The organism is Pseudanabaena mucicola FACHB-723, assembly GCF_014696385.1.
Lineage (GTDB): Bacteria > Cyanobacteriota > Cyanobacteriia > Pseudanabaenales > Pseudanabaenaceae > Pseudanabaena.
In genome coordinates this window covers 1-57307 of record NZ_JACJQB010000021.1, presented here as the reverse complement: position 1 = coordinate 57307, position 57307 = coordinate 1, and the positions used below count along the sequence as shown (strand labels likewise).

Genomic DNA, 57307 nt, shown 5'->3' with positions numbered 1-57307 from the left:
GCGTGCATGAGAAGGCTCTTATCCTGAGTGTTTACAATAGTTTCAACTTCAAACCAATCGGAAAACGACAGAGATGCATACCCGCCTCATCATCAATCCCACTTCTGGCCCTGCTGACAAACCTGATCTGTCAACGGAAATTGTCGAGGCTTTGCAAAATCAAGGCATTGAAGCTGAACTATGTGCAACTTCACCCGATGAAGATGGCGAGGGTCTATCCGCTGAGGCTGCTAAAGCAGGTGCTGAACTTGTGATTGTAGCGGGAGGCGATGGCACGATTGAAGCTGTAGCAAGAGGGTTAATGCATACTCAAACTGTGCTAGGCATTATTCCGATGGGAACACGTAATAACATTGCCGCTAGCTTAGATATTCCCAACGATTTATCTCAAGCCATTCAGACTCTGGTAGAGGGAGTGCGTGGTCGGTTTGATATGGGTAAGGCAAACAATCATTACTTTGTGGAAGTGGTAGGCGTGGGGCTAGAAGCGACCCTCTTTCCTTGGGGAGATGAACTCAAAGAAGGAATCAAGAACAATTATTGGGCGGCTTTTAAAAGTTTCTTCTCAGGTATTCAAGCTTTTTGGCAATTTAAACAGCACCGCTTGGTCTTGCGCCTTGATGGCAGACGGATGCGTCGTTTACGCATCTTGCAAGTCAATATCTGCAACAGTCCTCGCTATGGAGTGCAATTTGCCTTAGCGCCTGATGCAAAAATGAATGACGGCAAGCTTGACGTAGTGTATATTGATAACCCTTCTAAATGGGATCATATGCGTCACTTTTTTACGGCTATGCGAGGTGAACGACTTCCCCATGAACGGCTTAATACTCATCGAGCCGCTAAGATTGAAATTAAGAGTTATCCACCATTAGAAGTTCATGCCGATGGACAGTGCCTAGGTGTTACCCCCATCACTGTTGAAGTAATTCCAGATGCCCTTTGGATTTGTGTACCTACGCCTGAGTTGCTATTAAAGTTCGCTGACGAAAACAACAGCTATGGTTTGCCAGAGCAGGATGAGAGCATTTCCACCGATCGCCCATCAATCTCAGTTTAAATTCCACTAATTTGAACTAGTCCGTACAAGCATGAGGTAAGCCAGATGCCGCCAGCAACCCATCCACTCAGGACATCTGTTGGCCAATGTACACCAAAATACATTCGACTAAAGCCAACACCCAAGGTTAAAAACACTGCCAAGGGAGCAGTAAGCCATAGAGAAATACCTAGAGACTGCGTGAAGATCGCTGCTAATAAACCGTAAAAGGAAATGGCACTCATGGAATGACCGCTAGGATAACTGTAATCCATCGGACGTTTAGAAGATGCCCATAGATCAGGTCGTTTGCGGCGGAAGAAAGACTTGAAAATGCCATTAAGCAACCATGAACCGCTTAGTCCGATCGCTAAGATCAGAGCTGGAACCTCCTCGTTGCGATAAATAAGAATTCCTGCGATCGCAATAAGTATAGGAATGGTAATTTCGCCCTGAGCCATCCAAGTTAGAGCCATCATATATCTATCTAGGGTTGGATTAGTCCATTCTTTGAGAGTTAGCAAACATGACTCTTCAAAAGGTAGTAACCAATCCCATAGAAGGAAGCGGGCGATGAAAACACCTAGCGCTAAAACGAGCGTACCCGCTAGCAATCCCCCCAGCAGATAGGGAGCAAAAGTAATGAGTGATTGGAACAACCAGTAAAGGCGAGTGCTAATTTGCGCCATCAGCAATCTCCTGAATGTAATCTATAGCTATTTGTAGGCTGTTCATTGTCTTCTGGTGGCGAAAGGCGATCGCAATGAACTGTTGAAAATTCATCACGATCGCCTTTTTGTTTATTGATTTTGCTAATTTACTTACAAAAAGTTAAGCAAATATCGATTACACAACTGCTTGGTTCGCAACATTACTATCGATTGCTTCTCTAAGAGAGCGAACAGTCGCAATCATCGAAACCACATCATTCAATTGATTAACAGCAGAACCAACACCAATACCTGACGCGCCAGCAGCAATCGCCATTGGAGCGGTAATATTGCTCAAACCAGAAGCACACATTACAGGAATGGAAACTGCGCGGCTAATAGCATGGGCGGCAGCGAGGGTTGGCGATGCTTTTTCGATCGCGCCAAGTACACCAGCATGGGTTGGCGCAGAGCTTGTACCACCTTCAGTTTGGATGATGTCAGCGCCGATTGATTCGAGCTTTTCCGCAAGGGTGACTTGCTCATCGAGAGGCAAGGTATGGGGAACGGTTACCGAAATAGCGGTGCGAGGCAACAAGGCTCTAGTTTCTGTGGTAAGAGCAATGATTTCATCGGCAGTAAATACACGACCTTGAGCGTAGAAGCTATCGTAGTTACCGATTTCGACCAGATCTGCGCCATTAGCAACAGCTTCTGCGAGTTTCTGTGCTTCGACTGCCGATACACAAATGGGCAACGAGCAGTTAGCCTTTGCGATCGCAATTAACTCAGCATCAGCCGCGATGTCAACAAAAGTTGCACCACCGTGCTCGGCGGCTTGCACCACCATTTTTACGGAATTGCGATCGAAATTGTGCAGACCGCTAATAATTTTGAGAGCGTTACGGCGACTAAAAGCGGTTGCGAGGGAAAGAGGTAAACGAGACATAAGCGTTGTCATCCTTAATTAGGTTTATTCACTGTATTGCAATTTTAGTATTTAGCCTTGGTATTCAAAAAGAAAATGGGCGCAACGCGCCCATTTTCTTTATCTTAATGCTGAATTTTTGGACTTCTCGACTTCGCGGTCTTTTTTGCCGCGCCAGATAAATCTGAGGGGCGTACCTTCAAAACCAAGAGATTTGCGGAATTGATTTTCGATGTAGCGCTTGTAGTTGTCGTTAAAGCGATGGGGATCGTTAACAAACAGAATAATCGTGGGAGGACTATCGGAGATTTGGGTGCAGTAATAGACCTTGCCCTGTTTGCCGCCACGACTGGTCGGTGGTGCGTGCCATGTGATTGCTTCCGTGAGAGCTTCATTGAGAATTGCCGTAGGGACGCGGCGCTTGTGTTGCTCGGCGGCGATGTCAACGCGATCGAGGATTTGTGTAACCCTCTGACCTGTAAGCGCACTGACAAATATAATCGGCGCATATTCGACAAACATGAGGCGATTTTTGACCTCGGCAGTGTAGTCGTAAATGGTATATGAATCCTTTTCGATCGCATCCCATTTATTGACAACGATGACGCAGGCTTTACCTTCATCGTTAATTCTGCCAGCCAGCTTTTGATCTTGATCGGTAACACCATCAAGGGCATCAATTACCAATAACACTACATCGGAACGACCGATCGCCTTAAAGGCACGGTTAATACTAAAAAATTCAATACCGTAGTCAATATTCTTTTTGCGGCGTACACCTGCGGTATCGATCAAGCGATATTTTTTGCCATCGCGCTCGACTGACATGTCGATTGCATCGCGGGTAGTGCCAGAGATGGGACTAACGATACTGCGATTTTCGCCAATGAAAGCATTGAGTAAGCTCGATTTACCGACATTAGGACGACCAATAATGGCGACTTTAATTTCATCGCTTTCCTTAATGACTTCTTCGGGGGGTGGTAAATGCTTAATTAACTCATCTAATAATTCGCCCGTGCCGTTGCCATGGATTCCCGACATGGGAATTGGCTCACCTAAGCCTAAATTCCAAAATTCTGCGGCTAATGAAAGTCCATACTTAGAGCCTTCACACTTATTAACGGCAAGTAGTACAGGAATATTTTGGCGGCGTAACCAGCCACCCAACTGCTCATCAGCATCGGTAATGCCTGCCATACCATCAACTACAAAAATGACGGCGACTGACTCACGGATGGCAATTTCTGCTTGTTCCCGAATCATCGGTAAAAATTCAGTCTCGTCATCGAATACCAGTCCGCCAGTATCGACGACTTGGAACTCATGCGCTCCCCAAAAACATTCACGATAGACGCGATCGCGGGTTACTCCTGGTTGATCGAAGACGATCGCATATTGCTCTCCCGACAGGCGGTTTACGAGCGTGGATTTGCCCACATTGGGGCGACCGACAACGGCAACAATCGGGAGCGGCATGGCTTTACAGTTTTTGGATTCAGAACTCATTATACTAACTTTAAGCTAGTCCAATCGTCAATTATTTTGATAATTATTTTTATCAAAACCAGAATTTGAGTCGCCAGCTACGCTAGCGACTCAAATTCTGGTTTTAGTTTACTCATACTGAACTTCTCAGCAATTGTTGAGCTTGCTTAACCCAAATTGCCATTTCTGCTATGTCGGGGCAAAGATCGGCTCGCCGAAATTGTTGCACTTGCAGGCGGAGAATTTGCTTGTGCAGCTTGTCCAGAGGAGTTTGGGACAGTTGCTCTAGGGAAACAATGCCGCTATGGACGATGATTCCGCAATGCTGTAAACCCACCGCAGGGATACGCGCCAAATCAGCAAAGGCTAACCATTTAGTCAATAGTTGCAGTCTTACCCCAATTGCGATCGCAAAAGCTTCTTTTTCAGATCTTTTAAACCCAGCCTTTTTGATTAAACTGCGAGTTGTCTGTATACCGTGATCTTTGAGCTTTTGGCAATCTTCCGCACTCAACCCCGGTAACTTTTCAATGGGAAAGTTTAAAGATGAGATAGAAGTTTGAGAGGTTTGAGAAGGTTTCATTGGTTTGTGCGGAAATGCCTAAATGATGTAAAACAATTACTCCTTGTTTTAGCATTAACGTAGTTCAGCATAAATAACCAACCTTAAAAACCAGAAGCGGGCGACTCACGCTCTGATTTTTGGTTTTAATTATGGTTAGCTCCTCACAAAGTTTTAGCATTATCAATTGCGATCGCAATTTTTAGAGTGAATCCAACGCCCAATTGGTAAAACTACACCAAGCAAATTCAAGCAAATTAATAGGCAATTCAACATCTAGCCCTGCGCTATGCGTAAATAGAATTAACGACTTAAAAAATATATCCACAATATATCCAAGCCATAAATACTCAAGCCACAAATACCTATGCAAATTGATCCCGTTGCCGCTGAGTTAGGATTAGAGGTTGATCGCCGCCGTAATTTTGCGATCATTTCTCACCCTGACGCAGGTAAAACTACCCTCACCGAAAAATTATTGCTGTACGGAGGTGCAATCCAAGAAGCGGGCGCAGTCAAAGCTAAGCGCTCGCAACGCAGTGCCACCTCTGACTGGATGGAAATGGAACAGCAACGCGGTATCTCCATTACCTCAACGGTGATGCAATTTGAATATCAAAAGCATTTACTAAATTTGCTCGATACCCCTGGTCACCAAGATTTTAGTGAAGACACCTATCGCACCCTTGCGGCGGCAGACAATGCTGTCATGCTCATCGATGCGGCAAAGGGATTAGAAACGCAAACCCGCAAATTATTTGAAGTTTGTCGAATGCGATCGCTACCCATATTTACATTCATCAACAAACTTGATCGTCCGAGCATGACCCCTCTAGAACTGATTGATGAAATTGAGCAAGAATTGGGACTAGCCACCTATGTCGTCAACTGGCCGATCGGCACAGGCGATCAATTCCAAGGCGTATACGATCGCCGCCTCCAACGAGTGCATCTGTTCCAAAAAACAGGCTCGCACGGTAGTCAAAAAGCCGCAGATAACAGTATTCCTCTCGATGATCCTGATATTGAGTCCTTAATTCCACACCACCTGTACATCCAGTTACTCGAAGACTTAGAGTTACTCGATGGTATTGGCGTTGACCTCGACCTTGCCGCCATTCATGCAGGACAGCTCACCCCTGTATTCTTTGGTAGTGCCATGAATAACTTTGGCGTAGAACTATTCCTCGAAGCATTCCTCGAATATGCCCTCAAACCCACCATCCATAACAGCGATCGTGGTGAAATTGCCCCCACTCATCCTGAATTCACAGGCTTTGTCTTTAAGCTACAAGCAAATATGGATCCCAAACACCGCGATCGCATCGCCTTTTTGCGAGTTTGTTCGGGCAAGTTTGAAAAGGATATGGTCGTTACTCATGCGCGGACAGGAAAGCAAATGCGCCTATCGCGTCCGCAAAAGCTGTTTGCTCAAGACCGTGAAACCGTCGAGACTGCCTATGCAGGGGATGTCGTGGGCTTAAATAATCCGGGAAGTTTCGTGATTGGGGACACAGTTTGTGTCGGTTCAAGGCTGCGCTATCCCGAAATTCCTTCCTTTTCCCCAGAACTATTTGCTTATCTCAGAAATACCGACCCCACCAAATACAAAAGCTTTAATAAAGGCGTATCGGAGTTACAAGAAGAAGGTGCAGTACAAATTCTTAATTCCGTTGATGAAAGCAAGCGTGATCCTGTCCTTGCTGCGGTCGGACAGTTGCAGTTTGAAGTTGTCCAGTTTCGTCTCGCCCAAGAATATGGCGTAGAAACCTATTTAGATATCCTGCCCTATTCCGTAGCAAGATGGGTGGTTGACGGCTGGGAGGCTCTGGAAAAAGTGGGACGGCTATTTAATACCTTTGTTGTCAAAGACCGTTGGGAGCAACCAGTATTGCTATTTAGAAATGACTGGAATTTAGACCAAATTAAATCCGATCATCCTGATCTGAAACTAAGCCCTATTTCCATTGCTCCCTCTTCATAATTTAGAGATTCCAAGTAACTTTAAATTCGGGGCATTACTGGGGCTATTTTGCGCCTAGAGGGTTATATTCAGCATGGAGTCGAGCATTGACAATAATTGCCGTGATTGATTCCATGCTGCATTGCAACATCACTGCGATCGCCTCATCAAAATGATGAGGCTGTGCATGGGTGAGCGTAATGATCCCAATCGGATCAATGCCATAAATTAAAGGAACTGCCAGTGCTGACCGAGTAACATAGGGTTGGTTCGGCAATTGTACCCAGCGATTATCAAGTACCGTATCAGTCACTAACCCAATTTGCCGATGACGTAATGTCCACCCCGCTAGACCATCATCTAAAACTTGAGAAATCAATAAATCTTTAATATCACGAGTGACGGGGCCACGAGCCAAAATACTCTCCATGATTACCCTATCCTCATCAATCAAAAAAATACTCCCCTCTTCAGCCTCTGTATATTTAATGAGTGATTGTAATGTATGTTTGAGTGTAGCCTTAAGAACTAAGCTCCCAGTAACTGTTTGAGCGTGAGAAATTGAGCTTTTAAGTAAGTTTGTTTGTAATTCGAGAGCTGCTTGTGCCACGAGTAGCAATGTGTGTTCTTCCAGATCGACCTGCAAAGGCACAATGTCTAGATGACTATGTGCTAGCTGTTGAGCGTTGCTCTTGGGAAAATTCATGCGCGATTATGCTTTGCGGGTTGAATAAATTGCTAATCAGGTACTTGTGTGATATATATCTTAGCCTAAATTCCCTAATCAAGTTGCACCTATGAATGCCACAGTAAATGCTCCCGTCAACCCTTCCGAAAACGTTACAGAGACTCTTCAGAAGGAAATAAATTTACTTAAGGTCGATTTAGAACAAAAGGATCTGCTAGTACAACAGCTTTCCGAAGAGCTTTTTCGTTTGGTGAAGGGAAACACCGCTTTTTTGCCTAATGCTGAAATTCATGAACAACATTCTGAGGAAATGCGTCTTTTAGCCGAGAAATTGGCATTGGTCGAAAATCAACTAGTGCTTACCCAAGCCCAAGTTCAAGAACGCGATCGCGAAGCTATCGACTTACGACAGACGATTCAAGAAATGAGCGATCGCAATCGGATGCTTGAGCAAGTAGTTCAAGAATTGCCAAATATTTATCGTGCCAAGTTTGCGGAGCGAATTGTGCCAATCAAGCAAAAAATCGAAGCTTTGCAAAAGGAAAACCGTCAGCTACATATTGAATTGCAAAGCCTAAGTTTCCGTCTCTCTGGTCGTACTCGTCGCCCTGCTGTTCAGCAACACCGCATCGAGTTACCAAGAGTCATGCCTGCGATGGGCTAACTGTTCTGCAAAAAAATAGGATAGCTGTACTACTCTGTGCAGCTATCCTATTTTTTGCGGTTTTAGCTACAGGTTAAGAACTACAATGAGCCTCAGTTAGGCTGAGGTGAAAATGTTGCAAAAGGTGTTGGGAAAGATGTTGCCCTGGTTGTTGGAGAAGGTTTTGGAGCTGGTGGAGTAAAATTCGGAATGTCACCACTTACAGGGAAAGGTGTATTAGACTTAATCGAGATACCGTGGACAGTCATGGTGATAAAAGAGGTTAGTTCTCCAGTCCCATTGGAATTGATAAAGTTAACTGGGGGAAACTCTTGTTTGTCATCATCTGACTCCGCAACCGCATGCAGATGAACTAAACTGCAACTAGCTATGGCGATCGCCATAGCGAAAAAAAATTTTTTTAACATGGTCGGTTTAGCTCCATAACAGTTGATTTGTGTACTTTGTTAGTAAATAATATGTTCTTCCAGATCAACTTGCAAAGGCACAACGTCTAAATGACTATGTGCTAGCTGTTGAGCGTTGCTCTTGGGGAAATTCATGCGCGATTATGCTTTGTGGGTTGAATAAATTGCTAATCAGGTACTTGTGTGATGTGTATCTTAGCCTAAATTCCCTAATCAAGTTGCACCTATGAATGCCACAGTAAATGCTCCCGTCAACCCTTCCGAAAATGTTACAGAGACTCTTCAGAAGGAAATAAATTTACTTAAGGTCGATTTAGAACAAAAGGATCTGCTAGTACAACAGCTTTCCGAAGAGCTTTTTCGTTTGGTGAAGGGAAACACCGCTTTTTTGCCTAATGCTGAAATTCATGAACAACATTCTGAGGAAATGCGTCTTTTAGCCGAGAAATTGGCATTGGTCGAAAATCAACTAGTGCTTACCCAAGCCCAAGTTCAAGAACGCGATCGCGAAGCTATCGACTTACGACAGACGATTCAAGAAATGAGCGATCGCAATCGAATGCTTGAGCAAGTAGTTCAAGAATTGCCAAATATTTATCGCGCCAAGTTTGCGGAGCGGATTGTGCCAATCAAGCAAAAAATCGAAGCTTTGCAAAAGGAAAACCGTCAGCTACATATTGAATTGCAAAGCCTAAGTTTCCGTCTCTCTGGTCGTACTCGTCGCCCTGCTGCTCAGCAACACCGCATTGAGTTACCAAGAGTGATGCCTGCCATGGGCTAACTATGCAGCCAAAAAAATAGGATAGCTGTACTACTGTACAGCTATCCTATTTTTTGGCGATTAATATAGTTTAACTAGGGTTCCATCCGCATCCCTTGTGTTCTGGTTCTGGAGGTGTTGGCAAAATGAAATTCGGTATTTCACCACTTACAGGGAAGGGAGTGTTGGATTTAATCGAAATACCGTTGATAGTCATGGTTATAAACGAGGTCAGCTCACCAGTGCCATTAGAATTGATAAAGTTAACTGGAGGAAATTCTGGCTTGTTCTCTTCTGACTCAGCCGCCGCAGGAAGATGAACCAAACTGCAACTAGCTAGAGCGATTGCCATAGCGAAAAGTGATTTTTTTAGCATGATCGATTTAGCTCCATAACAATGTATTGGTTTGTTAGTGTGTAGTAATGCAAGCTTTTTTTAAGAAATAAAACCAGATTATGAGTTGCGGTGCGAAGCACCGCAACTTACTTCTTTGGTTTTAGTTTGTAAACTAACTCTTACCTTGCTGCATTAGAAGGAAAATGTAGTACGCAGAACGCCAATCGTTGTCGTATCGCTACCTACACGGTTGCCAGGATTGAAGAGGAAAATCAACCCAGGAGTAATACTGATGTTGTTGGAAATACGATGACGATAGAACAATTCTAATTGGGTTGTGCTAGTGCTTTGTCCACCAGTTGTAGTTCCTGAAGTGGGCGACAGAGGGTTACCAAAAAAGTCAGGTACGTTGCTATTGCCACTCAAGCTACTACCTGTGATTTTAGGCAGTTGACCGACATAGATACCACCCAAGTTTCCTTCTTTGAATAAATCAGGAAAAGTCAAATAAGACATCCAGTTAAAAGTCTGTACACTACCTGTTAAACCACTAACAGTTGAAGATGTAAAACCAACCCATCCGCCTAAATTGAGTGTTGGCAAAGCTCGCCAGTTGATGGTACTACCAAAAGCATCCGTGCTTACTGGTACTGCACCGCCTCCAGGGCTAATTGCCACAATATCATCACCCACACCTGTACCTAGCAGTCCCAATTGGGTGTTAGTTGTACCAGCATTGCTTGTATAGGAGCGTAGATAGTACAAAGCGACATCCACAGGCTTGACAGGTGCAAATACAAATTGAGCACCTAGGGTATAGTTACCGCCAAACAATCCGCCATTGCCAGCCGCAGTTTGAGCATTTCCAGCCGAGTAAACTGCTTGCAAACTGGTTCTTTCAGCAATTTGCCAGTCAAAGCCAACACCACTTGTAGTGTTGCCCAGATTTAGAATCGGATTTCGCTGAGCAAATAGTGAAACTGCACCTTGACCTGCGCTCTGATAACGATCTGGCCCACGGAAAACTGTAACTGGGCTAACTCCTACTGGTCCTGCAATGATCGCAAAGTTGTCAGCAATAAGAGAACGATAGCTAAGGTCGCTCAGTACAACTGAATTACCATTAGCTCCTGTGAAAAACTCATAGCCTAGTCTGGTAAATGAGTTGTTGAGCGCATTGTTGCCAGTTGCAGCTGTAGATAGATTGCCAATACTCAGACCAGTAAGTAGTGAGCTCCGAGGATCAAGCTGTGTAAACAGACTCAATTGAACATTGCCGCCAAAGGTCACATTAGTGGCATTGTCAGGAGTCTTTGCCCCAAAGATACTAGGAGAGTTGTTAGCCCTTCCTTGGAGACCAAAAATTGCTTGACCAAACAACTTAGTGGTTACTGAAAATTGCTGAGCTTCAAGCTTTGCGGTCTTTGCGTCGAGCGCATCAACACGTCCACGCAGAATCGCTAGCTCAGAAGCAAATTCCTCTTGAAGTTTTTGTAGGGTAGCAAGATCTTCTTGGCTAACTTTGTCTGACAAGCCCGCAGAAATAATTTCATTGATCTTATCTAAACAAGCATTCAGCCCTGCGGCAAACTCATAGCGGCTAGTTGCTTGGTTGCCTCGAAAGGTGCTATCGGGATAGCCTGCAATACAACCATAGCGCTCAACTAAAGACTGCAAGGCTGTAAAAGCCCAGTCTGTTGGTTTGACATCACTTAACTGTGAAACCGATGTAACATTCTGCGCGATGTCGCTGACAGGATTAACTTCTTGATTAATCTGGTTAATCAGTATGGATTCACTGGTAGCTACTGACGTTGCAGTTGCAGTATCTGTGCTGGACGATCTACCAGAAACATCTTGTGATGGGACACTTTTATCAATCTGATTTGCATTGAAATTTGCCCCAGTATCTACGAAAGTAGTCGTATTCTCGGCTTGAGCAATGCCGCCAACCATCAGGGAAGATGCGATCGCAGTTCCCAAAAGTATCTTAAAACGACTATTCCCAGTCGTTATCATCTGGGTTTGAAATTTTCTTGACATGTTTAAATCCTTAAACCACTTTTGTGACATGTACCCTAAGAAACTTAAAAACTTAAAATTTTTTAAATTTTTAATACTGTATAAGTAGTCCAGCTTAAATAACCTGAAAGTCTAAGATCTTGTGCTGCCCGCGTAGCGGGCAGCACAAGATCTGATTTTGGCTTTTAACTATGCTGGACTACCTATCATGTATACAGATTCTATCTAGTATTAGTCAAATAGCTACATGATTTTTATCATTCTCTAAAAAAAACATGATGTGAATTGCTATACAGCTCACATCATGTTTTTTTATTTTTTAGTGACGGCAGCTTTTTTAGTAGTCGTGGCTTTTGTGGTGGTCTTGGCAGCAGTTTTAGAGGCTGCGGTTTTATTTGTCGTCGCTTTGGTTGTAGATTTTTTGGTAGTAGTTTTCTTGGTTTCAGTAGTTGCTTTGGTTTTACTGGTCGTCGCTTTTGTGGCACGTTTAGCGGTACCTTTTGTGGTTTTCGACTTAGCTGCCAACATGGCGACAGCCTCTTCCAATGTTAAACCTTCGACAGTTTGTTCCTTAGTAAGTGAGACATTGACTTTGCCATGCTTTACATAGGGGCCATATTTCCCATCGAGAATTTCGATCGCATCTTCATCATCGGGATGATTACCGAGGGACTTTAATACTTTGGCTGCGGCAGCCCCGCGCAAAGTTTTGGGTTGAGCCAAAAGCTCTAAGGCACGCTCAAAGGTGATTGTATAAGGATCATCGGTGGACTTGAGTGAGCGATTATCATCCTTGTCACCATTGCCCTTAGTGTGACAAACATAGGGTCCAAAGCGTCCCGTATTCACAAACACGCGATTGCCAGTGTCGGGATGTGCGCCCAAGGTGCGTGGTAAGGCAAGCAGCTTCACTGCGAGATCGAGGGTCACGTTTTCAGGTTGCATTCCCTTGGGCAAAGAGGCGCGTTTGGGTTTTGGCACTGCTTCTGTGGCTTGCCCAAGCTGCACATAGGGGCCATACTGCCCCATCATCATAAAGATTGGTTCATTAAATTCTGGATGAATCCCAATTTGGTCAGGCCCTTCTAGCTTCTGTTTCAGAAGGAGTTCAATCTTTTCAGGAACTAAATCGGAAGGAGTTAGATTTTGGGGAATGGAAGAATTAACCGTGCGATCGCCTTCACCAACTTGGATATATGCACCGAATTTACCAATTTTGACTTTAACATCATCATCTAAACCTTCGAGATGCACAGTCCTCGCAGATTCGCCATCAATCAAGCTATCACGGGCTTTTACCTGACCGCTCAATCCCTGCTCTCCTGAATAGAATTTTTTCAAATAGGGCAACCAGTCCACACTACCTGTGGAGATATCATCAAGGGTTTGTTCCATTTTGGAAGTGAAACTAGGATCGACGAGGTTGGGGAAATGTTCTTCCAAAAGACTGGTAACCGCAAAGGCGGTAAAGGTGGGAATGAGAGCATTATTTACTAACTGCACATAACCGCGATCGCAAATTGTGCCGATGATGCTGGCGTAGGTACTAGGGCGACCGATGCCTTCACTTTCCAGCATTTTCACAAGCGCCGCTTCGGTATATCTTGCAGGAGGTTGAGTTTCATGTCCGACCGTATTTAATTCCCGACAAACGGGATGATCACCAACCCTGAGTGGTGGCAACATCACCTCTTTTTCTTCGAGCGCCGCATCGGGATCATCAGACCCTTCAACATAGGCTCGGAAAAATCCTGCGAAATCGATCCGCTTGCCCGAAGCACGGAATAACGCATCCTCAACGGTTAACTGCACGCTGAGCATGGTTAACTGAGCATCTGCCATCTGAGAAGCCACAGTGCGCTTCCAGATCAGGTCATAGAGTGCCAGTTCGCGACCTGATAAACCTGTTTCTTGAGGAGTACGGAAAGTCTCACCTGCGGGACGGATTGCTTCGTGGGCTTCCTGTGCGCCTTTAGATTTGGTTACATACTGGCGAGGCTCTTTACTGAGGAAGTTGCTACCGTACATGGTGGTAACACAGTTCCGCGCCGCCACAATCGCTTGTTGCGACAAATGCACCGAGTCAGTCCGCATATAGGTAATAAAGCCTTGCTCATAGAGAGCTTGGGCAACCCGCATCGAGTCCCGCGCTGATAAGCGTAGTTTGCGGTTGGCCTCCTGCTGCATCGTTGAGGTGGTGAAGGGTGGTGAAGGCTTGCGTGTGGCAGGACGTTCATCAAGGTTGCTAACCGACCAAACCTTGCCATTGAGTCGCTCTTTAAGGGCGATCGCCGATGGTTCATCTAGCAATAAAACCTTGCGTCCTTTGGCAATTTTGCCCGTTGCCTCATCAAAGTCTTTGCCCGTGGCAACATTCACGCCACCGACCGAGACTAGCTGCACAGGAAATTCTTGTTTTGGCGCAAATAGATTTGCCTTCAAATCCCAATAACTGCCTGATTTGAAAGCGCGACGCTCACGCTCACGGTTAACGATTACGCGCACAGCCACGGACTGTACCCGCCCTGCCGATAAGCCCCATGCTATTTTTTTCCACAGCAAAGGCGATAGGGTATAGCCCACAAGTCGATCGAGAATGCGGCGAGTTTCTTGGGCATGGACTAGGCGATCGTCGATCTGGCGACAATTTTGCAGCGCCCCCTTAATAGCTTCGGCGGTAATTTCATGGAATACCATGCGCTTAATCGGCACTTTGGGCTGCAAAATTTGCAATAAGTGCCATGAAATACTTTCTCCCTCACGATCTTCGTCAGTGGCTAGGATTAGTTCTTTTACACCTTTGAGCGCAGATTTAAGTTCCCGAACGATTTTTTTCTTATCGTCTGGCACAATGTAAAGTGGCTCAAACTCTGAATCTACATTCACCCCCAGCTTTGCCCACTCAGTCCCCTTTAATTCCGCAGGAATGTCGCTAGCGGATTGTGGCAAATCGCGTACATGCCCCATTGATGCCTCTACTCGATATCCAGAGGGCAAAAAGTTGCGAATGGTGCGGGCTTTCGTGGGCGATTCGACAATGACAAGGGTAGACATATTGACCTGCAAGGCTCGCGGTAATCAAAACAGTTAGCAAATATCAACAAGCAAAATCAAGCGCTTATTAAATACCTTCTTAACCTATATACAATGTTTATGCAAAAAATTACTAATTTTTAGTAAGGGAAAAACACACCAGACGCAAAATTTATTTACAACCTGTCGCGACATTTAGAGATATCGGCAATGTTTTTGGGAGTTCAACGCTGCTATTCTAGCCATAAAAATTTAAAGATGTGTCAAAACCCAAAAGAGAGTTGCGGCGCTTCGCGCCGCAACTCTCTTTTGGGTTTTTCCCAAGAATGGCGATAATGCAGGCAGTTGATTAAGTAATTATGTCAGATCGAGAAATTAAACCAGAGAAATTACGAATTGCGATCGTCCACGAATGGTTTGTGAACTACGCAGGTTCAGAGCGGGTAGTGGAGCAGATCTTAAATTTATTTCCCCATGCCGATCTGTTTGCGGTGGTAGATTTTTTGGAGGATTCACAGCGCGGATTTATCCAAAATAAAAAAGTAACCACTACTTTTATCCAAAAATTACCCTTTGCGAAAACCAAGTTTCGGCAGTATTTGCCACTTATGCCCATCGCCATCGAGCAGCTCGATCTATCAGCCTATGACCTGATTATTTCTAGTGCCCATGCCGTTGCTAAAGGCGTGTTAACTTCACCACATCAATTACATATTTCCTATGTCCATTCCCCGATTCGCTATGCGTGGGATTTGCAGCACCAATATCTAAAGGAATCAAATTTAGAACAAGGATTGAAAAGCTGGATTGCACGGTGGATTTTGCACAAAATCAGAATATGGGATACGCGCACAGCACATGGGGTTGATCTATTTATTGCGAATTCCCAATTTATTGCCCGTCGGATTCAGAAGGCTTATCGACGCTCGGCAACGGTGATTTATCCGCCCGTAGATTTACACAATTATCAACTTTGCGAACAAAAGCAGGATTTTTATCTCACTGCATCGCGACTAGTTCCCTACAAACGCATCGATTTAATTGTGGAAGCTTTTTCGCAAATGCGCGATCGCAAATTGATTGTGATTGGTGATGGCGAACAAATGGCAAAAATCAGAGATAAAGCCGCCAGCAATATCCAATTTTTAGGACATCTTGCTCCTGAACAACTACGGCAGTATATGCAAAATGCTAAAGCCTTTGTATTTGCCGCAGAAGAGGATTTTGGGATTACGCCCGTTGAGGCTCAAGCCTGCGGTACACCTGTAATTGCCTATGGTCGAGGTGGTGTATGCGAGTCAGTTCATGGTTTAGATCACGCTCAACCCACGGGTGTCTTTTTTACAGAGCAAACAGTTTCCAGTATTTGCAATGCCGTGATTGAGTTTGAGACAAATTGCGATCGCATTACCCCAATCGCCTGTCGCGAAAATGCCCTGCGCTTCTCCACCGAGAGATTTCAAGCAGAATTTTTGAAGTTTGTCCAACAATCTTGGTGCGATCGCTAACAAAAAAGGGCGCTAAGCGCCCTTTTTTAATGATTATCGCAACTTGTTCGATTCAACTAGCATCGAGTCAATGAGTGGTTGCAGAATCAATTCCATTGCAAAGCCCATTTTGCCACCAGGGACAACTAAAGTAGTGTGGCGAGACATAAAGGAACCATTGATCATACTTAGCAAGTATGGGAAATCAATGTGGAACTTCTCATGGAAGCAACGGTTGGTATGAATGATTACAAAGCTTTCATCAAGGGTAGGAATATCACGAGCAATGAAAGGATTGGAAGTATCAACGGTAGGAACGCGCTGAAAATTGATATGCGTATTAGAGAACTGAGGCGTGATGTAATTTACATAGTCAGGCATCCGACGCAAAATGGTATCCACAATTGCTTCAGCGCTGTAGCCACGCTCAGCATTATCACGGTGAATTTTTTGAATCCATTCCAAGTTCACAATAGGAACTACACCCACCAATAGATCGGCATATTGCGCAAGGTTAATATCCTTATTCACAACCGCACCATGCAAACCTTCGTAAAATAGCATGTCGGTTCCAGACTCAATGCTTTCCCAAGGGGTAAATTCACCAGGTTGGTTACTTGTTCCTAAGCGGCCATTGTGGTACTCCGCTTCTTCGGGGCTGTGCAAATAGTAACGTCTTTGCCCACTACCTGTTTCGCCATATTCACGGAAGAGTGCTTCCAACTTATCTAAAACATTTGCCTCTAAGCCGAAGTGACTCAAGTTGCGTCCTTGCTCAGATGCCTCTTTCATCATGGCTCGCATTTCGGCGCGGTTGTATTTGTGGTAGCTATCGCCTTCGATGATCGCTGCCTTGATTTTTTCCATCAAAAAGATATGCTCAAAAGCCCTTTTAACAGTGCTAGTCCCCGCACCCGATGAACCTGTGACTGCAATAACTGGATGTTTCTTAGACAAATTTTTTCTCCTTAATTTTTTAGTTGTGTTAATGGGTTTTTATTAACGTGAATGCGATCGCTCGCAGCCGAAGAACCACAAAAAATATTAAAACTACTATACCGTTGTATATACCTTTATATATATAGCGCCCCTAAAAGCAAATTTTCAGAGCAAATTTTCAGAGCAAAAATTTAGAGCCATGGTCGCCAACCCCTCAAAACTCCTAGCACACCTCACCGAACCGCTCACCATTGGCAATGTCACAGTCAAAAGTCGGGTGTTTCAATCGCCATTGTCGGGAGTAACCGATCTTGTGTTTAGGCGGTTAGTGCGCCGCTATGCTCCTCACTCCATGCTCTATACAGAGATGATCAGCGCGACCGATCTACATCATATGAAAGCATTACCAAAACTGATGGAGATCGATCGTCATGAAACACCGATCAGCATCCAACTGTTTGATTGTCGTCCCGATTTCCTTGCGGAGGCAGCCCAAAAGGCGGCAATCGAGGGCGCGGATACTGTTGATATCAATATGGGTTGTCCCGTTAACAAAATTACCAAAAAAGGTGGCGGCTCATCGCTATTGCGCCAACCTGAACTCGCCGCCCAAATTGTGCGATCGGTGGTGGATGCGGTGGATATTCCTGTGACAGTCAAGACGCGCATCGGCTGGGATGATGCCGAAATCACGATCTTGGACTTTGCCAAGCGTATGGAGGACGCTGGAGCAAAGATGATCACTGTCCATGCCAGAACGCGATCGCAAGGCTACACGGGTAATGCTAAGTGGGAGTGGATTCGTAAAGTCAAAGAGGTGCTGACGATTCCTGTAATTGCCAATGGTGATATTTTCTCGGTCGAGGCAGCAGTTGCTTGCTTAGAGGAGACAGGCGCAGATGGAGTAATGTGTTCACGGGGGACGTTGGGCTATCCGTTTTTAGTGGGGCAAGTTGATCATTTTTTACAAACGGGTGAATATTTACCCAAGCCATCACCGATTGAATGTTTGCAGGTTGCCAAGGAACATTTACAAGGACTCTGGGACTACAAAGGTATCCGCGGCATTCGGCAGTCTCGTAAACATATGACTTGGTATGCCAAGGGATTTATGGGGGCGGCGGCTCTACGCGATCGCCTCTGTCGGATTGAGTCCGTGCAGGATGGTTTTGATTGCCTAGATTTTGCGATCGCGCAAATTGCCGAATATCAATCCCAAAATTGTATGCAGCCAATCTCGCCTGAAGATATGGCAGAAATGATTGCCATGCAGCAATAATATCTGTGTTAGAGAACAAGTCATCGAAGAGCATCATGCAACTATTTAGCCGCCGAAATCTGCGCCTGTTTATCATCCTCTTTGTGGCAACAGTGCTAATGTTTGCGCTCGGATGGTTTATATTTTTGCGCCCTGAAATTACTACTCTCAATAAAACAGCTACCACCGCAGGTTCTAATCTCCAAAATATTACCCTCACTGAGTTTGATGTCAATGGCAAACTACTCTGGGAAATTACGGCGGAGAATGCTAACTATCGTGAAGATCGTAAAATTGCCGATATTGAAGTGGTTAAGGGTAAGTTTTATCGTGATGGGGATTTGCTGATGGAAGCCACAGGCGATCGCGGAACGATCGATCAAAGCACCAAAGAAATTTCATTACAGGGCAATATCGATGCGATCGCAGTTCAAGAAAAAATTGATCTCAAGGCGGATCGTATGGTCTGGAAATCGGAGGAGGATCTGCTCAAAGCCACAGGTAACATTGTGATCAACAAGCCTGATGACAAACTCACGATGCGGGGCGCAGAGATGACAGCCAAACCTAGCAACAATATCTATAGTCTCGAAAAAGGAGTTGTCGTTAATGCGGTAGAACCACCCGTGGAGATGAAAAGTGAAAAGGTGACTTGGGATGCTAAAAATAGTCGTGTGTTCACTGAGGCAGAAATTGAGGTAATTCAAGTCAAAGACAAATTACAGCTTAATGCCCAGCGTGGTGACTGGAATATCGATAAAAAAGAAGTCACATTTACGGGTGATATTCAAGCCAAAGATCCTAAGCTTGATCTAGAAATTGACACATCCCAAGCAATCTGGAATCTTGAGAAACAGGTCGTAACTTTGCCATCTAGCTTCACAGGTACAAGCAAAAGTCGCGGTATTGTTGTCACCGCTTCCAAAGGAGAGGCTCAACTCGAAAAAGAGCAAATTAATCTGACGGGAGAAGTGTTGGCTAGCTTTAGCTCGACACAGGGAGTAGTCAGCGCCGATCGGGTGGAATGGCTGATTCCCACCAAGACGATTACGGCTGAGGGCAATATCAGATATCAACAACCTGATAAAAGCTTGAATGTTAGCGGCGATCGCGCTGTGGCAAACCTTGAGCAACAGACAATTACCGTCACAGGTACAGATGTTTTTTCCACTCTGAGTCCCTAAAGTCTAAAGTTGGTGGTGGCGCATCGCGCCGCCACTAATTTCATGTTTTGCTATAGTTGATTAACAATTGCGAATCATCGGTTTCTGCCGCTACCCATGGGAATTATCACCAAACGTTCGTCTAAAAAAGTAAGAGCTAACGAAATCCTGATTCGCCTCAAACGTCTTTACCCAGATGCTGTCTGCTCCCTTGATTACGAAACCCCTGTGCAGTTATTGGTGGCGGTGATCCTCTCAGCACAATGTACCGATGAACGGGTGAATATGGTCACCCCAAAATTATTTGCCAGATTTCCCGATGCGATCGCCATGGCAAATGCCGATCTTGATGAACTGATGGAGTTAGTGCATTCCACAGGCTTTTATCGCAATAAAGCCAAAAATATTCGCGGAGCCTGTGAAATGATCATGCGTGACTTTGATGGCAAAGTCCCCAACACCATGGACAGTCTACTCAAGTTGCCGGGTGTAGCTCGCAAAACTGCCAATGTGGTACTTGCCCACGCTTATGGGATCAATGCAGGGGTGACCGTGGATACCCATGTTAAGCGCCTGACCAAACGCTTGGGACTCACCAAATTTGATGAGCCACTCAAGGTTGAGCGAGATTTAATGTCCCTCTTGCCCCAACGCGATTGGGAAAACTGGTCAATTCGGATTATTTATCATGGCAGAGCAGTTTGTAATGCCCGTAAACCTGCCTGCGATCGCTGCGATCTCGCTGATTTATGTCCTTCAGCGCCCAAAACCTAATAAATTAGAGAAATTTTTACAAGCGCCGCTTGTAAAAATTTCTCTGGCGTAATCCAACCGATGTCTTTGTGTCAGTTGTGAAGTTTTCTAAAGATAATTCCTCTTTATGCAGTGACATCCGCGCTTATTCCCTAAAATGAAGACAAAATTCTCCCTGCAATCTTTAAATTAATAAAGACTTATGACAGATTTTGTAAAACCTTTCAAGAACGATCCCCAATTAGGGAATTTGTCTACACCCGTTAGCGATTCTGCGATCGTTAAAGCTTTTATCGGTAACCTTCCCGCTTACCGTGCAGGCTTGTCCCCTAGCCGTCGTGGCCTCGAAATCGGCATGGCGCATGGCTACTTCATTTACGGACCTTTCGCATTGCTAGGACCTCTCAGAAATACAGAATTGGCTAGCCTCGCTGGTTTGTTGGCAACTATCGCCGCTGTAGTCCTGTTGACTCTTGGTTTATCTTTGCATGGTCAAACCGTAACTAACTTGCAGTCTAGCTCTGCGGTGGAAGCACCTGCTGAATTGGGTACACCTGCTGGTTGGAGCGAATTTGCGAGCAGCTTCTTGCTTGGTGGTGCTGGTGGTGCTGCATTTGCATACTTCCTCAACTATCTAGAGCCATTCCAAAAATTCCTTGGTTTACTTTGGTCTTAATTGATGATCTTGGTGTTGCTAACCGCAGCAGCTACTAACATTAATTTCAGCCAAATCAAATCCGTCAATAACTTATAGCTTTTTCAAGGAAAACCACGACCATGACTGGATACTACGCACATTACTACGTTTCTTTCATCTTCGTACCTCTTGTTGGTGTAATACTCCCGATCGCCACCATGGGGCTACTTCTCAACTACATCGAGAACTAGTCTGTCAATTGGGAAACTAGGCTATTCATAGCCATAATCTCCAATTTTTTTAAATCGGCCTCCCTATCTTATTTTTATTACATTACAAGAAGAGCCTCGCAATGCGAGGCTCTTCTTGTGTAGACCAGATAAGATAAAGGCATGATCTTTGCGTATGATCCCTATGCCATTTTTAAAATTATTTTCCTATCTGCGAATCTGTTACATCTTTGCGATCGCAATCTTGATCAGCCTGACCTGTTTATGCAGCAATCCCCTCAACGCCGCAGCCGAAACTCTATCCTTTAGTCATGCCCAGTTAAAAGGTAGAGATTTTTCAGGCAGAGTGCTGACTGGTTCAGGATTTGCGAATGCCAACATGGAAGGAGCAATTTTTGAAAATGCCGATCTGCGCGGAACTGTATTTAGTGCCTCAATTTTGCGAAATGCCAAGCTCAAAGGGGCAGACTTTTCAGGAGGATTGCTCGATCAAGCGGATTTTGCCAAAGCCGATCTCAGTGATGCTCTCTTAATCGAAGCAATCCTGTTACGCAGTACCTTTGATTTCGTAAACATTGACGGAGCCGATTTCACGGACGCAATCATGGATGGTGGACAGCGCAAATGGCTATGCTCTAAAGCTAAAGGTATCAATTCTAAAACAGGTATTAGTACCAGAGATTCCCTAGAATGTGACTAAAATCAAAATAAAAGCTCGGCTTAGCCGAGCTTTTAAAGCGCTTTTTGTATGATTATGCAAGCTTACTTATCAAAATTGCAAAGCCCACCAGAAAACCACCTGTGAGATAAAAGAATCTGACGACATGCAGCTCATGCCAACCACTGAGTTCGAGATGGTGGTGAAAGGGAGCCATTTTGAAAAGACGCTTGCCCATACCAGTTTCATCTTTAGTGGCTTTGTAATAGCCTACCTGTGCAATCACAGAAATCGATTCCCAGATGAAGATTGCCCCAATAATTACAAAAGCCCAAAGTAAGTTACCGAGGATCGCTGTCGAGGCTAATGCACCACCCAAGGCAAGGGAACCTGTATCGCCCATAAATACTCGTGCAGGATAGCGATTATGCCAAAGGAATCCTAGATAGCTACCACTGAGGCACATACAGAAAATTGCTAATTCAGGGTTTTTCGGAAATAGTAAGAGAGACATCCCAAACAAGGCGATTGCACCTGTACCACCAGCTAAACCATCTAAGCCATCAGTAAGGTTTGTGGCGTTACTGCTACCGAGAAAAACAAAAAGAAATAGAGGAAAAGCCAATAAACCACAGGGGATTACCAATTTTAGGGGCAAATTCACCAAGGAAATCGACTGCCAATCTTGGGTTAAAACAAGCCAACCACAAAAACAGGCGGCAAAAAATGTTTGCAACAGTAACTTAGCGCGAGGAGATAAGCCTTTGTTGGAATGACGACGCAAAATTTTCCAATCATCGAGCCAACCGATAAAGCCAAATGAGAGAGTTAGTAAACTACAGGCAATTACTTTGCCATCAAAGCCAGACCAGATAATTCCCAGAACAATACCCACGGGTACAATGAATATCCCCCCCATGGTTGGTGTGCCTTGTTTCTTGAGGTGAGCTTGCGGCCCATCTTCGCGAATGATCTGTCCTGCTTTCAGGCGACGCAGGGCTGGCACGGCAAAAGTTCCCAACATGGCGACAGCCACGCTCCCAAAGGTAAAGGGCAGTAGCAGACTGGAACTTATATTAGGATGTAAGACAAGATCAACACCAATAATTAAACTTATTAAACCGATCGCTAAACCAAGTGCTAGGCTACTTCCTGTTGGAAATTTTGCTTTTCTAACTCTTACACCAGTATCAACCATTGTCTCTCCTCATACCCTCAGCAAACTTCACACTCTGGATTCAGACTAAGATTAAATTACAATTCTTTTTACAGCTTTGTAACCAATAATTAAAAGCCGTCTCAATATACGCTCTTAAATACCAAATAATGACCGCATTTGTCTACAGTGCCAACATCTTATTTTGACTGTTATTTAAATGTTGTTTGATTTCATTGAGCAACCGCTAATCAGATCTTTACACATAGCCCTTTAGTTTGACTCTATATAAATTGCCGATGACGAGCAAGAATTCTCGACAAATTGCACTGGAAGCATTGCGCTTAATTCAAAGACGCAATGCCTATGCTGATGTAGCACTTGACTGTACGCTTTCGCGATCGCGACAAGAAAACATCACCCTCCCAGAAAACGATCGCCGTCTAATTACAGAGTTAGTTTATGGTTGTACGCGCCGCCAAAAAACCCTGCAAGCGGTTTTGCAAAACTTCTCACAAAAACCAACCACAAAATTACCACCAGATTTATTAATAATCCTACAGATTGGCATCTATCAACTATGTTTTCTTGATCGCATAAAACCATCGGCAGTTGTGCATACCACTGTGGAATTAGCCAAGGCGAATAATTTAACAGGGTTGTCAGGTTTTACGAATGGGGTGATGCGATCCATACTCAGAGCCAAAGAGAAGGAAGATATTCTTGCCAAAATTAGCGATCCCGCGAGTTTTTATAGTTATCCTGAATGGCTAATCGAGCTATGGCAACAGGAATTTGGGCAAGATGCGATCGCAAGTATTTGTAATTGGTTTAATCAAACGCCGCATCTCGATTTGCGCGTCAATCTTTTACATGCCACAAGGGATCAAGTTTTAGCCGCCTTTGCTGAAGCTGATATCAAAGCGGAACCAATCCCCAACTTACCCGATGGCATTCGCGTCGCTCAAGGGTCAGGAGATGTTAGTCAATTGCCCAAGTTTAAAGAAGGTTGGTGGTCAGTACAGGACGCAAGCGCTCAGTTAGTGACCTATCTATTAGATCCCCAACCCAACGAAATCATCATTGATGCTTGCGCGGCTCCTGGTGGCAAGACCACACATATAAGTGATCGCCTCAAAAATACAGGTAAAGTTTATGCGCTTGATCGCCTTGCCAATCGCCTCAAAAAAGTTGATCAAAATACGGCGCGTTTGGGGATCACCAATGTCCAAACTGTTGAAGTTGATGCCCGTGAGTTTGATGCGGAAAAAGTATTAGGGAGCAAATGCGATCGCGTTTTACTAGATGTGCCTTGCTCTGGACTAGGGACATTGCATCGTCATGCCGATGCTCGCTGGCGACAAACTCCCGAAGAGCCTTATAAATTAGCCAAAACTCAAGCGGAAATCCTTGAGCGTGCTATCCAATGGGTCAAACCTGATGGCGTAATTGTGTATAGCACCTGCACCATCCATCCTGCGGAAAATGAAGAAGTGATTACCCAGTTCTTACAAAATCATCCCGATTGGCAAATTGTGCCACCCGATGCCGATAATCCTGCTGCTCATTTTGCTTGTGATGCTGGTTGGGTGAAGGTTCTGCCCCATGAACACGACATGGACGGATTTTTTATGGTGAAACTCCAAAAAAATATTTGTTGACAGTTTTGCGATACAGCTGAATTGCGCTATAATTGCAAACCTATGCCTATAGGTTTTACTAAAAATATTAACAATACAGATAGGCGTAGGATGTAAACCGCACCAAGCTGTAAATAGCTACTGCTCTTACATTTCTGGGAGGAAATCCAGATAAATTCAAAACAGGTACAAGGAAAAATTTAGTTATGATCAATCGGGCAAAAACTGCTACAGCCATCAATGTCGGCTTCACCCATGAAGACTTCGCGAAACTCTTAGATAAGTACGATTATCACTTCAGCCCTGGCGACATTGTTGCGGGTACAGTATTTAGCATTGAGCCTAGGGGCGCACTTATTGACATTGGGGCAAAGACAGCAGCCTATATCCCGATTCAGGAAATGTCGATCAACCGCGTTGATCAACCTGAAGAAGTATTACAAAATAATGAAACTCGTGAATTTTTCATTCTTGCTGATGAAAACGAAGAAGGTCAGCTAACCCTTTCGATTCGTCGCATCGAGTACATGAGAGCATGGGAACGTGTACGTCAGTTGCAAGCAGAAGACGCAACTGTCCGTTCTCTCATTTTTGCGACCAACCGTGGTGGTGCATTGGTCAGAATCGAAGGCCTACGTGGATTTATCCCTGGTTCTCATATCAGCACCCGCAAGCCGAAGGAAGAATTGGTTGGCGAGGAACTACCACTCAAGTTCTTGGAAGTGGATGAAGACCGTAACCGTCTTGTCCTCAGCCATCGCCGCGCCCTCGTCGAGCGCAAGATGAACAAGCTCGAAGTTGGCGAAGTCGTCATCGGTGTCGTCCGTGGTATCAAGCCTTACGGCGCATTTATCGATATCGGTGGTGTCAGTGGATTACTTCACATCTCAGAAATCTCCCACGAACACATCGAAACTCCTCACAATGTCTTCAATGTTAATGACGAAGTGAAGGTGATGATTATTGATCTCGATGCTGAGCGCGGACGGATCTCTCTCTCCACCAAGCAGCTTGAAGCTGAACCAGGTGACATGGTGCGTGACCCTCAACTCGTTTATGCTAAGGCTGAAGAGATGGCGGCAAAATATCGTGAACAACTCAATGCAGCGCCTGCAGTGATGGAAATTCCCGTAGCAGCAGTTGAAGAGGAAGAATTTGAAGTTCCTGATGCGATGGAAGAGCCCGAAATTCCTGAAGAAGTTGTCGCTAAAGCCGTAGAAGAAGTTATTGCTGAAGCTTAGTTAAGCTCCAAGGAAAGTTAATATTTTCTATCAACAAGGTGAGACTATCTCACCTTGTTTTATTTTTTAGTGTTGACACCTGTAATCTTATAGGTTACAATTGCATCTATATTCAAATACTTAGTTAACTATTTCTGAATCGGAGGTTTTAATGAATACATCAATCAATCACACCTAGGAGTAAAACAAATAATAATGATTAAAAGTTTTAAAAATAAACTACTCGAAAGGTTGCTAAATGGTGACATACAGGCAACTACTAAGGAAGATAAAAAAATACGAAAAAGACTTGATGTTATAAGCTCAGCTTCAAAATTAGAGGATATTAGATTGCCGGGATATGATTTACATGAACTAAAAGGAAACAAAAAAGGTATTTGGTCGATAAAAACAACTGGAAATTGGCGAATTACATTTAGGTTTGAAGATGGTCACGCTTATGAAGTAAATCACGAAGATTATCACAAAAAATAAAGCTAAGGATGTGGTTGTGTGTAATCACATCCTTGCTTCTAGAAGTGGCGTATATATGACGAAAAGACGAGGTAAATAATATGAATAACTTATTAGAAAGTTTAAAAGATAGGAAAATTAGACCTTCACATCCTGGAGAAGTTATCCTAGACATTTTAGAAGATGTAGAAATTTCTCAAACTCAGTTTGCCAAAATGTTGGGAGTATCGCGGCGAACGGTTAATCAAATAATTCAGGGTCATAGACCAATTACTGTGGATATGGCAATTAGGATTGGTAAAGCTTTGGGAAATGGTCCTGAGCTATGGCTGAATCTTCAGCAGAAGGTTGATCTTTGGGATTCTTTACAGAAATATGAAGAAGAATATGAAAAAGTATTAACGGTTGCGTAAAGTTTGAAAAAACGTTTAGATGTTTTATTGGTTGACTTAGGGCTAGCACCATCGCGGGAGCAAGCCCAAAAATTTATTCGGGCTGGCTGGGTACAGGTCAATCAGCAGGTGATTGATAAAGTTGGTACTGCGGTCAAAGAAGATGCCGTAATTTTAGTGAAGCAACAATCGCCTTTTGTGTCCCGTGGTGGTGAGAAACTCGCTGGTGCATTGGCAAAATTTGGTTTAAACGTTTGCGATCGCATTTGTTTTGATGGCGGCATCTCGACAGGTGGCTTTACGGACTGTATGCTCAAACAGGGAGCCGCTAAGGTTTATGGTATTGATGTGGGCTATGGGCAAGTAGCTTGGGAAATTCGCAGTGATGAACGAGTCGTATTGCGAGAGCGCACTAATTTAAGGCATCTCACGGCTGAGGACTTATATGCACCTGAAGATGTTGTTCCCGACTTTGCCGTATTGGATCTATCGTTTATTTCGCTAACCAAAATTTTGCCTTCGTTGTGGAATTTATTGCGATCACCCCGTGAAACTTTACTCCTAGTCAAGCCTCAATTTGAAGCTGGTAAAGGACAGGTTGGCAAAAATGGCATTGTGCGTGACCCAAAAACTAGGGCTGAGGCGATCGCACAGGTCTTAGATACGGCTCAATCATTAGGTTGGCAGTTTCAGGGACTAACCCCTTCGCCGATTCAAGGTCGGACTGGCAATTATGAATATTGGCTATGGCTAGGTGAGCAACCTTCAGAAGCAATTGCGCCGACCTTTGAGGAAATTCTGAAGATGACGACAAATTAAAACCCAAATACAGTGCTTTGTGCTGAACCAAAAAAATAAAATAGGGAGTTGCTTTGCGACTCCCTATTTAGTATTTAGGTTTTAGCTTCTGAGAGTGGCTTGAAATTTCTCTTCCAGTAACTCACGAACTTTTTGATGTATAGGATTTATATCAACATCCGTTAGAGTGCGATCGCAAGCTCGATAGACTAGACGGAAGGCAAGACTGCGCGAACCTTCGGGTACACCTTTACCAATATATTGATCAAAGAGAGTCACAGAATCGAGTAATTCACCACCGACATGGGTAATCGAGCGCTGAATATCGGCAACCGTGAACTTGAGGGGGGCAAAGAAGGCAATATCGCGATCGCTGCTAGGGTAGGTAGAAAATGGATGAAAAGTTGGGATCGACTTTTTCATCATTGCGTCTAGCAATGTATAGAAATCTAGCTCGAAGACATAAATTTCATCAGGCAATTCCTTCTCGGCACGTAGTTGTGGATGTAACTGTCCAAATGTGCCAAGGCGTTCACCTGAAATCCAGAGCGACGCAGTGCGTCCAGGGTGGAGACGAGTATCCTTTTGATCGGGTTGGTATTCCACCGTTACACTGAGATTATGGAATACAGAATCTAGAATCCCTTTAGCTTCGTAGAAATCCAATGGTTTCGAGTTGTGCTGCCAAGTGCCGACGGTGCGATCGCCGCCAAAAATACCTGCAATCCGATCGGTCTCATCGCTACCTGCTTCGTCGAGCCAGAATACACGCCCAATTTCAAAACCATTCAAAATGCCGTTACCTTGATTGATATTGAAGGCGCAAGCGTCAATCAAATTTGTCAGTAAATCGCCTCTGAGCGCTCCATACTCGATCGCCACAGGGTTATTAATTTTCACCTGATGTGCCTCAGTAGGAGGACATAGTGACATGTGCATAACTTCGGTGAGCCCAACCGCACGGAAAGCTGCCCTCATCATCCGTCCACCTTCTTGATCGGCGGAGAGGAAACCAAACTCGGTTCTTGCGGGAAGGGTTTCGACAAATTTATCATAGCCATAGATGCGGGCTACTTCTTCCACAAGGTCAATTTCCCGCTCAATGTCGGCATAGCGATAGGGCGGCACGGTGACTTTCCATGTGGCATAGCTGCCTTCTTCAATCGGTTGCTTTTCTAGCTCAAAGGATAAAACTTTGAGAGTTTGTTCGACCTCGGCTTCTGACAGTAGCGCCAATGTGTCATCATCTTCGCGTTCGACTTCACCTAATACTTGCCAAACCTTAGTCAAGCGCAAATCAATCACCCGCACTTCCTTAGAACGAGCATCAACAATACTTTGCTCGACAACTTCACCGCCAGCTAGTTCCACAATCATCTGAATTGCTTTGGCTGAAGCGGATTCAATGGCTGCTTGGTTAACACCGCGTTCATAGCGTGCCGATGCCTCAGTGCGTAAGCCTTGAGCGCGTGCCGATCGCCTTGTGGTCACTTGGGTAAATAATGCCGCTTCGAGGACAATATTGCTAGTTTTTTCGGAAACTTCGGTTTCAGCGCCACCCATCACCCCTGCGATCGCAATTGGTTTGTCTCCAGAGGTAATCAAGAAGTTTTGACTGGTGAGATTGCGATCGCAATCATCGAGGGTCTTAATTTTTTCGCCAGATTTGGCAAAACGCACGCCGATCTTGATCCCGTCCGCCAAAGTATCCGCATCAAAGGCATGGAGCGGCTGTCCCCATTCCAACAAAATGTAATTGGTAATATCAACAATATTATTGATTGATCGCATTCCTGCGGCTTCCAAGCGCTGCTTGAGCCATTCGGGAGACTCCGCAACCTGTACTCCTTTAATCAATGTGCCGATGTAGGCGGGACAGGATTTAGGATCTTCTACGGTCACCCAATTCGCGGTCTTGGGTTGAAAATCGTTAGTAGCTAAGGGTAAACGTACTTCTTTACCCAACAAAGCTGCCACTTCACGGGCGATTCCCACTACACTGAGGGCATCGGCACGGTTAGCGGTCGAGGTGACATCGAGGATTGCGTCATCTAAACCTAGTAATGGACGGACATCTGCGCCAACGGTCACGTTATCAGGAAATTCATGGATGCCGCTTGATTCTTTGGCTAGTCCAATTTCGGCTAGGGAGCAAATCATCCCTTCAGAACGCTCACCCCGTAATTTGGTTGGGCGCAATTTCAGATCAATTGTGGGCAAATAAGTACCAATTGTGGCGACGGGTACAAACAAACCCTGTCTGGCATTGGCGGCACCGCAAACAATTTGCAATGGTTCAGGTGCGCCAATGTCAACTTTACAGACTTGGAGCTTATCGGCATTAGGATGACGCTCTGCCGTGAGAATATGACCGACGACAACTCCCTCAGCCCATGTTCTACGGTCTTCGATGGACTCCACTTCAAAGCCTGCCATCGTCAGTTTTTCTTCTAGCTCTTGGGGCGAGAGATCGCAGTCAACAAGTTCGCGGAGCCAATTCAAAGAGATACGCATTGGGAGTTTCTAGGGAAAAGTATTAAGAAATATTCAGGTTATAGTAGTTTAGCAAAATCCGCACTGCAAACTTGCCCACAGCATCCCATGTCTGAAGTTAATCCTGATGCGATCGCAAAAAATATCACCGATCGTCTAAATCAAATTCGTACCAATATTCCGCCGCAGGTAAAACTGGTTGCTGTCAGTAAATATACGACTACTCAAGCAATTCGCGCCGCCTACGCCGCAGGTGTGCGCGACTTTGCCGAATCGCGAGTGCAGGATGCAAAAATCAAGCAAACGGAATTAGCAGATCTCACTGATATCACTTGGCACATGATTGGTTCTTTGCAAAGTAACAAAGCCAAACAGGCGATTGCTCAGTTTGATTGGATTCACTCGATCGATCGCCTCAGCCTTGCCGAACAATGCGATCGCATTATTGCGGAAACTCACAAATCACCGAAATTATTACTGCAAGTCAAGCTGGCAGATGATCCCAGTAAATCAGGCTGGACAAAAGCAAGCCTTTTAGCGGATTTACCTAAATTAGAAAAGCTGCAACACTTGAAAATTGTTGGTCTAATGACGATTCTGCCCCTTGGATTAAACGAGGCACAATCCTATGAAGTATTCTGTCGGGTTGGGGAACTAGCTGAACTATTGAGATCTCAGGGGTGGCAAAATGTTCGAGAGCTATCGATGGGCATGTCAGCGGACTATGCGATCGCAGTGAGAGCTGGAGCTTCAATGATTCGTGTTGGCAGTCAAATCTTTTCGCTTTAAAGACTTGCGAGAGTCACCCAAACCTGATATATATCTTCTGCCTATTACTATGCACAGTTCTGTACTGGAACTGTAAAAATGCATTAAAGACTTAATATGTTTGCCAAAAAACAGCTTGTTATGTATTTTGGGATACTTTCGCAGAATACATAATATCCATATCGCAAAAGTTATAGGGCAATAATTTGGATAGTTCCTATCAGTTTCCAAAATGAATATGACAGCGAACTAAATAGTAAGAAATCTAGAGTAACTAAGGTATAGACATTGTTAATCTGAAATCATTCATTATTGATATATCTTTGTGAGAACCTGATCAGCTAGTCTGCCAGTAATAGCTGCAAATCCAGTCGGCATGAGCATCTATAGCATTTAAAGAAATATTAAGCTTCAGAACTAATTCTATACTTCACTAATCAAATTACTGATTGATGGCTTCCTATTGCTAGTTAAGTTATTAAAAGACAATTGTCAGATTTTGTCGTATACAAAAACTTAACAAATGCATCTAGATTTTTTTGCAGTTATCGGTTAAAGTCTGCGGATAAACATTTAGTCAATGCTGTTTTAGTCAGTAAAAGCAATTTGGCTTATCTAGACAAAGCAAGATTTTACTTAATTAGATCCAATCCTCATCTAATCTAGATAAAGTTATGTTGCGGTGTCCGAGCCAAAACTGAGGAGACAACACTTAGGAGTTAATCTACGATGGGAATTTTTACAAAGCTCAAGGATTTTGTTGGTCTATCTGAAGCTGAAGAATACGATTACGAGTATGATGAAGCCTCTAGCCGTGAATATCAAGATATTTACCAAGAGGAAAATGGTGCGATTGCTCAAGAGCAAGAAGAGCCACAAACTCGCCGCACCCGTGAACGTCCCACCGCTTTGAGAGCTACATCATCTGAAAATATGAGCAATGTAATTGGTCTGCCTGGTGCTGCAAATGGTTTGTCCCAAGTGATGGTGATGGAACCTCGCACTTTTGAAGAAATGCCTCAAGCGATCCAAGCATTGCGTGAGCGTAAGTCAGTGGTATTGAACCTTACCATGATGGATCCTGACCAAGCACAGCGTGCCGTTGACTTCGTTGCAGGTGGAACCTATGCCCTTGATGGTCATCAAGAACGCATTGGCGATAGTATTTTCTTGTTTGCCCCTTCTTGCGTACAAGTAACATCGCAGTCTTCGGTATTGAACGAAGTACCAATGCCTCAGCCTCGTGTTGCCCGTCCTACCGCAGCACCAGCACCAGCATGGGCGGCTGAAGCTGCACCTATGAGCCGTTTTGCTCAGTAAGCATTACCCTCGATGCTTATGTTTGTTGACTAGTTTTGTGTTAACTCCTGCCCAAAGTGGGCAGATAAAGTTGTAGGGAAATTTTTTACCCAATACTTTACCCAATATTATCTAGGTTATTTGGTGAGTCTTGAAATTTCAACTCAGTATTATCGGTGGCGGTGTCATGGGTGAGGCAATTTTGTCTCGCCTTGTCGCTAGTCATATCTATGTGCCCGCCGATGTTTGTGTGAGCGATCCGATGCCCGAACGCCGCGATCTCTTAGCGCAAAAGTACGGAGTCCAAGTTACACCCAATAATCTGGTGGCAGCCGAAGCGGAAATCATGCTGTTAGCAGTCAAGCCGCAATCTCTTAGTGCCGCCGCAATTGGTCTTAGTAATGCTCCTGCGAGCTGTATTGTCTCGATTTTGGCTGGGGTCACCTTGGCGCAGTTAGAAACGATGTTTCCTAATAAGCCCATCGTCCGTGCCATGCCCAATACTCCCGCTCAGGTGGGCGCAGGTGTAACTGCGATCGCAGCTAATGCATTGGTCAATAGCACTCAGCTTGAAGCAGTGCGAAAAATTTTTAAGGCGATTGGTACAGTTGTTGAAGTTGCCGAATCGCTAATGGACGCAGTAACAGGGCTATCGGGTTCTGGTCCCGCCTATGTCGCCTTGGTGATCGAAGCGATGGCAGATGGTGGGGTCGCGGCAGGGTTGCCGAGAGCCATCGCCATGCAACTAGCCATGCAAACAGTTTTAGGTACAGCTCAACTACTCAGTGAAACCAAGCTACACCCAGCTCAACTCAAGGATCAGGTCACTAGCCCTGCGGGAACGACCATCGCCGCAGTTGCCCAATTAGAAAAAGCGGGCTTACGTTCCGCTATGATAGAAGCCGTGCTTGCTGCAACCCATCGCGCTCAGGAATTGGGCAAGCAATAACTGATCAAACTGGGAGTTAGAGGTTTTGGATTATCGTCAAGCGGGTGTAGACATCGAAGCAGGTCGTACCTTCGTTGAAAAAATTCGCGATTCCGTCGCAAGAACCCATCGTCTAGGTGTATTGGGCGATCTCGGTGGTTTTGGTGGTTGTTTTGAATTACCCACAGGCTACCGACAACCCGTCCTCGTTTCAGGAACAGACGGTGTTGGCACAAAGCTTAAGATTGCTCAGGCGGCAAATAAGCATGACACAATCGGCATTGACTTGGTGGCGATGTGTGTGAATGATGTGCTTACCTCTGGTGCAGAACCGTTGTTTTTTCTAGATTATTTGGCAACAGGAAAGCTCGAACCCGATCAATTGGCGGAAGTGGTGAAGGGGATCGCCGATGGTTGCCAGATGGCAGGCTGTGCATTGCTTGGTGGCGAAACGGCGGAGATGCCCGGATTTTATGGTGTTGGCGAATATGACGCGGCAGGCTTTTGTGTGGCAATCGCCGAAAAGTCGGAAATGCTGAACGGCACACAGGTGAATATCGGTGATGTAGTGATTGGGCTGGCTAGTTCAGGTATCCATAGCAATGGCTATAGTTTAGTTCGCAAGATTATTGAAACTAAGGGCTATCAATGGAGTGAGAAGCTATCAGTTCCCATCTCTGCCGAAACCCAAGATTTAACCCTAGCGGAAATATTTCTCACTCCGACGCAGATCTACGTTAAGCCTGTTTTAGAAGCGTTAAAGGCAGATTTGGGTATTCATGGACTCGCCCACATCACAGGCGGGGGACTGCCCGAAAACTTGCCCCGTTGCCTCGGTGATGGTCAAGCTGTGAGGATTAATCGCGATAGCTGGCAAATTCCTGCCCTATTTCAATGGCTTGCCTCTGAAGGTGAAGTTCCTGAAACCGATATGTTTAATACCTTCAATATGGGGATCGGTATGGCAATAATTGTTGATCCCAGTAAAGTCGATATTGCGATCGCAAATTTCCAAGCTCAAGGATTCACAACTAATCGCATCGGTGAAGTTATCGCAGGAGATCGCTCTTTAGTGTTTGCGTAATTGTTATCTTCAATAAAGAAGTGCCGCGCCTAGCGTGGTGCTTCTTTATTTTTTGAGGACTCTTAACCCCAATATAATTACCGTAATTGCACCACATAGGCTTGATAAAATCCAGTTTTTCGGAGTCAAATCAACTACGCCGAGATAGTTCGAGCCGATAGCAATCGTATGTACCGATGCTAGCACTAGGGCAGGTACAGATAATAAGTGTAAATATCGCCAAGCTTTGCCAAGCTTAGTCACCATCATGTCAAAGCTGGTAATTGCGGCGGGAGTCATCAAAACAATTGCGATCGCACCTAGCCAGATCGAAATCTGATGTTGGGGGATCATGAAGGATATTGCCTCAAAATTCCATTGAAAAGTATGTTCAATTTTGTGAAACGCATGGGCGAGGGATAGCACAAATGCACCCACACCAATCACTCGGCGATAGGTCAGTAAATTTTTGCCAAATTTAAAAAACTGACTGAGAGGACGAGCTGCGAGGGCAAGCATTAATAAAAATAAACCTGCATGACCTGTGTAATCAACCATATCGCTAGTGCGTAATAGCGTGACGATACCGATGGTAAGAGTGATCCAACCTCCCATTTGGAAGAGTTGACTGCGGCGATCGCGGCTCAGCATTGCCGCAAACACACCAATTCCCAGCATTGATGGCAAAGTCCCCAAACCAAAGGCAAGCATTGTCAAAGCTCCTTGCATCATGTCGCTGGTTTCCGCCGCTTTGATTTGAGCCGTATACAGAAACCCGCAGGGAATCAATCCCCATGTCATTCCTAATAAAGCAGGAGTCAGTGGATGCGAATGTAGTGATAGTCGCATCATGGCATTGCTCAGCCTTTGGTGTAATCCCACTTGCGCCATCGGATTCAGGAATGGAAGATTGGGTAAAAATTCTGGCTTAATCTGGACAATTCCCATCCATACCAGTAAAATGCCTGTAAAAATAGCAAGCCAACGCCGTAGATCGCTCTCTAGTCCTGCTAATTGCCCACTAGCTACTAATACTGAGCCAATTGCACCAATTGCCGCACCTGCGATCGCATAGCTCAAAATCCTGCCCAAGTTGAGTAGGGTATGAAAATATAAATGCTGTTGCCAGTTTTGCTTGTCCTGTGGGGAACTTGAGGAATTGTTTTTACCAGAAAGCGAAAACGCAACGGTCAATGGTCCACACATTCCCACACAGTGACCAAAACTCCCTAAAAACCCCAAAGCGGCAACAAGCAATAAATCTAACATTCTTCACACATAGCGCAAATTGCGTTCTCATCTACCAACATTGGTTGTAAAGGTCAATTCAAAGTCTGGGAAATCAGCAGCCCTTTTCGCAGATCCATTTAATCGCAGTTCATATCTGCCCACCTCTGGAAAAGTTACTTCGAGGCTCGGTAATCCCAAATAGAGATCAATGATCGATGTTGATTTAGGGACTATAAATTTAATAGCTTTATTGGTGAGTGATCGTACTTCCAAACGACAATTACATTTTTCGTAGGGGATGATCTCGCCGCCGCGCTTGGTGAGCGCAATCCAAACCCTTGATTTTTTTCCTGCAATTGGGCGATCGTTCGGTTCGATATGTATTGTACCGCCAACAGAGTTAGAGGTTTTTACTTCATGGGCAATGCGAATGGGTGGTAAGACTTTTTCTGAATAGGGAATATCTAGATTAGAAGTAGTAGATACGTTTAAATTTAGGAGGATCGAGGCTAATTCAAGCATTGATTCAAGATAATTCTCAAAAGTGATTCTTACAAATGAAAAATGATGGGGGGCGGTTTTCATTTTGCCGTAGGCAAAATGAAAACGGTAATATTTATGGATTGCTGATAATTCCACAGGCAATGCGAGTCTTGTAATCGACATTGGGAATTGTGGATTTTCCATTTGCGCCTGCATGAATCAGAATCGATGTGCCGCCTTGTTTAAGTAAGGAATTTTTCCCTGTTCCCAAACTCAGTTTTGATAGTATTGCCGTCAGAGTTCCCTTACCATTCTGTTGAACAATAATATTTGGCAAATCACCCGCAGGTATATGTTTTGACTGCTCATGTTTGTTATGCATCATGTGCATCTGCTCGTGATGATCACCATCATCGTCGTCTTTAGGATCAAAGTGATGCCCCGATGTTGTGAACTCTGGTGAATCACATTTGCCATTTTCGTGAATATGCACCATATGCTCACCCTTTGCCAAGTTGTTGACTTCCAGTGAAACCTTTACACCTAGAGTCGTTTGGAGAAATGTCGCAGTTCCAACTTGCTCGCCTTTGATGTTAAAAATACGCGCCGTTGCATTTTGGGCGAGCGCAGAGGCTGCCGTCGTCGCTGTCGCCATGGTGATGCAAGAAAATATGACTGCAAATTTAGACGCAAATTTAGATGGAAGATGATTTGGCTGAATCATGACCTATTTACTTGATTAAAAAATAACATAACTGTGATTTGTGGTTTGTTTTCCACCTAAAGCTACAATTAACCGCAGAATTGTGGCTTTAGGATTAGAAGCAAAACTTTTCAAACATACTCTGATCGAAATTACTGCCTTCCCAGCGAAAGATTAGCGTTGCGGCGCGAAGCGCCGCAACGCTAATTCTCGGTTTTTAATGCCTATTTTTAGACTGGGAATGAATGTAGGACTTAGGGCTTAGCCTTTTGCCCAACCATTCTGAGCTTGTTCGAGAACATAATTCGCGACGAGATTAATTTCATCGGCGCTAAGCTTTTTACCAAAAGCAGGCATTGCACCTTTACCTTTGGTCACTTGGAGGGTGATGGCTTCAACCGTGTCTTTGCCATACTTTGCCAATGCGTCGGCTTTTAAAGTTTTGGCAGCAACAACGTTATTTCGTCCGCCTGCATGGCATTGAGCGCAGTTGTTATTAAAAATCTTTGCGCCTTCAGATACTTCGGCAAAAGCTGGTTGAGTGAAAGTCAGACTCAGCAACATGGTCATTGCGATCGCAAAAATAGAAAAAATGCGTTTCATGGTTATCAGTCTCTTAAAATATTTACGAAAAATAAGGGCAAAGCCTTAGCTGATGCCCTACGCGGCTTAGCCGCAAAGTCGAGTTGAATTTTAGTCTGGGTTTATGATGACCTTAGTTGCTCTGGCAGTCAAAAGACAGCCCGTCAAACAATAAATTTAGTTAAGAAGTATTGACTCTATGCATCACTATTAAGCGATAGAAATAATGCTGTTATCTGAGTGAAAGTCAGAAACTTTTTATGAATTACAAGCGTCCTTATAAGTGCATTAATTAAGTGCATCAATATATGATGTTACGGACAATTTAATAGATCAGATTAAATTTAGATAACGTATTTAGATAAAGTCTGATTAGAATTTGTCAGAACATTCAGAAATACGCTCTCAACCTTGCGAATCTCCCACAGCCTGATATTTTCGGGGAATATTATGAAACGATCTTTGAAAATCCTATCGACATCTCTGTTGGCAGCATTAGTCAGCGTCGCAACTGTTATGCCTAGCTTTGCGGCTGACCCATTCCGCAGTAAAAATGCTAGACCCATCGGCAGTGAGACCCAAAAAGCCTTTGAACTGATGTTTAAGGAGGGAAATTACAATGCTGCGGTTAAACAACTAAATGCCGCAGTCGCAACGGAAGCCAATGAGCCGTTACTATTTGCTCTTAGAGCTTCTACATTTTTTGCTACCGAAGACTATTTGGGAATGCAGGTGGCGGGGCAACGAGTTCGTAAAAATGCAGAAAGCCTCAGAGGGAAGGATAATCTACGCGCCTATATTTACCTCGCGGCAAGTGATCTCATTGAGGCAGGATATATTGTCAAAACACAGGGAATATCGAGTGCACCTAGAGCCTTACCCCTTGTGCAAAGTGTTCTTGACTATCTTCAAAAAGCCAAGGATATCGATCCTAATGATCCCGAGTTGAACTTGATTAAGGGCTATGTGGATATGCTAATCGCCTCAGTATTGCCACTCTCTGATCTCGAATCAGCATTACAAAGCTTACGTCAATTTGCTGCGCCTGATTACCTCAAATGGCGCGGTATTGCCCTTGCCTATCGTGATGCACGGAGACCAGATTTGGCGATTGATGCGGTAAATAAGGCTCTAGCATCAGCACCGAATAATCCTGAACTGCACTATCTAAAGGGACAGATCCTCTGGATGCAGGGTGGTAACAGTACGGCTGAAGCCAAGAAATTTTTTGAATTGGCTCTCAGCAAATCGAACCAAATGAATCCTAGTCTGCTTTCCGAAATTCGAGACCAATGCCGCAATTTATCGGGCGGCGTAAAGTGCGCCGAATAATATAAAACCAGAAGAGGAGTTGCGGCGCGAAGCACCGCAACTCCTCTTCTGGTTTTTGCTATTACTACAGCCGAATTGGGACGATTTTCGCTAGACTATTGCCAATCAACCAAACAGGCAAAAAATCATGGCGCAAGACATTAAACTGATCGTGGTGGATATTGATGGCACGATTAGCGGTGATGCCAATCAGGTTAATGAGCCTGTTAAACAAGCAATCAAGGCGGCTCAGGCAAAGGGCGTAAATGTGGCGATCGCCACGGGACGAATGTATCGATCGGCGGTCAGATTCCATGAATTAATTGGCTCGGATATGCCCTTAATTTCCTATCAGGGGGCATTTATTAAAGATCCCAAAACTGAGGAGTTGGTAGGGCATTGGCCAGTGGATATTGAGCAAGCCCTGTCATTGCTGGATGATCTCGGTGAATTTGCCACTAATGATCAGCTTTCGATTCATATCTATGTCAATGATGAACTTTACGTCCGTAAAATGACTGCTCAGACTGAAGCCTATGCCGAGCGCTCGAAAGTGGGGGTTAAGGTGGTTGGTGATTTACGCGAATTTTTAACTAGTCAGACGACGGAACATCCACCTACCAAGATTTTGGCTTTAAGTGATACGGCGGAACTGGTGACGGAAATGCTGCGGGTGCTAAAGGGACGCTATACACCGCAACAACTGTATCTCACGAAGTCAGTGGCGACTTTTTTTGAGGCAACTAATCCGATCGCAAATAAAGGTACGGCAGTTAAGCATCTCGCGGAAAACATTTTAGGCTTTTCACGATCGCAAGTTTTAGCCATTGGTGACAACTTCAATGACCTCGAAATGATCGAGTATGCAGGTACGGGCGTGGTCATGGGCAATGCCCCCGATGGCTTAAAAGACTTTGGTGACTGGGTTGCACCGACCGTTGAAGAAAATGGTGTTGCGGCTGCGATCGCCAAATTTGTGCTGTAGTAATTGTCAACCAAAGCAAATTGCCCCGCCGAAGGAGGGGCAATTTGCTTGACTGGTGTAGTTAATAAATCGCTTCCTTGGGCTTGACCAAATTAATCGCGCGTAGTCCTGAAATCACACCTGTACCAATTACGGCTCCCGATAATCCACGCATCACATTTTCCACAGGAATAATCGGAATTAGTGCATTCCAAATTGGCTCTGGCCAGTTGAAGAGATAGTAAGTGAAGGGAACTTGACTGAGGTGGGCAAGTCCACAAATTGTCCAAGTGCCGCCAAATATGCCGATTGCCACCTTCACAAAGTTACTGCTGTGAATCAGCTTGGCAAATAATGTGCGGGTGGGGAATAGAAACAGCAATAGTGCCGACCAGTCGATAAATGCGCCTGCGATAAAAGTATTTACGGGAATGCCATTACGGAAGGCGAGATACGCATATGCCCCAAGCTCGATCGCAAATAAACCCGTTAAGCCCAAATACCAATATTGTCGCCTTTGAGTGATTACCATTGCGCCTGCGGCAAAACTGGCAATGACCGCACCCCAAATTGCGATCGCAGGTACTCCTGCGGTATAGGGAGCAAGAAATACCCCAATCAAAGTACCGATACCGCTAGCCATTGCCCCTGCTAATGGGCCGAGTAACCAACCAAGCAGAGGATAGATGCTCTGACTTAATGGAATTCCTTTTCCAGAGCCTAACACAATTGAAAAAGGAATAAATGCCAAAACGGTGACAACCGCAGCAAGGACAATCACATAGGCGATGGGTGCGCCATCGATTGCCGCGCCGCCCATTGTTTTAACTTCCCTCTCTAAGCCTTCGGGGATTTGGTTTTCACTCATGATAGTTGTTGGATTGAGACCTTTGGGGACAGAGAATTATCTTTTTTAAATATAGCTAAGTAGTTCAGCATAAATAACCTGAAAACCCAGAATCGTGAGTCGTCCACTTCGCGGGCAACTCACGATTCTGATTTTTAGCTACTTAGCTGTAGTCACTTGCATCACCCCAAAAGAGAATTGCGGCATGAAGCGCCGCAAAGCCTATCACAAGACTGGCGACAGCTATACATGTTTTTGCAGACATTTTTGCTGATGATTTCTAGGTTGTGCCTTTAAAAACGAAGTGAAACAATAAGCCGCAGTCAAAATGAAATTTTGCTAAGGATCTCTATCCATGGCACTGGTGATCGCAACTCAAGAATCTATACCTCTGCCAATAAACTTGGTTGTGTTTTGTGTTGCGCTAATTGTGCTCTTAATTATGCTGGTTATTGTTTTGTCGCTACGAGTGATGAAATTACAAAAAATGATCAAGCTGAGGACAAACCAAATCAATCAAATATATGTCCAAAATAATCTACCAAAAACCTTGGTTGCCACCTCCGTTAATCGTCAGCGTCATGCCCCAAAGTCTAAGCATCCTAGTCATAGCAAAACCCAGACCAGACTGTATCAGCAACCCTTAAATACTCGAATAAATACGCAAATAAATACGCAAAGGCTGACTAGGCAATCTTTGCGGGTCAAAAAATCACGCAGATTATTGCTACTTGCGATTATGTTGGCAATCGTCACTGGTATTGCGATCGCATTAATTCAATTTGGCAATGTTTTTATTAGTTCTGAATATTACTTGCCTGTGGGTATGGGGATTGGCTTCTTAATGTTGATTGGTGCGATTTCAGCGCGATAAATGCGAGACAATTAAGGGCAAAAGAAAGTGAAGTAAATCTTCACTTAGCTACAAGATATAGAGCAGATAGGGCAAGCGACTATGCGACGTGCGGTGTTATGTGGATATTACGGAATGGGTAATGGTGGCGATGAAGCATTGCTTGCCACTTTATTACAGATGTTACCGCCCGATATGCAGCCATTGGTCTTGTCCGCCAGTCCCAAGGCGACGGAAACTTTGCACAAGGTCGAAGCTTGCGATCGCTATTCCGTATTTTCATTAATTAATGCTCTAAAGCAATCAGATATCTTTATTTGGGGCGGCGGTAGCTTAATGCAAGATGCCACCAGTGCCAGAAATCCAATTTATTATGGTGGATTGATGGGGCTAGCGCAGGGGATGGGATTGCAGACTGCAGCATGGGCGCAGGGGGTGGGGCCAATCAAACGCAAGCTTAGTAAATGGATCTCGAAACGAGCTTTTCAGGGTTGTAACCTCGTCTCCGTTCGCGATCAAAATTCGGCTCAGTTATTAGCAGATTGGCAAATTGAAAGTATTGTGGCTCCCGATCCAGTCTGGGCTTTAGATGCAACCGATATGAATCTTAGCCGTGATCCCTCTGCGCCTAAAGTTGCCGTAATTTTGCGATCGCATCCGCAGTTAACATCCTGTCGCCTTGCCACAATTACCGAGGCATTGCAAAAGCTACAGGATCAGACCAAAGCCTATATTTTATTAATTCCTTTTCAACCTGCACAGGACAAGTCAATCGCACAGGCAATTGGCGATGCTCTCAACGACAAGCGCCCCAATCAAAGTCAAGTGATTATTCAAAAGGATCCCCGCAAACTGAAAGGAATTTTCCGAGGTGTGGATTTAGCGATCGCCATGCGGTTACATGGGCTGATCATGGCAGCATCGGAGGGTTGCCAATGCTCCGCTATTAGCTACGATCCTAAAGTTTCCTATTTGATGGAAGATTTGGGAATTTCAGGATGGGAATTAGAAGATTTACCAGAAGATGCTCAAATGCTTACGGATGTTTGGGTTAATGATTTAAGTCAAAGTTTAAATCAGGAAATTGCGATCGTAAACCGTATTCAGCAACTCAAACAAAAAGCCCTCATTCACCAAGAAATTTTAAATTACTAGACTCTTACTCCCCTTCTCCCAAAGCAGGAGAAGGGGCTGGGGGATGAGGGCAAATTGATTAAATTTCAAAGCCTGTAGAAGCTTCCTCGACTGCCATTTGATGCATTACCTTCGCTAGCTCTGCGGCAACTTCAGGACGCGAGAACTCAGGAGGAGGACATTCACCACGGCGCAACATTTCGCGTACCTTTGTGCCAGAGAGATGCACCCGTTCTTCAGGAAGGCTAGCACTAGTTTTAGTGGTTGCCATCCCCTGCGTGCGCTTGCAATAGAACGCATGTTCAAACATCAGAGGAATGATGCCGAGTTCGCCTGCTTCAAACTCATCAAAGATGTATTGCGCGTCATAAGTTCCGTAATAGTCGCCAACACCAGCATGATCGCGTCCGACGATGAAATGAGTACAACCATAGTTTTTGCGAATCAATGCATGGAAAATTGCCTCACGGGGGCCTGCGTAGCGCATCGCCGCAGGGTTAATTGCCAAGGTGACCCGATCGAGCGGGAAATAATGCTCTAGCATGATTTCATAGCAACGCATCCGCACATCCGCAGGTACGTCATCGCTCTTAGTTGCACCAACGAGAGGATGCAAGAACAAACCATCAACGATTTCCAACGCACATTTTTGAATGTATTCATGGGCGCGGTGAATCGGGTTACGGGTTTGGAAACCAACTACAGTTTTCCAGCCTTTCTCGATAAATAATTCACGGGAATCAATGGGATCGATCTGATAGGTGGGGAAAAGTGGATGAGCGCGTCGCTCTAGCAACCACACGTCACCAGCGAGATAGACATCGCCTTGGGCGTAGACGACCTTTACTCCGGGGTGGCGATCTTCGTTGGTGCGATAGACATGGAGCGCTTCCTTTAGCTTGTCGTATTTATATTTTTCACTTAGTTCGAGTACGCCAATAAATACACCACTAGGATCATTTAATCGCACCAAATCACCAACATTGAGGGTGTCTGCCACTGCATCGGTGACGGGTAAAGTGATCGGGATTGACCAAGGTAAGCCATTGGCAAGGCGCATGTTTAAAACTACGGATTCATAGTCCGCTTTACCTAAAAAGCCAGTTAGAGGACTAAATCCACCGATCGCAATTAACTCAAGATCCGACAGCGATCGCTCAGTCAACTGCACAACTGGCAAGTGGTCAGCCTTGCTATAAAAAACTTCTTTTTGCGCGTCTGAGGCGAGGCGATTGATTAGTTGACCACCATGCGGTGCAATGTTTTTGATTTGTCGAGCCATGAATTTTGAGGTTAAGTTTAAGGGGCTTAGTGACTAGAGTGAATTTTCATAACCCACAACCTAATCGTTACAAATTTTATCAATGATTGATCGTTAATAAAACGATTCTGCGGAAAGGTCGTCATCAACTTGTCCTCAAACTGTCGATGTAAAGAATGTTTACTCATGTCTTTAGCAAACTAAATGCCATTGCGATCGCTATATGATCTCAGTTGAATTGTTGAATTATTGCTCTCAACTCTAAAAACTAAATGGAAGATACGTCTAGTAAATTGTTCAGAAAAAGGCTTCTGATCATTATTCTGTTTGTGGCGCTTTTCATTGCATCATTCTCAGGTGCACTCTATCTCTATCAAAACGATCGCACTCAACGTGCGGCAGATATTGTTTTTGGTGACGAAACTATACCAAATCGCATGGATGTGGAGATTAACCTTCTATCCATCGATCCGATTAAAGGCGAACTCGGCTTTCGTTTTGATGCCACCCCAGAAGGTAAGTTCAGTAAAGATGCTAGGTTAGCGGAAGACTTACGATTTTTCACAGGTATTGAAAGTGGTAAAGCTGAAGTCACCCTTGCCAAGGGCCGTATTCCTGATGCTGTAACGGGGACTATCTCTCTATCCACTGGTAAGGTCAGTGATTATCCATTTGATGTACATACTTCTGATTTTTATCTCTTCTTCACTAACCCTAAAAATGAAACAGAAGATATTCCGATGCTAGTCAGATTTTTCGGGGCAGTTCCAGGCTTTAACGTTGATATTGACTATATCCCCAAGTCTGAGTTTGAATCTAGCGATGACTATATGGGACTGCGTGTGCAGGTTTCGCGATCAGTGATTACCAAATCATTCTCGATCTTTTTGATGATTGCGATGTGGCTAATTGGCTTGATTATTTTCACGATGACGATGGTTGTAGTTTGGCAACCACGCCCTATTGAGTTTGGGATGTATACCCTAATTGCGGGTATGTTATTTGCCTTGCCCGCGGTACGCAATCTGCAACCGGGTGTGCCTCCCCTTGGTAGTTTGACCGATTTTCTATCTTTCTTTTGGGCAGAGTCATTAGTGGCGATTTCCTTGCCAATTTTGTTCTTCTGTTGGTTAACTCGCTATAAAAAGCCTGTCTAACCCTGTCTAACAAAGTTGTGGCTCACGCGGAGCGTGAGCCACAACTTTTATTTTAGAGACGGCTGCCGTATGCGATCGCATAACTAGCGATTGTGGCAATCATAATCGCGGGATACAAAATCCATGAGCCGATATTTAACAGGCGAAATGCTTTTGTACGCCCATCTCTTTCTAATTTTGTGCCAATCACCGTCACCACAATTGGCAATAAACACAAACTGAAATAAACATAAAACACATATTCTAAAGCGACAGTGTATCCCACCTCTGGCAATTGATTGTTAAAGGACAGCAATAACACAATTCCCGATAGTAGCGCTGAGGCAGGAGCCATCGTGCGCGGTACAAACATCGTATAGGGGAAAAAGAGGCAACAGTAGGTTAAAAGCGACAATAAAATCAGTGGCAGTAGATTCTTCGATAAAAACACTAGGGTTTTACGCTGAAAGGACATCCGCACACTGAGACCGGGGTACTCTACCTGAGCATTGGCTTGGAGTAAATCGGGATCGCCTTGGGTAGAGGTGCTGCGCGAGGAATCTTGAAAATAGGTGATGTCTTTGAAGTTCCAGAGTTGTAGACCTTGGAAGGGTTGACGCTCTAGGGCTTCAGGTTTCGGTAATTTGAGACCGACCCTATCGATCGCATAAATTAATCGATCTGTAGAAAGATTGGGATTGTCAAAGCGCAGCGTTAAACGTTGTGAGTCGAAGGGATAGTCACGAAAGTCAAAGGAATTCCGAAATTCACCACGTACCCGATAGAGGCGATATTTTAAACCATTGACTAGTTCGGCTTTGATGGGTGCTTTGGGGTCAAATACAGGGGCATTAGGGTTGACACTGTTGCTGACGGCATCGGGGAATTGAATTTCCGTTGGTTCATCATTGCCGTTATAGCGAAACCACACATAAAAATCGGCAGTGAAACTAGATTTATCAATGCGGTTCATTTTATTGAGATCTAGCCCTGCATAGACCACCCGTTGTCGCCAAAAATATTGCTCACCTGATTGGACAATATTTCCTGCTTGCGTTTCCTTTGCCAACTCCAGACGCTCAGGGTTAGAGATGGGGGTGAACTGTTGAGCCGCAGAAACGAGTCGATGGTTTTCAAACTGAGCAAGACGCACAGGTTGATCACTGTTGCGATTGGCATTGAAATAGAGCAGTCCTGTTAAGCCCCGCAGACCAACTTTACGATTGTTCAGTTTTTCTAGCTCGGCGCGTACCTGTTCGCGATCGCTAATTAAACTATCTGCTGTTGCCTTCGGATTTACCTTGCGAATGGCATCCACTGCTGCGATGGCAGCCTCATAAAACTTAGCTCCTAAATAGGAGGGTGGTTTGTTGTAGGCTTGTTCGTAGGCATTTAGGAAGTCTTGAGCGTCAGCACCCGCACTGTCGAACAGAATCGGTGATGCGACGTACATTCCATCCGTAAAGAATCCAATATTATTCTTTTCCTCGTCGTACTTCTCAAAGCGTTTGGCAAAGGATTCTCTGCCCAGTGCTTGTTCACTAAAAATTGGATTTTTAATACCCTTACGTTTGAGGGCAACCAAAAAATCTTCGGCAACATCCTCTTTGGTTAAGGGTAGGAAAATCAAGCCTGCTTCAGGTTCAGCCGCCAATTCATCAACGATTGTTTGCACTGATTGCTTGCGATTATTCGGATCGGAATCGATCCCCCAAGTGCGTTGAATCTTGCCATTGCCATTTTTTTCAAAGGCAGCTTTGAGCACTTCCGACTGGGACTGCTCATTTTTACTGGCTTGATCGTAAATGATGCTAGCGGTTTTGAACTGCAAAACCTGTTGAGCATAGATTGAGAGGGTTTGGGCGAGGGCATTATTGGTATAGACCATCCGAAAATAGTAAGGACGATCTTTGGTCACTTTCTCGCTGTTAGCTGTTCCCGTAATTGCGGGCAATTTACCCTCTTGATAGATATTACCTGCGGTGATCGAGGCATCGGATGAACGATGTCCCAACACAATCACAGCGTTACTTTTAACTATTTCGGGGGCAACTTGTTTGACTGTTTCCACACTGCCTTTGTCATCAAAAAGTAAAAGCTTGAGGGGGCGACCGTTGATCCCGCCATCTCGATTAGTGGAATCAATATATAGTTTGATGCTATCAACTATTTCTTGTCCGCCGTTTGCGCCATCGCCACTGAGGGGAACTGAAACTGCGATCGCAATTTCTTGAGATTGCGCCACCGATGATTGGGGAAACAGTCCACCTATTGATAGAACTAATAAAAGTGCTGACAAGGTAAGCGCGATGAATCTCACCCAATGTCGCATTTTGAGAAACCGTAAACCTAATTGCATTAACCCACCAAATGCTAAGAAGCCATAATAATTAAGCGGCGGCGCATTGCGTCGTCTCAACTCATTATCCTAGCTTGCTAAGTTAATCACCACTGCTATCGCGCTTAACTATGTTGCACTATTTAAGACTTTGGTAAAACTTTACTGAGTTCTAAATGTAAATCGAGATCAGGAAATAAATTTAAGGCGATTACCTGATGCGAGAGAACATATCTTCTTTGGGCATAGTTACCTTTTCCTTGGTCATCACGGTAGGGTTCGCTATAGACTTCTAATCGATTGTCGATCAAGTTAAATAACCAATAGTTGGCAATTCCTGCTTCGGCATAGAGCAAGCCTTTAACATCACGGTCATAGCTCAGAGAGGAATCGGCAATTTCAATGACTAGGAGAATATCGTCAGGGGTGGGATGTCCTGTTAGGTAATCATCTTCGCGATCGCGCACAATCACAAAATCTGGCTCAGGGGAACTATCAGGTGGCAAAAAGATTGGATCTTGGCACTGTAATTTTGCATGTCCTTTAACTAAATTTGATAGTTCTTCCAGCAGGTTGCGACAACAAAATGTATGCCGAATTCCCTTGGCAACCATATAGGTAATTTCTCCTCTAATTAGTTCAGTACGCTCTCGTTCAGCACTGTTTTGTAACATTCCTAAATCAGTAAGACGTTGATATTCTGCGATCGTGAATCGTTTAGTTTGAACTAACATGAGCGCACCTTCCTAAACTCATATATGTCTCATCATATAGCGCTTTTCAAGTAATCTATACGAAAAACTTTCCCCGCTTTTGGCGGGGAAAGTTTTTCGTATAGATTGCCTTAGTTTTGCAACAACTGTTTTTCAATCAATCCTGTCAGGCTGTCTGTCCAATGGGTTGCCAAGTCCAAAGTTTCTGCCTCCACCATTACCCGCATCAATGGTTCTGTCCCAGAGGCTCGGACTAGAATCCGACCCCGATCACCTAAATCTTGTTCAGCTAAAGCGATCGCTTGCACTAAGGCATCGCAGGTTTGCCAATTGCGGCGCAGTTCCCGATCTTCCACCCGCACATTTTTGAGGAGTTGGGGATAGGGATGGAAGCTTTGATCCATCAACTCGGAAAGAGGCGCTTTTTGTTTTGCTAAGGCGGCTAAATGTAAGGCTGCGAGCAACCCATCTCCACTCACGGCATAGTGACGACAAAGCACATGTCCAGACTGTTCACCACCAAGCATTGCGCCCGATCGCACCATTTCGGCATGGACATATTGATCACCCACGGGTGTGCGGACAAAGTTGCCGCCCAGTTTTTGCCATGCTCGCTCAAAGCCAAGATTTGCCATGACAGTAGTCACAATCGCACTATTGGGGAGTTGATTATTCTCCAGTAATTCCTGACCCCAGAGATAGAGAATGTAATCACCATCAACCACGCGCCCATGGCTATCGACTGCCAATACACGATCGGCATCACCATCAAAGGCAAAACCCATGTCGGCATTGTATTCTTTGACAGCAGCTCTGAGCGGTTCAAGGTGGGTAGAGCCGCAATTGACATTAATCCGCTCGCCATCGGGTTCTTGGTGTAGACAAATTACCTCTGCACCCAAGTTGCGAAATACTTCTAGGGAAACACGGGTTGCCGAGCCATGGGCAAGATCAAGCACGATCTTTAAACCATTTAAATCCGTTGCGATCGAGTTTTGGAGAGATTCTTGATAATCAGAAATTAGATGGGCTTTTTCGTGATACTTTCCCCAATCGGTTGAAGAATTAACTAAATCAGCATGGATGCGGGACTCTAAAAGGGCTTCGATCGCTTGTTGCGTTTCACTGCATAGCTTCGTACCATTGTCGCCAAAAAACTTAATTCCGTTGTCTTCGGGTGGGTTATGGCTAGCGGAAATCATGACACCGCCAAAAATTTCTGGGGAATTAGCAGTCAGATAGGCAACGGCTGGGGTAGGACATAGCCCAATGTGCCAGACATCCCAACCTGCGGCGGTCAGTCCTGCGGAAATTGCCGCCGAGAGCATGTCCCCAGAAGTACGCGAATCTTGGCCGATCGCAATTACATTCGGTTGATGATTGCGATCGCAATCAACTCGTTCCCGTAAAATTTTGCCAGCACTAATGCCAACTTCTAGAGCTAGGGGCGCAGTCAAAAAGTTGCCAACGTGACCACGAATGCCATCTGTCCCAAATAATTTCATAAATCCAACTCCACACACCTTAGAGAAGCTTTTTGTCATTTTTACAGATCACTTTACAGCGATTATGTGATTGCCGTAATTGCCATATAGAGGGATAACAATAAAAAGTGCCCCAAACTAGCCAAACTTTAAATTAATGTAGGTGGTATCATGACTGGCTAATACTACCGTCTCCTGACCCGACTCTAAGCACTGAGGCGGATCAACAACATGGACAGCTTGCATCCAACAAGTATCCTGACTAAATGGACTAGTATCTAGGTAAATTTCGTCATCTAACCACAAACGGAACCAAAAGACAATCGCATGGCAAGTGCCACTTTCAGTAATCTGTACGGAGATATTACGAGATTCAGGCTCAATATTCGTGCCACAAAAGTCAAACTCGAAAACTTCAAAGGGTTTACAGAGAGTGATGTACTCAAAGTTTCGTAAGTATAATTGCAAGTAATCAGCTTTTTTGGAAAAGGCATTAAACAAACTCAGATCAAAGCCTGACACTATATTCACGCGATCCTGATGAAATACTTGACTACTATCCACTAGCACCGCATATACAGTTGCCGACTTAGGAATAATTTGAGCATTGGGCTTGAGCAAATGTTCCCTTGCATGCCGAACTGAAGGAACTGCGTACTCCGCCAAAAGCCCCACATCAAAAATTTCACTGACTAAAATATCAGCAGGTTCGCTTAAATCTGCACCAACTTGCAGGTCATTAGACAACTTATTGAAGGTAGTAATCTGCTGACTATAGCCATTAGCTTCTACAATTTGCCGCGCCATATTTGCAACAACCTTCACCTTCTCACAGGTATACACCTGCTTTGCCCCAGCCCTTGCCGCCATCAGTGCTAGCAATCCAGATCCAGAGCCAATATCTAAAACTACAGATTCAGGTTTGACAGCTTTCTGTAAAGCCTCCTCATAGCAGTTATTGCGGTAGGTATCATTCATCATTGGGAAATGCCAACGCGGGACAAATCTGTTGTAGATTTGGTTCAGCTTCCGAGACAAATCAGGCAAATCAGGATTGAGTGAATAGGCTTTTTCGTAACAGTCAATCGCATCTTCAAACTGACCTTGTAGTGCTAGACAATTACCGATATTGCAGTAGGCTTCTGCATATTCTGGTTTATGGTCAATCGCCTCCTGAAAATATTGCACAGCTAAGGAATAGTTACAGCGATTGTATGCAATATTTCCTAGTTCTAGAATGGCTTCAGCTAGTTCTGGATTGATCTCTATGGCTTTTTGAAGTGCTGATTCAGCAGCACTAATCTCTAAGAGATCGCGCAGGACATATCCATATTGCAGATAAAATCCTGCATATTCAATTTCGACTTCTAATGTGTCTTGGTAATAAGTAAAAGCCTGATCTAGTATTTGATTTTGGCATTCTTCATGATCGCTAGAAGATGGCACAACTAATATACTGTTAGGATCATAATGCTCTGCTGCATACTGGTGACGAATCTCAACTACTCGCTCATAGGCTGCGATCGCCTCTTGCCAATTTGCTTGCTGATAATAAAATCTTGCTAAGCGGAGCCAGACTTGATCGTCACAGGAATTCATTTCAGCTTCCTGCTTAAGGGATTGCAGAGATATTGGCTCAAGCATATGTATTGTCAATAAATATTGCTAAACATTAGACCACAAACACGCAAAAAGAGTGGAAACGCAATGCGCCGTCACTCTTTCTCTATAGCAAAGGTAGCGCAATGCGCCACCTCTGCTTAATTTTGCGACACTAAATTTTCCAATACTTCCGCAGTTCGCATCCCTTTTTTCACCCAAAGCTCTACCTGTTGCACTTTGCTAGTGGCACCCACAATAAAACGGGTAAAACTTCCTTGAACGGATGAATCGGAACTTTCACTAGCCTCGACAGTCGGCGGCGGTGACCAGTCAGTTGCACAGGCAAAGATGTCCTTACCTGCCCAACGCGAAAACCACGCGGCGATAAATCCTGCCTGCAATTGATGCCAAGGGACTGTTCCTGACTGCAAACCAATTTCACTACCTGTCGTTAGTACCGAGTTTTCCGTAGTCACAATGATTAGCCCATGCTGACGATAGCTAAAATCGATTGTTAGTGTTCCCATACCATGCACAGTCCAAAGCTGTCGCATCGTTGCCAAAAATTCTATAGCGTTGGTCTCCATAATCGTAGTTCCTTTATAGGACTCGATCTCACTACGGATATGATCATAAAAGGAGCCGCCCCAGCCCCAGCCGAAGGTATAGAGAGCCAAAGTTCCTGCTTGTCCAGCTTCAGATTCTAGGGCGCGGTGAATGCTCTTTAGAAGGAAGTTAGGTATGGCTATAAGCCGATCGCCTTGACGAGTAGAGAGTAAACCTGTTGCAGGATCAGACTTGACATAAAAGCGGGGCGAGAAATAATTACTAGGAATGGAGTTGGAAATCATTGGCTTAACCATTGGTGTGCGATCGCAATATAGGGCAGCAACAAAGCAGCATTTTCCTTGGAAAGATTATCTTTAACTGATTTTTGCAAAGCCCGATAGGTAAAATCGTTAACCCGTTGGTTTTTGAGAGCCAACATAATATTTTGCATCCAATACAACAAACGATCTTTGAGCAACTCTTCATCTTGCAATAACATCGCTGTCGCACAGTAACGCAATACCAGAGCCATATCGCGATTGCACTTATTACCGCCATCGACATTCACTTTTGCCGCAATATCTGGTGCAGTCGATTGAAGCTGAAGCATGACCTGCTCAATAATCACATTTTCCTTGGCTTGAATCTCGTCATAGGCTTGACGGCGCTGTTGCCATGCGGCGATTGTACGATCCAAAGTGCGTAAATCTTCGGGGCTAATGTAGGAGCCATCAGCATGGTCTAATACATTTTCTAAAAGAGTAAGCATATTTTTTAAGGTTGAAATAAGTATAAAAAACTGAATAAATAAGGGCTTCGATACAAAGAATAGATTAAGCAACTCTATTCACTTTATACATATTAGCGATGTTAAGCGTCAGGAAAATTCATCAACAAATCATCAAGTAGAGTTAGATCTTCCTCCTGAACTGGCAATATATCCTGACTTTCAACATTCCATTCGATTTCTGCCAGCAATTCCTTGGTGGTTAAAAATTCTAAATTGGATATATCTTCTAGACCTAAGACAAAGGGTGAGGGACGAGGAACTGCGATCGCAGGTTTACTAATTGGTTGATCTAGTTCAGGGAAATCTGAATCAAATTCAGCATGGTCATGCAAATGCGGTGAATGCTGAAAGTATCGCTCTCCGAAAATGACTCTCTTGATCGCTTTAAATAATGATCTCCAAAATCTCTTAAAACCATGCAGCCAATCTTGCCAACGAGAGCGGTGACGACGTTTTCTCAACTTAATATACCTCCTGTATTTTTCTTAACTCGACCATTAGAACTATCAGGCTGTTGATCTAAGAGCCTTTTCTCAATTTCTTGAGCTGTAGCCCCAGAACTTAGCCAAAATTCCGCAGCCTTAATTCGATTTTCTGAACCAATCAAAAAACGACAGAAATTGTTGCCCATTGAGTAGCATTGAATTTCGGTACTACTTAAGCCTCGGTTGAGTAGTACCGAAAAGAACCCTGCCAATAAACCTGCATACAGAAAACATACGGGTTTACCGATATTGCCCATCGACTTAGCAACTGCCGAGTCAAATAAATCCACAAAAATGAAACCTTCACGAATTGAACTGAGATCGACACTCCATTTCCCCCAGCCTTGTGCTGTCAATGGCCACCACCAAGTTTCTAGGGCAAAGCTTAGATTTGCTTTGCTGACACTGAACTGAAAATCCCTCTCAAACCAGACCTTAAAATCCTTAGCATCTTCAGTCCCCCAATCCTTGCCAATCAAATACATCAACCAGCCAGAAGCCTCACCCACTTCGTGGTCTAGCCCCTTAAGCAATGACACAATAAAGTCATCACTAGCTAAGACATATTGGTTTTGGTTCCAGTCTCTAATTTGTCCTTTGTGCTGATCAAACTTAAAAAATGTATGGCGACTGTAGTGACAAACTTTAGATAAAGGGCTTAACGGAAACAATGCTTCCTCATGATCGCGAAATGGTGATTGAGTCATTGGTAATTCTTGAGTTGACTTATTAGATTTGGGTAGATAGATATTGAAGATAAATTTGCAGAGATGAAAGTTTTCATATTGCTATCGTGAGCTTCATGAAACTACAGACTTTTCGGTAGGCAATAAAATTTGGCTTAGATCGGTAGCAAAAGAAGAATCAATTGCTGCCATTTTTTCTAAGGCCGATCGCAAAATCAGCTTGCCTGCTTCAACTAGAATTTCACCAGTCAGGGGATGGATCAAATTTTGTTGGGCGCGTTTGCCAACCAAAGGCTGCAATTCACCAAGCGAGCCAATATACATGCCTTGGGGAACTTCTATCACCACACCGTCCTGCCAAACTTTTGCCTGACAAGCCAGTCGCGAATTTGGCTGAGAGGAAGTGATAAAGCTGAGAGTTAGTATTTCTTGTTCGCTTTTGGGGCTCAGAGCCTCTTGTCCAGATTGAATATAGACGTGACAGGTTGCACATCGCCCCTGTCCACCACAGGCTTGAAGTACGTTCATCTCTTGCCTCAGCAAAGCACTGAGTAAAGTGCTGTCAGTTGCGACCTCCACATCTTGGTTTAAAGGTTGTAATTTTATTTGTTTCACTTAGCGCTCATTCAGTGGAGGAAATTAGTTTAGAAACATCGGCAGATAAAGCCTTAGACTGCAAGATCTTTGGGAAGTCAACGATGACCCGCTCACATTCCTTTAAAAAAGCTTTGACCCATGTTTGCACATCCTGTAACTGGTCATGGGTTAGCGGCTCTATCTGCTCAGAGATAAACGGACAACTAATTTGGGCTTGATAGTCAACTTGCCAATATTCTAAGGAAGGATGCAGGGCGACTAGACTCGCATGGGTTTTTTTCCAGTAATTTGCGATCGCAAGTAATCCCAAATAACTAGAACTGTACTTAGTCAGGCGGTTTAGGGCAACTAGGGTTGACTCCCAAGTTAGGGTGTCTATCCTCAGCTCATAATTATTGACATCAGCACTTTGCTGCTTATTATGAATCGAAGCTTGAATGGTGTTGTTAAGAATGATCCGTATTAATGCCTTCCTAAATAAATGCACATTTTGTGGATGAATACTAACTACATCATGAACACCTCGATCAATTGCCCATCGACGAAAAAAATCACTCACTTCTGGCTGATCAACCAACAAAACAATTGGTAAGTCTTGCCATTGCTTAAAACAGCGACGACAAACCTCTAACCAATTGATGTCTTCTAAAGTACCTAACAAAATCAGATCAGGAGATTGTTGGGTAACGGTCTGAACTAACTGTTGATAATTAGAGCAAAGATCGGGAATCCAGCGATTATCCTTTTTTATCTCCTTGAGAATAGATTGAGATACATTGGTCTTTGACTCAGCTAAAGCCAAGTGAATAAGCTGCTTTCGCGGATATTGATAATCCGCAAATTCTTCCAAAAAAGAATCTGAGTTATTCATTGTTAATGTTTGCATTGTGCAATTTTTTATAGTTTTTTATAAAAATTTTTTGATATTATAAATATAAGATTTAATTTAAGTGATATATAAACGAGTAAAAAATATTAAAAAATTTAAAACAAAATTAAAGTCAAATGTTCCCGCATCAACACAGAGCATAACGCCCTGTACATCGACTATGAATAGCAATGTCATTCTCAGTTAAGGTCATAACAAAGCTTAGTTAGTGAATAAAGCCTAGAAGCTGCTTCGAGAGAACAACTGTAATTCTTGCAATCCAGTGTATAGCCCCACACAAATAACTATTAAAAATTTAAAAAAAATATTTAATTTTTAATATTAATCTGAATATCTAATAAAAATGCCTGTTGCTTGATTGGCTTGATCAAGAATCACTTAGTAGGCGCTCTAAAATCTCTTGAGTAATTAAATTTCCTTCTTGGACAAGCAACTCATTAGTGACGGGATGATAGATAGCGCGTGGTGCAAGACGGTTTTTGAGCCTCTCAAAAATTTGAATCAATTTCTTGTCCGCTTTATTATCCAAATAAAAAACAACGCCATCACCTAAAACTGAAGTTTGGCATGTCAAACGATAAAAAGTCGCATCTCGACGTGTATTTTTGAGAGTATTTTTCTCTAAAGTTTGCATCGAACTAAGACTAGCTGCACCATCAAATACTCTTAATGCACAAGTACCACAGGTTCCTTGCCCCCCGCAGGCTGCAACTAACTCGACCTTGGCATGTTTTAGCGATCGCCACAATGCATTTTGGGTAGAGACGTTAATCGTGATTCCTAAAGGCTCAAGTTTGATACGAGGCATAAAGCGTAGATTTTGCAGAGAAAGTAAGTATTTAAACTCATGATAGTTCTAAAATTTCATTAAGTAAGATCGCCCTTACTTAATGAAATTTTGAGTCATCTTATTTTAAACATTACGATGCAATGTCAAATTTTGGTCGCTGCGTGACCACTTCATCGATCAATCCATAGGCTTTTGCCTCATCAGGAGCCATAAAGAAATCGCGATCGGTATCTTCGGCAATGCGCTCAATGGGTTGACCTGTATGGAAAGCCATCAACTCATTGAGACGATTCTTGTGATAGAGGATTTCCTTGGCTTGAATTTCAATATCTGTCGCTTGTCCCTGTGCGCCACCAAGGGGTTGGTGAATCATAATGCGGGTATGGGGCAAAGATAGTCTTTTACCCTTTGCGCCACCAGTGAGCAAGAAAGCGCCCATACTTGCCGCTAGTCCCACGCAGATTGTGGAAACATCAGGGCGAATGTGCTGCATCGTATCGTAAATAGCCATTCCTGCGGTCACCGAGCCGCCGGGGGAGTTGATGTACAAGAAGATATCTTTTTCGGGATCATCGGCTTCGAGAAAAAGCAACTGAGCAACGATGATATTAGAAATATTGTCGTCAACCTGTTGCCCCAAAAATACGATCCGTTCCCGTAGCAGACGAGAAAAAATATCAAAGGCTCTTTCGCCACGACCAGACTGTTCGATTACGGTTGGGATCATAGTTAATCTTTACGGTTTACTCTCATCATATTGTACTGATATGTCATGAAAGCTAACTTTTCTCTTTATTCGGATTTCACCCTGTCCTATAGCTGTTGCTACTGGTAAAACCCAATAAGTTAAGAGACGGCACAAAGTGCCCCTCCTTACTTATTGGGTTTTGTTTAGTCATGCCGATCGCGATAAATTGCTCTCGAAGTGCGATTTTGGGCAGCAGTCAAACGCACAGCTTCTTTACCGCTTAAATCGCCATCCTTCAGATAAACACGACGTTGGGCGGCAATTTTTGCCTCTCGCAATTCTAATTTTTTGTACTCTTGTTGGCTGATTGTGCCTTGTTGGACTCCGTTGTAAATCCGCACCTGTTGATTGATCTGGCGATCGCGAATTGCTCCTGCGGATGCAGAACTTGGAATTATAAGACTGAGGGTGCTGAGAACTGAGGTAGCTGCAAGGATTGGGAGAATGAAGCTTTTCATGATGTCACCTTGGGCAATTGCCTTAATTAACTGTTTAACAATTACGCTGATTTAGACATTTGCTACTAGTCAAAAGGTTCAAGTTATTTGTATTGATAAACATGTTCTCAAAACTTTTTGAAAACATGTTTGGATAGGTGGGTTAGTTTTTACGGTAAGCCCAAAAGTAATTTCTGCAATGGCAATGACGCTTATGTTTTTTGCTATGGCGTTTGATATCCAAGCGTAAATAGGACAGTTTTTTCTAACTCTACGATCGCATTTATGTCTAGCTGTCCTAATCTTTTAATTAAGCGAGTTTTATCAAGGACGCGGAGTTGATGACAAAGTGCAACTGAGTCTTGATTTAATCCGCCTTGACCATATTTCACCACGTTCCACTTGCATTTTTGTCCTCACTGTTCAATAGTTCGGCATATTCAGAAATCCCTGCTTCGGCAAGTTCTCGATCTTCTTGTGCAAATTCTTGGTAGAGGTCAGCAAATTGACTAACATCAGTTTTTTGGCGCTTAAATTTGGTCTGAAATTTGATAAATGCAATAAAATCTGCAACTTGTTTTAGTTGTTCGTCATTGAAGTGGTCTAACTCTTGTTTGAGAGATTCCTTAGTAATTATTGACATTGATCATTCTCCATTTGCAAATTGGCAGATTTCCTAAATAAATTAATGTCTTGTGCTATAGCAAACCTAAATGAGTTGTGGAAAAATAGAGAAGAAGAAATCAAAGCAAAGACTTGGAAGAATTAACTGAATTTATAGAGAGTAATCCCAAGAGC

57 protein-coding genes and 1 pseudogene are annotated in these 57307 nt (G+C 44.1%); 25 read left to right on the top strand and 33 right to left on the bottom strand.

Annotated features, from left to right (window positions below; genetic code table 11):
- Positions 1–73 precede the first annotated feature (73 nt).
- Positions 74–1060, top strand: coding sequence for a diacylglycerol/lipid kinase family protein (locus H6F41_RS11470; RefSeq protein WP_190403615.1), 987 nt, complete (start codon positions 74–76; stop codon positions 1058–1060).
- Here the strand turns inward: H6F41_RS11470 and H6F41_RS11465 are convergent.
- The 4 genes from H6F41_RS11465 to H6F41_RS11450 form a co-directional block, all read right to left on the bottom strand.
- The gene (locus H6F41_RS11465) at positions 1057–1728 is read right to left on the bottom strand and encodes a phosphatase PAP2 family protein (RefSeq protein ID WP_190403614.1); all 672 of its coding nucleotides are present in this window, start codon (positions 1726–1728) and stop codon (positions 1057–1059) included. The two genes, H6F41_RS11470 and H6F41_RS11465, sit on opposite strands and share 4 nt — an antisense overlap.
- Before the next feature lie 157 nt (positions 1729–1885).
- On the bottom strand, positions 1886–2638 hold the full coding sequence (locus H6F41_RS11460) for a DUF561 domain-containing protein (protein ID WP_190403613.1): 753 nt from the start codon (positions 2636–2638) through the stop codon (positions 1886–1888).
- Between the two features lie 99 nt (positions 2639–2737).
- Entirely contained in the window at positions 2738–4096 is a 1359-nt protein-coding gene (gene der / locus H6F41_RS11455; protein ID WP_190403619.1) for a ribosome biogenesis GTPase Der, read from the bottom strand.
- A 142-nt stretch (positions 4097–4238) separates the two neighbouring features.
- Positions 4239–4688, bottom strand: coding sequence for a DUF4332 domain-containing protein (locus H6F41_RS11450; protein WP_190403612.1), 450 nt, complete (start codon positions 4686–4688; stop codon positions 4239–4241).
- Positions 4689–5034: 346 nt separating this feature from the next.
- On the opposite strand from H6F41_RS11450, the gene prfC reads away from it, so the two are divergent.
- Entirely contained in the window at positions 5035–6651 is a 1617-nt protein-coding gene (gene prfC, locus H6F41_RS11445) for a peptide chain release factor 3 (RefSeq protein WP_190403611.1), read from the top strand.
- Positions 6652–6694: 43 nt separating this feature from the next.
- Here the strand turns inward: prfC and H6F41_RS11440 are convergent, their stop codons facing one another.
- On the bottom strand, positions 6695–7336 hold the full coding sequence (locus H6F41_RS11440) for a GAF domain-containing protein (RefSeq protein ID WP_190403610.1): 642 nt from the start codon (positions 7334–7336) through the stop codon (positions 6695–6697).
- 91 nt (positions 7337–7427) lie between these two features.
- On the opposite strand from H6F41_RS11440, the gene H6F41_RS11435 reads away from it, so the two are divergent.
- A complete protein-coding gene (locus H6F41_RS11435) occupies positions 7428–7982 on the top strand; it encodes an Npun_F5560 family protein (protein WP_190403609.1) in 555 nt (184 codons plus the stop codon).
- Between the two features lie 92 nt (positions 7983–8074).
- On the opposite strand, the gene H6F41_RS11430 is transcribed toward H6F41_RS11435, so the two are convergent.
- Entirely contained in the window at positions 8075–8389 is a 315-nt protein-coding gene (locus H6F41_RS11430; protein WP_190403608.1) for a hypothetical protein, read from the bottom strand.
- 226 nt (positions 8390–8615) lie between these two features.
- Here H6F41_RS11430 and H6F41_RS11425 point away from each other — a divergent pair, with 226 nt between their 5' ends.
- A complete protein-coding gene (locus tag H6F41_RS11425; RefSeq protein ID WP_190403607.1) occupies positions 8616–9170 on the top strand; it encodes an Npun_F5560 family protein in 555 nt (184 codons plus the stop codon).
- A gap of 70 nt (positions 9171–9240) precedes the next feature.
- Here the strand turns inward: H6F41_RS11425 and H6F41_RS11420 are convergent, their stop codons facing one another.
- The 3 genes from H6F41_RS11420 to topA all read right to left on the bottom strand — a co-directional run bounded on the left by H6F41_RS11420 (position 9241) and on the right by topA (position 14562).
- On the bottom strand, positions 9241–9501 hold the full coding sequence (locus H6F41_RS11420; RefSeq protein ID WP_190403606.1) for a hypothetical protein: 261 nt from the start codon (positions 9499–9501) through the stop codon (positions 9241–9243).
- Between the two features lie 177 nt (positions 9502–9678).
- Positions 9679–11529: an iron uptake porin gene (locus H6F41_RS11415; protein WP_190403605.1), complete on the bottom strand. Its 1851-nt coding sequence runs from the start codon at positions 11527–11529 to the stop codon at positions 9679–9681.
- Between the two features lie 291 nt (positions 11530–11820).
- Positions 11821–14562: a type I DNA topoisomerase gene (gene topA, locus H6F41_RS11410; protein ID WP_190403604.1), complete on the bottom strand. Its 2742-nt coding sequence runs from the start codon at positions 14560–14562 to the stop codon at positions 11821–11823.
- A 338-nt stretch (positions 14563–14900) separates the two neighbouring features.
- Between topA and H6F41_RS11405 the strand changes: the two genes are divergently transcribed.
- Positions 14901–16049, top strand: coding sequence for a glycosyltransferase family 4 protein (locus H6F41_RS11405; RefSeq protein WP_190403603.1), 1149 nt, complete (start codon positions 14901–14903; stop codon positions 16047–16049).
- Between the two features lie 33 nt (positions 16050–16082).
- Here the strand turns inward: H6F41_RS11405 and H6F41_RS11400 are convergent, their stop codons facing one another.
- Positions 16083–16985, bottom strand: coding sequence for a phosphoribulokinase (locus H6F41_RS11400; protein WP_190403602.1), 903 nt, complete (start codon positions 16983–16985; stop codon positions 16083–16085).
- Positions 16986–17166: 181 nt separating this feature from the next.
- Here H6F41_RS11400 and dusB point away from each other — a divergent pair, with 181 nt between their 5' ends.
- The 6 genes from dusB (at position 17167) to H6F41_RS11370 (ending at position 21708) form a co-directional block, all read left to right on the top strand.
- On the top strand, positions 17167–18246 hold the full coding sequence (gene dusB, locus H6F41_RS11395; RefSeq protein WP_190403601.1) for a tRNA dihydrouridine synthase DusB: 1080 nt from the start codon (positions 17167–17169) through the stop codon (positions 18244–18246).
- A 35-nt stretch (positions 18247–18281) separates the two neighbouring features.
- Positions 18282–19409: an LPS export ABC transporter periplasmic protein LptC gene (lptC, locus tag H6F41_RS11390; RefSeq protein WP_190403600.1), complete on the top strand. Its 1128-nt coding sequence runs from the start codon at positions 18282–18284 to the stop codon at positions 19407–19409.
- A gap of 96 nt (positions 19410–19505) precedes the next feature.
- The gene (gene nth, locus H6F41_RS11385; protein ID WP_190403599.1) at positions 19506–20162 is read left to right on the top strand and encodes an endonuclease III; all 657 of its coding nucleotides are present in this window, start codon (positions 19506–19508) and stop codon (positions 20160–20162) included.
- Between the two features lie 181 nt (positions 20163–20343).
- On the top strand, positions 20344–20817 hold the full coding sequence (locus H6F41_RS11380; RefSeq protein ID WP_190403598.1) for a photosystem I reaction center subunit XI: 474 nt from the start codon (positions 20344–20346) through the stop codon (positions 20815–20817).
- Positions 20818–20918: 101 nt separating this feature from the next.
- The gene (locus tag H6F41_RS11375; RefSeq protein ID WP_190403597.1) at positions 20919–21029 is read left to right on the top strand and encodes a photosystem I reaction center subunit VIII; all 111 of its coding nucleotides are present in this window, start codon (positions 20919–20921) and stop codon (positions 21027–21029) included.
- Between the two features lie 163 nt (positions 21030–21192).
- Positions 21193–21708: a pentapeptide repeat-containing protein gene (locus H6F41_RS11370; RefSeq protein ID WP_190403596.1), complete on the top strand. Its 516-nt coding sequence runs from the start codon at positions 21193–21195 to the stop codon at positions 21706–21708.
- Between the two features lie 52 nt (positions 21709–21760).
- On the opposite strand, the gene mraY is transcribed toward H6F41_RS11370, so the two are convergent.
- Complete coding sequence (gene mraY, locus H6F41_RS11365; RefSeq protein WP_190403595.1) at positions 21761–22864, bottom strand: phospho-N-acetylmuramoyl-pentapeptide-transferase; 1104 nt, start codon at positions 22862–22864, stop codon at positions 21761–21763.
- Between the two features lie 257 nt (positions 22865–23121).
- On the opposite strand from mraY, the gene H6F41_RS11360 reads away from it, so the two are divergent.
- The 5 genes from H6F41_RS11360 (at position 23122) to H6F41_RS11340 (ending at position 27367) form a co-directional block, all read left to right on the top strand.
- Positions 23122–24483, top strand: coding sequence for a 16S rRNA (cytosine(967)-C(5))-methyltransferase (locus H6F41_RS11360; protein WP_190403594.1), 1362 nt, complete (start codon positions 23122–23124; stop codon positions 24481–24483).
- A gap of 185 nt (positions 24484–24668) precedes the next feature.
- Positions 24669–25703, top strand: a complete 1035-nt coding sequence (locus H6F41_RS11355) for a 30S ribosomal protein S1 (RefSeq protein ID WP_190403593.1) — start codon at positions 24669–24671, stop codon at positions 25701–25703.
- A 195-nt stretch (positions 25704–25898) separates the two neighbouring features.
- Positions 25899–26177, top strand: coding sequence for a type II toxin-antitoxin system RelE/ParE family toxin (locus H6F41_RS11350; RefSeq protein ID WP_190403592.1), 279 nt, complete (start codon positions 25899–25901; stop codon positions 26175–26177).
- An 80-nt stretch (positions 26178–26257) separates the two neighbouring features.
- On the top strand, positions 26258–26569 hold the full coding sequence (locus tag H6F41_RS11345) for a HigA family addiction module antitoxin (RefSeq protein ID WP_190403591.1): 312 nt from the start codon (positions 26258–26260) through the stop codon (positions 26567–26569).
- A 3-nt stretch (positions 26570–26572) separates the two neighbouring features.
- Complete coding sequence (locus H6F41_RS11340; RefSeq protein ID WP_190403590.1) at positions 26573–27367, top strand: TlyA family RNA methyltransferase; 795 nt, start codon at positions 26573–26575, stop codon at positions 27365–27367.
- 81 nt (positions 27368–27448) lie between these two features.
- Here H6F41_RS11340 and pheT read toward each other — a convergent pair whose 3' ends face one another.
- A complete protein-coding gene (gene pheT, locus H6F41_RS11335; RefSeq protein WP_190403589.1) occupies positions 27449–29860 on the bottom strand; it encodes a phenylalanine--tRNA ligase subunit beta in 2412 nt (803 codons plus the stop codon).
- Between the two features lie 87 nt (positions 29861–29947).
- Here pheT and H6F41_RS11330 point away from each other — a divergent pair, with 87 nt between their 5' ends.
- The 4 genes from H6F41_RS11330 to purM all read left to right on the top strand — a co-directional run bounded on the left by H6F41_RS11330 (position 29948) and on the right by purM (position 33918).
- Positions 29948–30628, top strand: a complete 681-nt coding sequence (locus tag H6F41_RS11330; protein WP_199288751.1) for a YggS family pyridoxal phosphate-dependent enzyme — start codon at positions 29948–29950, stop codon at positions 30626–30628.
- 708 nt (positions 30629–31336) lie between these two features.
- Entirely contained in the window at positions 31337–31927 is a 591-nt protein-coding gene (locus H6F41_RS11325; protein WP_190403588.1) for a cell division protein SepF, read from the top strand.
- 130 nt (positions 31928–32057) lie between these two features.
- Complete coding sequence (gene proC / locus H6F41_RS11320) at positions 32058–32855, top strand: pyrroline-5-carboxylate reductase (protein ID WP_190403587.1); 798 nt, start codon at positions 32058–32060, stop codon at positions 32853–32855.
- 25 nt (positions 32856–32880) lie between these two features.
- Positions 32881–33918: a phosphoribosylformylglycinamidine cyclo-ligase gene (gene purM, locus H6F41_RS11315; RefSeq protein ID WP_190403586.1), complete on the top strand. Its 1038-nt coding sequence runs from the start codon at positions 32881–32883 to the stop codon at positions 33916–33918.
- Positions 33919–33963: 45 nt separating this feature from the next.
- On the opposite strand, the gene H6F41_RS11310 is transcribed toward purM, so the two are convergent.
- The 4 genes from H6F41_RS11310 to petJ all read right to left on the bottom strand — a co-directional run bounded on the left by H6F41_RS11310 (position 33964) and on the right by petJ (position 36916).
- Complete coding sequence (locus tag H6F41_RS11310; protein ID WP_190403585.1) at positions 33964–35166, bottom strand: urease accessory protein UreH domain-containing protein; 1203 nt, start codon at positions 35164–35166, stop codon at positions 33964–33966.
- A gap of 27 nt (positions 35167–35193) precedes the next feature.
- On the bottom strand, positions 35194–35814 hold the full coding sequence (locus tag H6F41_RS11305; protein ID WP_190403584.1) for a hypothetical protein: 621 nt from the start codon (positions 35812–35814) through the stop codon (positions 35194–35196).
- On the bottom strand, positions 35744–36334 hold the full coding sequence (locus H6F41_RS11300; RefSeq protein WP_190403583.1) for a superoxide dismutase family protein: 591 nt from the start codon (positions 36332–36334) through the stop codon (positions 35744–35746). The genes H6F41_RS11305 and H6F41_RS11300 overlap by 71 nt, the downstream gene beginning before the upstream one ends.
- 240 nt (positions 36335–36574) lie before the next feature.
- Positions 36575–36916, bottom strand: a complete 342-nt coding sequence (gene petJ / locus H6F41_RS11295; RefSeq protein WP_190403582.1) for a cytochrome c6 PetJ — start codon at positions 36914–36916, stop codon at positions 36575–36577.
- A 429-nt stretch (positions 36917–37345) separates the two neighbouring features.
- On the opposite strand from petJ, the gene H6F41_RS11290 reads away from it, so the two are divergent.
- Together H6F41_RS11290 and H6F41_RS11285 are read left to right on the top strand one after the other, a co-directional pair.
- Positions 37346–38227 carry a Sll0314/Alr1548 family TPR repeat-containing protein gene (locus tag H6F41_RS11290; RefSeq protein WP_190403581.1) on the top strand — a complete coding sequence of 294 codons (882 nt, stop codon included), beginning with the start codon at positions 37346–37348 and terminating at the stop codon, positions 38225–38227.
- A gap of 127 nt (positions 38228–38354) precedes the next feature.
- Positions 38355–39191: a Cof-type HAD-IIB family hydrolase gene (locus H6F41_RS11285; protein WP_190403580.1), complete on the top strand. Its 837-nt coding sequence runs from the start codon at positions 38355–38357 to the stop codon at positions 39189–39191.
- Positions 39192–39252: 61 nt separating this feature from the next.
- Here the strand turns inward: H6F41_RS11285 and H6F41_RS11280 are convergent, their stop codons facing one another.
- Entirely contained in the window at positions 39253–40038 is a 786-nt protein-coding gene (locus H6F41_RS11280; RefSeq protein WP_190403579.1) for a hypothetical protein, read from the bottom strand.
- 466 nt (positions 40039–40504) lie between these two features.
- On the opposite strand from H6F41_RS11280, the gene H6F41_RS11275 reads away from it, so the two are divergent.
- Together H6F41_RS11275 and csaB are read left to right on the top strand one after the other, a co-directional pair.
- Positions 40505–40891, top strand: a complete 387-nt coding sequence (locus tag H6F41_RS11275) for a hypothetical protein (protein WP_190403578.1) — start codon at positions 40505–40507, stop codon at positions 40889–40891.
- Between the two features lie 81 nt (positions 40892–40972).
- A complete protein-coding gene (gene csaB, locus H6F41_RS11270) occupies positions 40973–42025 on the top strand; it encodes a polysaccharide pyruvyl transferase CsaB (RefSeq protein ID WP_190403577.1) in 1053 nt (350 codons plus the stop codon).
- A gap of 58 nt (positions 42026–42083) precedes the next feature.
- Here the strand turns inward: csaB and sat are convergent, their stop codons facing one another.
- Complete coding sequence (sat, locus tag H6F41_RS11265) at positions 42084–43286, bottom strand: sulfate adenylyltransferase (RefSeq protein ID WP_190403576.1); 1203 nt, start codon at positions 43284–43286, stop codon at positions 42084–42086.
- Positions 43287–43537: 251 nt separating this feature from the next.
- On the opposite strand from sat, the gene H6F41_RS11260 reads away from it, so the two are divergent.
- Positions 43538–44422: a DUF4436 family protein gene (locus tag H6F41_RS11260; RefSeq protein WP_190403575.1), complete on the top strand. Its 885-nt coding sequence runs from the start codon at positions 43538–43540 to the stop codon at positions 44420–44422.
- A 52-nt stretch (positions 44423–44474) separates the two neighbouring features.
- Here H6F41_RS11260 and H6F41_RS11255 read toward each other — a convergent pair whose 3' ends face one another.
- The 15 genes and pseudogenes from H6F41_RS11255 to H6F41_RS11185 all read right to left on the bottom strand — a co-directional run bounded on the left by H6F41_RS11255 (position 44475) and on the right by H6F41_RS11185 (position 57152).
- Complete coding sequence (locus H6F41_RS11255; protein ID WP_190403574.1) at positions 44475–46820, bottom strand: ABC transporter substrate-binding protein; 2346 nt, start codon at positions 46818–46820, stop codon at positions 44475–44477.
- A 62-nt stretch (positions 46821–46882) separates the two neighbouring features.
- Positions 46883–47473 carry a Uma2 family endonuclease gene (locus H6F41_RS11250; protein ID WP_190403573.1) on the bottom strand — a complete coding sequence of 197 codons (591 nt, stop codon included), beginning with the start codon at positions 47471–47473 and terminating at the stop codon, positions 46883–46885.
- A gap of 110 nt (positions 47474–47583) precedes the next feature.
- On the bottom strand, positions 47584–48957 hold the full coding sequence (gene glmM, locus H6F41_RS11245; RefSeq protein WP_190403572.1) for a phosphoglucosamine mutase: 1374 nt from the start codon (positions 48955–48957) through the stop codon (positions 47584–47586).
- A 117-nt stretch (positions 48958–49074) separates the two neighbouring features.
- The gene (locus H6F41_RS11240; RefSeq protein ID WP_199288750.1) at positions 49075–50580 is read right to left on the bottom strand and encodes a tetratricopeptide repeat protein; all 1506 of its coding nucleotides are present in this window, start codon (positions 50578–50580) and stop codon (positions 49075–49077) included.
- Between the two features lie 116 nt (positions 50581–50696).
- A complete protein-coding gene (locus tag H6F41_RS11235; protein ID WP_190403571.1) occupies positions 50697–51389 on the bottom strand; it encodes a hypothetical protein in 693 nt (230 codons plus the stop codon).
- A complete protein-coding gene (locus H6F41_RS11230; RefSeq protein WP_190403570.1) occupies positions 51386–51856 on the bottom strand; it encodes a globin family protein in 471 nt (156 codons plus the stop codon). Before H6F41_RS11230 ends, H6F41_RS11235 begins: the two co-directional genes overlap by 4 nt.
- A gap of 101 nt (positions 51857–51957) precedes the next feature.
- Positions 51958–52338, bottom strand: coding sequence for a hypothetical protein (locus H6F41_RS11225; RefSeq protein WP_190403569.1), 381 nt, complete (start codon positions 52336–52338; stop codon positions 51958–51960).
- Positions 52335–53069 (bottom strand): V4R domain-containing protein, encoded by a 735-nt coding sequence (locus H6F41_RS11220; RefSeq protein ID WP_190403568.1) that lies wholly within the window; start codon positions 53067–53069, stop codon positions 52335–52337. Before H6F41_RS11220 ends, H6F41_RS11225 begins: the two co-directional genes overlap by 4 nt.
- A gap of 93 nt (positions 53070–53162) precedes the next feature.
- Positions 53163–53663: a 2Fe-2S iron-sulfur cluster-binding protein gene (locus H6F41_RS11215; protein ID WP_190403567.1), complete on the bottom strand. Its 501-nt coding sequence runs from the start codon at positions 53661–53663 to the stop codon at positions 53163–53165.
- A gap of 7 nt (positions 53664–53670) precedes the next feature.
- The gene (locus H6F41_RS11210; protein ID WP_190403566.1) at positions 53671–54516 is read right to left on the bottom strand and encodes a PleD family two-component system response regulator; all 846 of its coding nucleotides are present in this window, start codon (positions 54514–54516) and stop codon (positions 53671–53673) included.
- A gap of 385 nt (positions 54517–54901) precedes the next feature.
- Entirely contained in the window at positions 54902–55342 is a 441-nt protein-coding gene (locus tag H6F41_RS11205) for a 2Fe-2S iron-sulfur cluster-binding protein (protein WP_190403565.1), read from the bottom strand.
- A gap of 112 nt (positions 55343–55454) precedes the next feature.
- Positions 55455–56051, bottom strand: coding sequence for an ATP-dependent Clp endopeptidase proteolytic subunit ClpP (gene clpP / locus H6F41_RS11200; protein ID WP_190403564.1), 597 nt, complete (start codon positions 56049–56051; stop codon positions 55455–55457).
- A gap of 164 nt (positions 56052–56215) precedes the next feature.
- Positions 56216–56530: a hypothetical protein gene (locus H6F41_RS11195; protein ID WP_190403563.1), complete on the bottom strand. Its 315-nt coding sequence runs from the start codon at positions 56528–56530 to the stop codon at positions 56216–56218.
- A 203-nt stretch (positions 56531–56733) separates the two neighbouring features.
- Positions 56734–56892, bottom strand: a pseudogene (locus H6F41_RS19000) (type II toxin-antitoxin system PemK/MazF family toxin); the annotation flags it as partial.
- 5 nt (positions 56893–56897) lie between these two features.
- Entirely contained in the window at positions 56898–57152 is a 255-nt protein-coding gene (locus tag H6F41_RS11185; protein ID WP_190403562.1) for a hypothetical protein, read from the bottom strand.
- Positions 57153–57307: the final 155 nt, after the last annotated feature.

Excerpts from the sequence above, each read along its gene's own strand:
- nth (WP_190403599.1), top strand. The coding sequence starts at position 19,506 with ATGGGAATTATCACCAAACGTTCGTCTAAAAAAGTAAGAGCTAACGAA.
- H6F41_RS11250 (WP_190403573.1), bottom strand. The coding sequence starts at position 47,473 with ATGTTAGTTCAAACTAAACGATTCACGATCGCAGAATATCAACGTCTT.
- H6F41_RS11375 (WP_190403597.1), top strand. The coding sequence starts at position 20,919 with ATGACTGGATACTACGCACATTACTACGTTTCTTTCATCTTCGTACCT.
- lptC (WP_190403600.1), top strand. The coding sequence starts at position 18,282 with ATGCAACTATTTAGCCGCCGAAATCTGCGCCTGTTTATCATCCTCTTT.
- H6F41_RS11185 (WP_190403562.1), bottom strand. The coding sequence starts at position 57,152 with ATGTCAATAATTACTAAGGAATCTCTCAAACAAGAGTTAGACCACTTC.
- H6F41_RS11305 (WP_190403584.1), bottom strand. The coding sequence starts at position 35,814 with ATGGAAAATCCACAATTCCCAATGTCGATTACAAGACTCGCATTGCCT.
- H6F41_RS11230 (WP_190403570.1), bottom strand. The coding sequence starts at position 51,856 with ATGCTTACTCTTTTAGAAAATGTATTAGACCATGCTGATGGCTCCTAC.
- H6F41_RS11220 (WP_190403568.1), bottom strand. The coding sequence starts at position 53,069 with ATGACTCAATCACCATTTCGCGATCATGAGGAAGCATTGTTTCCGTTA.
- H6F41_RS11310 (WP_190403585.1), bottom strand. The coding sequence starts at position 35,166 with ATGTTAGATTTATTGCTTGTTGCCGCTTTGGGGTTTTTAGGGAGTTTT.
- H6F41_RS11345 (WP_190403591.1), top strand. The coding sequence starts at position 26,258 with ATGAATAACTTATTAGAAAGTTTAAAAGATAGGAAAATTAGACCTTCA.
- H6F41_RS11275 (WP_190403578.1), top strand. The coding sequence starts at position 40,505 with ATGATCAAGCTGAGGACAAACCAAATCAATCAAATATATGTCCAAAAT.
- mraY (WP_190403595.1), bottom strand. The coding sequence starts at position 22,864 with ATGGTTGATACTGGTGTAAGAGTTAGAAAAGCAAAATTTCCAACAGGA.
- H6F41_RS11205 (WP_190403565.1), bottom strand. The coding sequence starts at position 55,342 with ATGCCTCGTATCAAACTTGAGCCTTTAGGAATCACGATTAACGTCTCT.
- H6F41_RS11260 (WP_190403575.1), top strand. The coding sequence starts at position 43,538 with ATGGAAGATACGTCTAGTAAATTGTTCAGAAAAAGGCTTCTGATCATT.
- H6F41_RS11280 (WP_190403579.1), bottom strand. The coding sequence starts at position 40,038 with ATGAGTGAAAACCAAATCCCCGAAGGCTTAGAGAGGGAAGTTAAAACA.
- glmM (WP_190403572.1), bottom strand. The coding sequence starts at position 48,957 with ATGAAATTATTTGGGACAGATGGCATTCGTGGTCACGTTGGCAACTTT.
- H6F41_RS11195 (WP_190403563.1), bottom strand. The coding sequence starts at position 56,530 with ATGAAAAGCTTCATTCTCCCAATCCTTGCAGCTACCTCAGTTCTCAGC.
- H6F41_RS11210 (WP_190403566.1), bottom strand. The coding sequence starts at position 54,516 with ATGAATAACTCAGATTCTTTTTTGGAAGAATTTGCGGATTATCAATAT.
- der (WP_190403619.1), bottom strand. The coding sequence starts at position 4,096 with ATGCCGCTCCCGATTGTTGCCGTTGTCGGTCGCCCCAATGTGGGCAAA.
- H6F41_RS11370 (WP_190403596.1), top strand. The coding sequence starts at position 21,193 with ATGCCATTTTTAAAATTATTTTCCTATCTGCGAATCTGTTACATCTTT.
- H6F41_RS11415 (WP_190403605.1), bottom strand. The coding sequence starts at position 11,529 with ATGTCAAGAAAATTTCAAACCCAGATGATAACGACTGGGAATAGTCGT.
- H6F41_RS11420 (WP_190403606.1), bottom strand. The coding sequence starts at position 9,501 with ATGGCAATCGCTCTAGCTAGTTGCAGTTTGGTTCATCTTCCTGCGGCG.
- csaB (WP_190403577.1), top strand. The coding sequence starts at position 40,973 with ATGCGACGTGCGGTGTTATGTGGATATTACGGAATGGGTAATGGTGGC.
- H6F41_RS11355 (WP_190403593.1), top strand. The coding sequence starts at position 24,669 with ATGATCAATCGGGCAAAAACTGCTACAGCCATCAATGTCGGCTTCACC.
- H6F41_RS11430 (WP_190403608.1), bottom strand. The coding sequence starts at position 8,389 with ATGTTAAAAAAATTTTTTTTCGCTATGGCGATCGCCATAGCTAGTTGC.
- H6F41_RS11435 (WP_190403609.1), top strand. The coding sequence starts at position 7,428 with ATGAATGCCACAGTAAATGCTCCCGTCAACCCTTCCGAAAACGTTACA.
- H6F41_RS11290 (WP_190403581.1), top strand. The coding sequence starts at position 37,346 with ATGAAACGATCTTTGAAAATCCTATCGACATCTCTGTTGGCAGCATTA.
- H6F41_RS11425 (WP_190403607.1), top strand. The coding sequence starts at position 8,616 with ATGAATGCCACAGTAAATGCTCCCGTCAACCCTTCCGAAAATGTTACA.
- H6F41_RS11350 (WP_190403592.1), top strand. The coding sequence starts at position 25,899 with ATGATTAAAAGTTTTAAAAATAAACTACTCGAAAGGTTGCTAAATGGT.
- H6F41_RS11380 (WP_190403598.1), top strand. The coding sequence starts at position 20,344 with ATGACAGATTTTGTAAAACCTTTCAAGAACGATCCCCAATTAGGGAAT.
- topA (WP_190403604.1), bottom strand. The coding sequence starts at position 14,562 with ATGTCTACCCTTGTCATTGTCGAATCGCCCACGAAAGCCCGCACCATT.
- H6F41_RS11300 (WP_190403583.1), bottom strand. The coding sequence starts at position 36,334 with ATGATTCAGCCAAATCATCTTCCATCTAAATTTGCGTCTAAATTTGCA.
- H6F41_RS11240 (WP_199288750.1), bottom strand. The coding sequence starts at position 50,580 with ATGCTTGAGCCAATATCTCTGCAATCCCTTAAGCAGGAAGCTGAAATG.
- H6F41_RS11470 (WP_190403615.1), top strand. The coding sequence starts at position 74 with ATGCATACCCGCCTCATCATCAATCCCACTTCTGGCCCTGCTGACAAA.
- H6F41_RS11285 (WP_190403580.1), top strand. The coding sequence starts at position 38,355 with ATGGCGCAAGACATTAAACTGATCGTGGTGGATATTGATGGCACGATT.
- H6F41_RS11465 (WP_190403614.1), bottom strand. The coding sequence starts at position 1,728 with ATGGCGCAAATTAGCACTCGCCTTTACTGGTTGTTCCAATCACTCATT.
- H6F41_RS11235 (WP_190403571.1), bottom strand. The coding sequence starts at position 51,389 with ATGATTTCCAACTCCATTCCTAGTAATTATTTCTCGCCCCGCTTTTAT.
- H6F41_RS11450 (WP_190403612.1), bottom strand. The coding sequence starts at position 4,688 with ATGAAACCTTCTCAAACCTCTCAAACTTCTATCTCATCTTTAAACTTT.
- clpP (WP_190403564.1), bottom strand. The coding sequence starts at position 56,051 with ATGATCCCAACCGTAATCGAACAGTCTGGTCGTGGCGAAAGAGCCTTT.
- H6F41_RS11360 (WP_190403594.1), top strand. The coding sequence starts at position 23,122 with ATGACGAGCAAGAATTCTCGACAAATTGCACTGGAAGCATTGCGCTTA.
- H6F41_RS11405 (WP_190403603.1), top strand. The coding sequence starts at position 14,901 with ATGTCAGATCGAGAAATTAAACCAGAGAAATTACGAATTGCGATCGTC.
- dusB (WP_190403601.1), top strand. The coding sequence starts at position 17,167 with ATGGTCGCCAACCCCTCAAAACTCCTAGCACACCTCACCGAACCGCTC.
- H6F41_RS11460 (WP_190403613.1), bottom strand. The coding sequence starts at position 2,638 with ATGTCTCGTTTACCTCTTTCCCTCGCAACCGCTTTTAGTCGCCGTAAC.
- H6F41_RS11330 (WP_199288751.1), top strand. The coding sequence starts at position 29,948 with ATGTCTGAAGTTAATCCTGATGCGATCGCAAAAAATATCACCGATCGT.
- petJ (WP_190403582.1), bottom strand. The coding sequence starts at position 36,916 with ATGAAACGCATTTTTTCTATTTTTGCGATCGCAATGACCATGTTGCTG.
- H6F41_RS11440 (WP_190403610.1), bottom strand. The coding sequence starts at position 7,336 with ATGAATTTTCCCAAGAGCAACGCTCAACAGCTAGCACATAGTCATCTA.
- prfC (WP_190403611.1), top strand. The coding sequence starts at position 5,035 with ATGCAAATTGATCCCGTTGCCGCTGAGTTAGGATTAGAGGTTGATCGC.
- pheT (WP_190403589.1), bottom strand. The coding sequence starts at position 29,860 with ATGCGTATCTCTTTGAATTGGCTCCGCGAACTTGTTGACTGCGATCTC.
- sat (WP_190403576.1), bottom strand. The coding sequence starts at position 43,286 with ATGGCTCGACAAATCAAAAACATTGCACCGCATGGTGGTCAACTAATC.
- H6F41_RS11325 (WP_190403588.1), top strand. The coding sequence starts at position 31,337 with ATGGGAATTTTTACAAAGCTCAAGGATTTTGTTGGTCTATCTGAAGCT.